The sequence below is a fragment of the Sporosarcina sp. P3 genome, assembly GCF_002743415.1.
Classification (GTDB): Bacteria; Bacillota; Bacilli; order Bacillales_A; family Planococcaceae; genus Sporosarcina; species Sporosarcina ureae_A.
The window spans coordinates 230,687-288,357 of record NZ_PDZE01000002.1 but is presented as its reverse complement, the minus strand read 5'-3'; the positions used below and the strand labels follow the sequence as shown (position 1 = coordinate 288,357).

Here is a 57,671-nt window from a genome sequence, read left to right as displayed (position 1 = left end):
ATAGAGCATTTCCTCGCGCAACATCGTCAAGATGTCTGCTTGCCATTCCGTTAGATTGCGACTGTTTTCAAGAATAAATAATAAGATATCTTTTTCGGGTTCCTCTGGATTCTTTTTGTGCATTTCAATCGCTTGCTGTCCAGGTATTGTCCGTTGATCTAAATCCCATAAATCTTCGTATGCGGATTTTCGAGGTGGCCGGACAATGGAAGGTGACGGAACAATATCACGCATCATACTTGGATCTACGTGTTCTTGGATGGCTAATACTGCATCAAGAAATGTTTCCACACATTTCTTACCGTAGCGTACCTCATAGTCTACAATCCGTTCGGCTGTAGCTGCCATGCTTTCCACCATGTCTTTACGAGTCTTTGAGAAATACGTATTATTTTTGAAGAAATCACAATGCGCCAATACATGTGCGATGATTAATTTATTTTGAATCAGACTATTTGTATTTAATAGAAATGCATAACACGGATTTGAATTAATCACCAACTCATAAATCTTGCTCAATCCGATATCATATTGCAGCTTCATCTTATGAAATTGTTTACCAAAACTCCAATGTGTGAAACGCGTAGGCATTCCATAGGCACCAAACGTATACAGTATGTCTGCAGGGCAAATCTCATAACGCATCGGATAAAAATCTAGTCCGAATCCACTGGCTATCTCCGTGATCTCATCAATTGCATAATGTAATGCCTGTTGATCAGTCAGCGTAATCCCTCCGTTCGCTTTTCGAAGAACTTCTTGAGCGCAAAGTAGACATCGCGATTTTTTTGCAAAATATAGTAATTGAATTTGGGATGTTCAATTGATTTATACGCAGACATTAACGTAGACATTCTACGGTGTTCATTGACTTCGGCATATCCAAACATGTTCGATATCGCCAATAATTCATCCACGTGTTCTAAGCATTTTTTATTGTCACTCGTCATATTCTCTCCGTCTGAGAAATGTACTGGATAGATATTATAACTAGTTGGTGGATAGGATTCTTTAATAACTTCAAGCGCTTTTCTGTATGCAGATGAACATCTCGTTCCACCACTTTCTCCTTTGTTGAAGAAATTTTCCTCTGACACTACTTTCGCTTCCGTATGATGCGCAATGAACTCAATTTCCACGGTTTCATACTTTGTCCGTAAAAACTTCGTCATCCAAAAGAAGAAACTTCGCGCCATATACTTCTCAAATTTGCCCATTGAACCACTCGTGTCCATCATGGCAATGACAACGGCTTTAGATTGTGGTTTTTCCACAGGATTCCACGTTTTAAAGCGTAGATCATCTTCCAGAATCGGTGCGACTTCAGCTTTTCCATTCATCGCATTACGTTTAATGGCAGATAACAAAGTCCGTTTTTTATCTATATTACCGATTAACCCTTTCTTACGGATGTCCGTGAAATCAATGTCTTCAATCGTTGTGACAGATTGTTCTTTTTGTTCCAAGTCTGGTAGTTCCAATTCTTTAAAGAACATCTCTTCCAACTCTTCTATCGAGACTTCTGTTTCATAGATATCTTGCCCTGGCTGGTCACCTGCTTCTTTTCCTTTTCCTGCTTGCGCCTTCTTTTCTCCTTGCGCCACAACGTCGCCTACCGCACTGTCGCCTTCACCTTGGCCAACGTGCTTGGACTTATCATGATTGTAGCGAATTTTAAATTCATCTAATGAACGAATTGGTATTTTGACCATGTCTTTTCCATTTGAAAGTATAATATTCTCTTCACTAATTAAATCAGGTAAGTTACTTTTTAACACTTCGTTTATTTTATCTAAGTGGCGTTGCTGATCCTGGTGGCCTTTGCGATGGAGAGACCAATTTTCTTCAGTGACAACGAATCGACTTTTCTGGTTTTCTTCCACTCGTATCCCCGCCTATCTCTCGAACAATTTGTTTCCTTATCATATGCGATAGCTGATTGAATATTGACAAAACAGTAACAAAACTAAAAAGAGACCTCATGATTTGAGGTCTCTTAGTCTTGACTTCCATATACCTACCGTATTTCTGAGACAGAAATTTCCATGCAACGTGAATGGATGATACTGATTAATAGCCATTAAAGTTAGACCCTAATTTAAACATAAATAACTTACATCACTATAATAGGGGCATCGCATAACTACGTAGAAGTTGCCGTGCCTACTGGCAAGTGTACCTAGTCACGAATTACCATTCCGTTACAGACACCCATTCTATTCACATTTTTAATTTACCGATTTAACAAACTTCCAACGTAGCGCAGCAAGTCGTTGGCCGAAACGGAGTTGTAGCCGTGTTCATCCACTAGCCGTGCTACGACTTCATTCATTTTCTTCAGTTGTGTCTCGTCTGGCGTTGTAGAAGTTGTAGTGATTTTCACTACGTCTTTTAGATCGGTGAACAATTTTTTCTGTATTGCTTCACGCAAACGATCGTGGGAACGGTAGTCAAAGCGTTGGTGTTTTCTCGCGTAAGCGGAAATACGGATTAGGATTTCTTCTCGAAATGCCTTTTTCGCATTTTCTGAAATTCCTATCTGTTCTTCTAGCGAACGCATCAACTTTTCATCAGGATTAATTTCTTCCCCAGTTAGCGCGTCCCGTAATTTATTTTTATTGCAGTACGCTTCAACATTATCCAAATAATTATCCATTAATGTTTTTGCTGACTCTTCATAGGAATAGACGAAAGCTTTTTGGACTTCTTTTTTCGCAATTTCATCATACTCTTTTCGTGCCATCGAAATATAGTTCATATACGTATCACGGTCTTCACTCGAAATGGAAGCGTGTTGATCAAAGCCGTCTTTTAATGAACGCAGTACATCCAGTGCATTGATGCTTGGTACTTCTTTTCGAATAATTGCAGAAGAAATACGGTTGATGACGTAGCGTGGATCGATTCCGTCCATGCCTTCATCTATAAATTCGTTCTTTAGTTCTTCTGCATCTGCATCGTTGAATCCTTCCACATTCTGTCCATCGTACAGGCGCAATTTCTTCAAGCGATCAATGCCCTGTTTTTTGGATGCTTTCAAGCGTGTTAAAACAGAAAAAATAGCGGCCACTCGCAATGCATGCGGCGCAATGTGGACATGTGCCATATCACTTTCACGAATCATTTTTTCATAGATTTTTTCTTCCGCACTTACTTTCAGATTGTACGGAACTGGAATGACAATCAATCTTGAGTGAAGCGCTTCGTTCTTTTTATTACTAATAAATGAACGATATTCCGTTTCATTCGTATGCGCAACGATCAGTTCATCTGCACTTATTAGCGCAAATCTTCCTGCTTTAAAATTCCCTTCCTGTGTCAGGGACAATAAATGCCAAAGAAACTTTTCATCAAGCTTCAGCATTTCTTGGAATTCCATCATACCGCGATTCGCTTTATTCAATTCCCCATCAAAACGGTATGCACGTGGATCTGACTCTGAACCATATTCAGCAATAGTCGAGAAGTCTATGCTACCGGTCAAATCGGCAATGTCTTGCGATTTCGGGTCGGATGGTGTAAACGTTCCAATCCCCACGCGGCGGTCTTCTGAGAACAAAACACGCTCCACTATTACATCTTCAATCTTTCCTTCAAATTCTTCTTCAAGACGCAATTGATTTAAAGGCGATAAGCTGCCTTCAATTCGTATTCCATACTCTTCAAAAAACGACTTCCTCAATGATTCTGGAATCAAGTGCAATGGGTCCTCATGCATAGGACATCCCTTGATAGCATACACCGCTCCTTCATCCGTACGGGAATAAGCTTCTAATCCACGCTTCAACATTGTTACAATGGTAGATTTACCACCACTAACAGGTCCCATCAATAGCAGTACGCGTTTCTTTACATCTAAGCGCTTTGCTGCTGGATGAAAATATTCTTCTACTAACCGTTCTATAGACTCTTCCAGACCAAATAACTCTTCATCAAAGAAATTATAGACTTTCTTGCCATCTTTCTTTTCAATTCCTGCGCTTTTTATCATTTCATAAATACGTGAATGAGCGGTTTGTGCCACTTCTTTACGCTCTTTTATTAATTCTAGATACTCCAAAAATGTACCTTCCCATTTCAACTCATTTTCTTCTTTGCGATAATTATGCAACTGACGAATAATATCCAACATATCTCCTCCAATTAGGCTATGATGTATTATCTTATGTCCGTGCAGAGTAAAAGATTCATCGCGTAATTCAGAAGTAAAATTGAAAACCTTATAATCCTACTACTTTCTTTACAAAAATTCCGGTAAGATAGAATAAACACGTTTCCAAAAGGGGAGTTTTATGAACAAACAGCATAAAAAAGAAACTATAGGGCATTTACTCAGACGTTATTTATTCATCTCAATTGGTGTTGTAATTACAGCGGTTGCGCTAGATTTATTTCTTATCCCTAATTCCGTAATCGATGGAGGTATCATCGGGATCGCACTAATATTAAATTTCATTTCAGGAGTACCTTTTGGGATTTTGATTTTGATCTTAAACTTGCCTTTCCTGTTCTTTGGATATAAACATATTGGCAAGAACTTCTTCTTCTCCTCTTCCTATGCGATTGCCTTACTTGCTCTCGTGGAGTTTCCTCTTAAAAAATTAGGACCGTTTGTAACCGATTCATTGCTCGCGACAGTCTTCGGAGGATTATTGCTGGGGGCGGGTGTAGGAACCATCATACGTAACGGTGGGGCGCTAGATGGGACGGAGATTCTCGGGATCTTACTAACCAAAAAAATCCCATACAGTGTCGGGGAATTCGTCATGTTCTTCAACCTCTTCATCTTTGGATGGGCAGGGTTTGTACTTGGGCCCGAAAAAGCGATGTACTCCATCATTACATATTATATCGCCTCAAAAGCAATTGACATTGTCATTCAAGGGCTAGACGAGACCAAAGCGGTCTTTATTATCTCGGATGAATATGAAGAACTCGGTGAAGCGATTCGTTTACGGCTGGGCCGTAGTATTACGAAGTTGCACGGCCGTGGTGGGTATACAGATAACGAAAAAGACGTCATTTATGTGGTCGTGACAAGGCTAGAAATTTCAAAACTCAAGCAAATTACTACCGATATAGATCCGTCTGCATTCCTGACCATCATGAACACACAAGAAACGCACGGAGCGACTTTCAAGTCACCTATACATTAAAAAACCGCCACTCTTTCGGGTGGCGGTTTCGTGTCTTTTATTGGAAGACAATCGTTTTATTATTCTCTACAATCACTCGATCTTCAAGATGCCACTTCACTGCACGTGCAAGAACACGTCGTTCGATGGTACGACCAATCTTCTTCAATTGAACAATATCGTCACGGTGATCCACGCGCTCGATGTCCTGTTCAATGATCGGACCTTCATCCAAATCATTCGTTACATAGTGTGACGTTGCACCAATCAGTTTTACACCGCGTCCAAAAGCTCTTTCGTAAGGACGCGCACCAATGAAGGCCGGTAAGAATGAGTGATGAATGTTGATGATTTGATTCGGGAAGTGACTAACAAATTCTGGAGTCAGTATTTGCATATAACGTGCTAATACGAGTACATCCACATCGTATTCTTCCATTAACTTCACTTGTTGTCTCTCTACGTCTTGGCGAATATCTTTGTTCGCTGGAATGTAATAGAAAGGGATACCAAGTGCTTCGACCATTCCGCGTGCATCTTCATGGTTACTGATCACCACAACGATGTCAGTATTTAAATCGCCATTCTGCCACTCCCATAGTAATTCCATTAAGCAATATGGTTCTTTTGAAACGAAGATTGCTGTACGTTTTAATTCTATTGCGTATGAAAAATGATAGTCCATATCATATCGCTTCGCAATATCATTAAAATTCTCTTCCAATTCCTCTTTTCTCTCCAATAGATTGTCTAAATGGAAAGCGATACGTAGATAGAACATGCCACCTTCTGGATCAGTTGAATATTGGCTAGACTCTACGATATTTGCTTCGTATTGTAGCAAAAACGTGGAGACTGCCGATACAATTCCCGGTTGATCCGAGCATTTCACAAGCAGTCTTCCGATGTTTTTCTGTGCTGTAGATTGTTCTTCTAAATGTGATGCGATTTTATTTTGGGCCGACATGTTTTCATCTCCTACAAATAATGTTACGTAATGAATACGTCCCCCAGCCAGAGAGGCTAGGGAACGTATGAACTCTTCTAATACATTATGAAGCAAAGTGATGTTTTTCGCAAAAATCTTACTCCGTAGGTTTTTCTAAACCTTTGCCCATCCCTTTTAAGAAGTTCATACCGAATGTTAACGCACGATTGATATCGGGATCATTAATGGATTTCATCAACTGGAGAAGGCCTGTTTTCTGACCTTCTTCATTCCCTTGCTCGGCTTCAGATAATCCTTTTTGTACACTTTTTGAAAGTTGCTGAATGGTAGCCGGATCTAGCGCGGTTAGAATTCCTGCTCCTGCCATCACATTATTGAGCAGGTTTGTCACAGGTTCTCTCGATACTTGACCTAACGCTATGCCCGTAATCTTCTCTTTTGAATGAAGCATGGCTTGTAATGCGTCTAACGCGCCAATCTTATGCAATTCACCTGTGATTTCCATGATTTTTTGTAAAGACTCTTCTTGTTCAGCAATTTGTTTCTGTAATTCAGCCAACTTTTCTTGCTGTATTTCCAGTTCTGAGCGTTCAGTTCTTTTAATTGAAGTTATAGGGGCCGCCATTGATATTCACCTCACTAATTATTGATCTGTTAATTGGACATATCCTGGTCGATTCCATTTCCGTTCTACTTCTACACCATTTTGAGGATGGCGTTTCTTATCACGGTGGTTGCTCTTAGGTAGTGGATTATCTCCTTGCTTCTTAAGCACTTCCATACGAACCTTCGTCTGTTTGTACGCGGGTGTATTCGTCCGTTCGTCGGTAGCAGGTCCTGTTAGGAAGTTGATTGCAGATTGCTTATCAACGGAATTCATCGGTAAGAATAATTCATTTTTCCGTACTCTATCTGTGACAAGTGCAGGGAGTTTCACTGCTCCGTATGGAGAAATCAGTCTGACATAAGTACCTGTGACCACACCACGTTCTTTTGCTAATTCAGGAGAAACCTCTACAAATATATTAGGAACTTTCTCTTGGATCCCTTCAGATTTATTCGTCATATTTCCTTCATGGAAATGTTCAAGCATACGGCCGTTATTGATGTGAAGATCAAATTCATCAGCGAATTTTACTGGTTCAATCCAATCCGATAATGCAAAGCGCGCTTTCTTATCGGGGAAATTAAAGCCATCAGTATAAAGAAGTGGCGTATTCTTCCCTTCTAGACTTCCCCAAAGGAAACTACCCCAACCTTCCAACATTTCGTAAGAAGCTTCTCCAAACATCGGACTCAAGCTTGTCATTTCAGCGAAAATGTCACTTGGGTGCGTATAATTCCAGTTAGCGCCTAAGCGGTTTGCAACTTCTTGGATGATCCACCAATCTTGACGAGAGTCACCTTTATTCGGCAACGCTTTATACAGTCGTTGTACACGGCGTTCCGTATTTGTGAATGTACCGTCTTTTTCGAGTGAAGGGACTGCAGGTAAAATGACGTCCGCATATTGTGCTGTACGGGAGAAGAAAATATCTTGTACAACTAGGAAATCAAGCTTCGACAGTACATCATGAACATAGTTTGCATTGGAATCCACCAGTGCCATATCTTCTCCTACAATGTACATACCCTTCATCACACCTTCATCAATGGAGTGAAGCATTTGAATATTGTCAAGACCCGGCTTAACTTCTATCTCTACACCGTAAGCACGCTCAAATTTCTCGCGCGCTGCATCATCTGTAATATGCTGATAGCCAGGTAACCAACCAGGCAAGCTTCCCATATCACATGCACCTTGTACGTTGTTATGCCCACGTAATGGATAAGCACCTGCGCCTGGACGACGGTAATTTCCTGATGCTAGCAATAAATTGGAGATTGCCGCTGAAGTATCGGAACCGCCTGTATTTTGCGTGACACCCATTCCCCATAAGATACATGTGCCATCTGCATCACGGATCATTTCAGCTGTTTGAATCAATACTTCTTTGGAAACACCTGTTACTTCTTCCGCATAGTCAAGTGTATATCGCTCCAATACTTCATTAAAGTCATCAAAATGAAGAACATTTTCTTCAATGAACTGCTGATTATGCCAACCTTGGTCAATTAAGTATTTCGTCACGGCCATTAGCCATACTTGATCCGTTCCTTGTTGAGGTGTCATAAAGATATCTGCGCGTTCAGCCATTTCATGTTTTCTGAGATCGGCCACAATTAACTTTTGACCGTGTAGCTTATGCGCGCGCTTTACACGTGTCGCAAGAACAGGATGACCTTCTGCAGGATTTGCACCTACGATGATGACCAAGCCTGCTTCAGCTATATCTTTAATCGTTCCAGCGTCGCCACCCATCCCTACCGTACGGAATAATCCGTCTGTCGCAGGTGACTGGCAGTAACGGGAACAGTTATCTACGTTATTTGTACCAAACACTTGTCGAGCAAATTTTTGAATGACATAGTTCTCTTCATTCGTAATTTTTGATGAAGAGATAACGCCAACTCCGTCTTTACCATGTTCATCACGAATTTGACCTAAGTTTTTCGCCACTACATCCAACGCTTCTTCCCATGAAGCTTCAACAAAGTCGTCACCTTTACGGATAAGAGGAGTGGTGATGCGTTCTTCACTATTCACAAAATCCCAACCAAATTTCCCTTTGACACAAGTAGAAATCTGGTTGACTGGCGCTTCGGAAACCGGTTGAATTTTTAATATCGTACGATCTTTCGTCCAGACTTCGAATGAACAGCCTACACCACAAAATGTACAGACGGTTTTTGTTTTATTGATCGTAGATTCTCTCATCGCGGATTCCACATCAGAAACTGCCATGATACTGCTGTAACCCGGCTCTACATCCTTGATCAAATCAACCATGGGCTCCATCAGCTCGTCACTCATCTTCGTCATAAATCCAGCTTCACCAAGCATCGATTTTTCCATCAAAGCATTACATGGACAAACCGTAATACAATGGCCACAACCTACGCAAGAAGAATCATTAATCTTCGCCCCGCCATCCCATAGAACAATCGGTCGATCACGTTCCCAATCGATTGAAAGTGTCTCGTTTACTTGTAAGTTCTGACAAACTTCCACACACTGACCGCAAGCGATACATTGATTCGGATCATACCGATAGAATGGATGAGTGAAATCCACCGCATCTTTAGAACATTTGGGCTCGTATGGATATTTTTGTTCTTCCACTTCCATAAGTGCCACGGTATTATGTACTTTACAGTTACCATTATTGTTATCGCAAACGGTACAATATAATAAATGATTTTCTAAAATCCGGTCCATTGCTTCCGTTTGTGCTTCTTTTGCACGCGGGGACGCTAACTTAACATCCATACCGTCAACTGCTTGTGTAGAACAAGCACGTGTTAATTTACCATTCACTTCGACAATGCACGTATCACATGTCTGGATTGGGTCGACTTCTGGTAAATAACATATTTGTGGGTGCTCCATCTTATTTGCATTGATGATTTGAATAAGTGTTGACCCTGGTTCGAAGTTGTAAATCTTATCATTGATTGAAATTGACATACAGGCGCCCTCCTTCTCAAATAAAAAATCCACCATAAAAAAACCGTCATAACGGTGTTTTTTTATGGTGGAATAGTTTCTTAACAGGACTTGCTAAAGAACCAATCCATACTTACTATTACAAGTAGGTTGATGAACCTCTAGCAATCACATACTAGATTTCCATCTGTTATGTATTTAGTATAAAGTAATAAAGCGTACAATACAATGGCTATTCTCAAATAGTTAGATTATTCTGTAAAAATGAAAAGGAAGTGTCTTATGAAGAAAATTCATGAGTTTAATGATATCATCCGTAAATTACGAAAAGACTTATTTGGCAAAGGTCCCGAAAGAATTCATACACTATTTATTGATAATATGGCAGTTTCTACACTCTACGGTAATTTAACTCCGACAGAGAAGTTTATAGCGGGAACGCCAGAAGGAAAAAAGATGGTCCACCATGCACGAACAAGCATGATTCAGGCAGTCTATGCACAAAAGCCGCCAGAAGAATTAGAGCGATTAGTCGACGCAAAGTTCCTGCATTTATTCAGCGATTTTAAAATTGATGATGATATTGCAGTTTCAGTATTTTTATTCGATCGACCGATTGACTAAAAGGGAGGAAGAATTATGGAACAGCAACAACAACGATCCATTATTCGATTTCAAGATGGAAAAGTCTTTGAAAAAGAAGATTCGGTCGCCGTTGAATATGCAATCACCATTAAACTAAACAACAAAGAATTTGCAACGATTGTATGTACTCCAGAATATATCGAGGATATGACTGTAGGATTCTTGGCTTCAGAAGGAATAGTGCCGAAGTGGGAACAAATCAAAGACATTCGACTTGATCTGGACAATGGCTTTATTTACATTGATACAGACAAAGTCTATCCCTTCTTTGAACAATTGCAAAATAAACGGTATATCACTTCTTGCTGCGGCATGAGCAGACAAGGATTTATCTTTGCCAACGACGCATTGACAGCGAAAAAGATGGACAGCATTTCTGTTCAACTAACGCCTGTACAAATATTTTCCTTGATGAACCAAATGGAAGAACAAGCAGAAATGTTCCGACATACTGGTGGCGTTCATAATGCTGCATTATGTGCGCCTAATCAATTGCTAGTATCTCGGATGGATATCGGTCGTCATAATGCGTTAGATAAAATTTATGGTCATTGTTTGAAGAACAATATTTCCGTTCGAGATAAAATCATTGTATTTAGTGGACGAATCTCCTCTGAAATTTTACTTAAAGTCGCTAAAATCGGTTGTGAAATTGTATTATCCAAATCTGCACCTACTGAATTAGCTTTGAGCTTAGCGGACGATTTGGGAATAACCACTGTCGGATTCATTCGTGGAAATTCTTTTAACGTCTACACACATCCTGAAAGAATTGTCATGGATGCTATTAATTGTTTTTCGACTACTGAATAAAATAATATTGACAATTTTGTGAAACGTCATTATTATACTCCTTAATCCTATGTTGTATTCCAATAACTGTTTAATTGCATTCTTTTTTCACCATAGGATGACGAACAAGTATGGCCACTATTTTTTTATAATACCGGCTAGTGAATGTCTCCAGTTACGAGAATTAGAGCTGTGGAAGAGTTTTGTTAAAAAGGAGGACAACGAATGAGAAAAACGAAGAACAGATGGCTGATCGCGTTATCTGCAGTAGGTATTCATATTTCCATCGGATCTGTTTACGCCTGGAGTAACTTCACCAATCCACTCATTGAAGAATTTGGGTGGACCACAAGCCAAGTACAGCTGACGTTTAGTATAGCCATTTTATTTCTTGGTTTATCAGCTGCTTTCTTAGGTCACTTTGTAGAGAAGTATGGTCCGAGAAAAGCAGGTTTACTTGCGGCTACATTCTTCGGTATAGGAGTGACAGGGTCTGGACTCGCAGTAGGGATGTCTTCATTACCTATGCTATATGTCTTTTACGGCATGCTCGGCGGAATTGGCTTAGGGGTGGGTTATATTGCACCCGTCTCCACGCTCGTCAAATGGTTCCCCGACCGTAGGGGGTTAGCTACAGGACTGGCTATCATGGGCTTCGGATTCGCTGCAGCCATCAGTAGTCCAATTATGGAGTACTTGATCGGCAACGTGGGCTTACAAAACACTTTTTATATACTAGGTGTATCGTATTTCCTCATTATGTTGCTCTCTTCCCTTTATCTAGAAAAGCCCGAAGAAGGGTGGGCACCGCCAGGGTTTATTGAAAAAATTCATTCAGGTAAAAGAGATGTCAAAGAAGATCTTGCTCAACTGACAGCAAATCAAGCAGTCAAAACGAAACGCTTTTATTATTTATGGCTAATGCTCTTTATTAACGTCACATGCGGTATTGCGATTCTATCCGCTGCCAAACCTATGGCAATTGACAGTATCGGTATGACGACTGTTCAAGCAGCCGCACTAGTTGGTGTACTAGGTATCTTTAACGGAGCTGGAAGGCTTGGCTGGGCTACAATTTCAGATTACATCGGTCGTCCAAATACGTATACCACGTTCTTTGTCATTCAGCTTGTTCTGTTCACCGTTTTACCGTTCACTACCAATGCAATTATATTCCAAGTCATTCTAGCTGTGATCTATACGTGCTACGGTGGAGGTTTCTCTTCTATACCAGCGTATATCGGTGATATTTTTGGAACGAAGCAACTCGGTGCGATCCACGGTTATATTTTGACGGCATGGTCTGCTGCTGGTGTGGCGGGACCGATGTTTGCTGCATGGATGAAAGATACGACAGGTAGTTACGAAAGCAGCTTATTGTTCTTCGCTGGCTTATTCGTAGTCGCTTTAGTGATTTCGTTACTCATACGAGTGGATATTAAAAGACTACGCAATGAACAACAAGAAGGTGTAATTCCAGCTGAACCTGCTATAGCCGCAACGAAGTAAAAAAATCGCGAAGAGGCTGGGATATAACTATCTCACCCCCTTTCCCTGCACTCCGAAAGGCACACTCTGTTACTCTAAAAAAATATTTACTGATAAGAACAGAAAAAAGCGTAAAGGACTCACTATTCCCCTTACGTTTTTTCTGTTCTGTCCCAACCTCTTCGCGATTTTTATTTTTCCGTTTGATTAAATGTGTCACCACCGTCAATCGTTCCTAATTCAAAACCATGTTCGAACCAGTAAATTCGTTGCTTTGCTGTACCGTGTGTGAAACTCTCTGGAACAACATACCCTCTTGCACGTTTTTGAATGGTATCGTCACCAACTGCACCTGCGGCAGTAATCGCTTCCTGTAAATCTCCTTGCTCCAAGTACCCGCGACCTTTTGCATGATGAGCCCATACACCCGCAAAGTAATCTGCCTGTAACTCGAATCTCACTAAATATTTGTTAAATTCCTCTTCACTCATCTTTTGACGAAGTGGCATAACTTGATCTGAAATACCAAGTAGCGTTTGCACGTGATGCCCTACTTCGTGCGCTACTACATAGGCCATTGCAAAATCGCCAGGCGCTTTAAATGTACTCTGTAACTCATTATAAAATGCTAAGTCAATATATAATTTTTGGTCACCCGGACAATAAAACGGTCCTGCAGCTGCACTTCCGTATCCACAGGCTGTATCCACTTGTCCTGAATAAAGAACTAGTGTAGGGTTCTCATACTGAATTCCTTGTTGAGCAAATAACTCAGACCAAATATCTTCTGTATCCGCAAGCACAACCGAAACAAAGTCTGCTAATTCTTTGTCTTGTTCGGTTTCCACATATGGCTGATTGGGTACTGCTGAGCTATTATCTAATAAATCAGTTGGATTTCCGCCTAAAATAAGAAATAATATAATACCGACAATTCCAAGACCACCACCGCCTAATGCGATCGCACCTCCGCCTCCCTTCCCTCTTCGATCTTCTACATTTGAACTTTTTCTGCGTCCATCTGTTTTCACATAATCTCCCTCGTTTCGGCTTTATGAAAGCTATACTCTACATAATTATATAGATAGTACTTGATTACAATTTACCCACTTTCTTAACGAAACAAACAAGACGAATGTCTTACCGATTTGAGTAATTTATTGTGAATTGGCAGATAGCTATTCCCCATGTATGATTTTTCATATATACTTTACTTTAGAGTTGTAAACTAATGAAGGAGTGAGTTTGTTGAGTAATCAAAAATCTGTCTATAATTTTAACGCGGGTCCATCCGCTCTTCCACACGAAGTTCTAGAAAAAGCACAAGCTGAATTAGTGGATTTTAAAGAATCAGGAATGTCTATTATGGAAATGAGTCACCGCAGTGCTACTTATGAACAAGTACATAATCAAGCAATTGAACGTTTGCGTTCGTTATTCGCAATACCTGAAAACTATGAAGTTCTATTCCTGCAAGGTGGTGCTAGTTTACAATTTGCGATGGTACCAATGAACTTTTTAACAGAAGGTAAAAAAGCGAGCTATATCATGTCAGGCGCATGGTCAGACAAGGCACTTAAAGAAGCTAAAACTATCGGTGAAGTATACGAAGCAGCTTCTACAAAAAGTATGAATTATAATCGCGTCCCATCTTCTGAAGAAATTACATTTGAAGATACAGATGCATACGTGCATATTACATCGAATAACACCATTTTCGGTACGCAATTCCACGATTTTCCTTCCACCGGAAATGTCCCGTTGATCGCAGATATGTCAAGTGATATTCTGTCAAGACCAGTTGATGTCAGTAAGTTCGGTATGATCTACGCTGGTGCACAAAAGAACTTAGGACCTTCAGGTGTTACAGTTGCGATTATTCGCAAGGACTTGTTAGATCATGCCAATAGCGGAATTCCAGCTATTTTGAAGTATAGTACACATTCGTCAAGTAACTCTTTATATAACACACCACCATCTTTCGGCATTTATATGTTGGGTGAAGTTCTAGATTGGATGCAACAACAAGGCGGCTTGGAAAAGATCGCAAAACGAAATGAAGAAAAAGCGAACTTGATCTATGACGTGATTGACAACAGCAATGGTTTCTACACAGGACATGCCGAAAAAGACAGTCGTTCATCGATGAACATCACGTTTCGTGTAGCGGATGAAGACTTAGAAAAACAATTCTTGCAAGAAGCCAAAGAGGCTGGATTCGTCGGTCTGAACGGCCATCGTTCCGTAGGCGGATGTCGTGCATCTGCTTATAACGCAGTACCAGTTGAAGCATGTCAGGCCTTGCAGAAATTCATGCTCGACTTCCAAGAAAAACATAAATAAGCCTTAAAAAAACCAAGTCACTTTATAAAGTGACTTGGTTTTTACTGTTCTATGATTAAAAATTCTTTCGATAATGCTAATTGCAAGGAACTAAATGTTTGGATATTCGTAAAATCTAAACCAAGCTCTGTCGAAGCTTGAGCAATTGCCGGTAAGATGCCCGTAATTGTGCAACTCGTTCCTAATAAAGATAATACTTTTGTCACTTGGAAAATTTGTTGGGCTACCAGTGTATCAATTACGGTAACTCCTGATAAGTCAATGAATAAATGTTCAATGTCCGCCTCTAAACTTTTTTTAGGAATACTTTCCAACATCATGCGTGCCCGTAGTTCATCCATTTCCCCAATTAACGGCACTACTCCAATTGCATCGGTAATTTTAATGACTGGTGTGCTCAATTCATTAATCAAACTTTGTTGAACATCGAACTTGCTATTGATATATTCATTATAAGTTTCTGCAAAGTCAATATAAATCTGATCGAAAGCATTATTAAGCGTTTCACTCCACCGCATATAATCTTCAAGTTTAATCTCATCTGCATTCACTAGCTGAAACTTCTCAATGAGGTGCCAGTAAGTTATACGAAGCTTACTCAAAGCCTTTATTACTTCTTCTATAGGGGTATTGCTGTTTACTCTGCTGAGTGCGACAACGGCTGCCCATTTCATTTTATTTTTCTCAAATATCTCCGGATCATCAAGTAGACTGCTAATGACTGTTAAATTCGTTAATTTATTTTGTTCCCGAAGTGTTTCTTCCATTTCCGGATGAGCACTAAGCGAATAAATTGAATTTTTTTCTACTTTTCTCATCGCTAGCCAAGAAGCGGTAATTTCAGGAAGTTTTTCTAGTAAGTACTCATAAAGCCTAACATCAATCTGTTTCATTTTACATCCTCCTGGATACGTTCTTCGTTCTCATTGAATGTATATAAGTAATTGATTAGCCTTAAAGTCAAAGATATTTAATATGACTCCGAGAACGGTTATGTATTTATAAATTGATTCATAATATGTGATTCCATATTCTTTTTCATATTGCGCAATCGGGAAAACATACTGCTCTCCTGTTGGGATCGGCAAATACTTCCACGGTCTTGGAGAGGTCTTGGATTTTTCTGCATGCGCATCTAGTAATGTATTATAAAAAGTTTCTACCTTTTCTTTAGGTACGTCATAATATATAACAGGACCGAGTTTTTCAACAATTTCTAAATTCCTTTGCACCCAATAAACTATTGGATGCTCAATAGGTGCTGAATGAACACGTTTCAAAAGATGTTCGGAAGTAAGTCCTAATTGAATATCCAGTTGATCACGATACGTAATATACAAAAACTTCATTGATCCCTCTCCTTTGTAAAAGGCTTGTTTATGCCACCCATCTAACTACTAAATCCAATTCTACACCTACTTATATAATTTTCTTAATACTTCGTTCCATCATATCCATATTCCTCAAGTAATTCTTCAAAGCTTTTATTTTTTTCACGTTCTTTGCGCTCTTGAATACGTTTTTCTTTTTCTTGTTCCAATTTCATTTCTTCTTCCGCTTTCATTTCCTGCTTCATTCCTTTTAATTTTGCTAACATATCATCGCTCATTAAATCTGAAAGTGAAGTTGCTGAATCTTCTACCGTACTGTTCTTTTGGTTACTTGGTGCTTTTCGTTGTTTTTTCGCCATAATAATCACTACTTTCTATTTGATAAAAGGGTCGCATTATATTGTTTTTATCCAATTAATTGCCAAGGGTTTTACATTGCTCTTATTCGCTTATATTACGTACAATAGATTGAGGGAGAGATGCGTATGTATAGTTTACCAAAAAACGTGACGTTAATCGAGGTTGGACCGTTTGATGGTTTACAAAATGAAAAAAATAATATTCCAACTGATCAAAAATTAGTTTTTATACATTCTTTACAGCAAGCAAGTATACAGGAAATGGAAGCGACTTCTTTTGTATCACGTAAGTGGGTTCCGTAAATGTCTAATTCCAAAAAGAGTATAGACCAGATACACAAACAAGGCAGGCAACTTGTTCTCACGCTGAATGCACGTGGGGTTGAGAATGCCCTAAAAACTGAAATAAATAGTGTAGCAGTCTTTGTAGGTGTAAGGAATACCTTGAATCAACATACTATCAATCGCTCTACTGCAGAGAGCGTGGAGATGCTACGACCGATTGTTAATCACCTCAAATTAGAACATCATTTTGTCAGAGCCTGTATCTCTACAGCATTTCACTGTCCGTATGAAGGATTTATTTCGCCAGAGCAAACTCTGCCCCTTTGCGAAAAGTTTGTCGAGATAGGTGTAGATGAATTAAGTGTGGCAGATACTGAGGGTATGGCAAATCCTATAGCAAATTTTACTTTATTTTAAAAACTAACTAATTCAGTTCCCGAATAATTTGGTTACAGTACATTTCCATGGTCCCTGTAAATTAGGATTAACTAATATTTACGCCTCTTTACAAGCGGATGTTGACCGATTCGATCCCTCTGCAGGCGGACTTGTCGGCTGTTCTTTTGTACCCGACGCTGCAGGGAATGTCGCAACGGAGGACGTGTTATATCTATTGCCATCTGTCGAGATAGATACAGGAGTTGTTATGGATAAAATATGTGCTTCAGTAGAATAGGTCGCACATTATTTGTCACGTCCTGTTGAAACCGCCATGTATAAGTTATATAAAAGGAAATAGGAAGGGGGATTTTGATGAAACGTAGAGTAATGTATATTATCGGCATAGTATCAAGTATTATTACAGCGTTTCTAACCATTTTCGGAATTCTTGTCACAAATCGAATGATGTATTTAAAAATAAAAGATTCGGAATTTATTTTGCAGCGCGAGATGATTGCTAAACGCTTCGATCATCAATGGTTTGAAACCGTAAGAAAAGATAATATTTGGATTCCATCACCTAACGGCTATAACTTACGCGCGATTTTCTTGCGGCCTTTAGATACAACGAGAACGGTGGTTATCTGCCATGGCGTAACGGAAAACAAAGTAAACTCTATCAAATATGCCCGTCTGTTTGAACGTTTAGGATTTAATTCCGTTATTTTTGACCATCGGCGGCACGGTGATTCAGGTGGAAAAACAACAAGTTTTGGATTTTATGAAAAAATGGATTTGAAAGAAGTCGTGACAGCTGTTCGTAAACGTGTCGGGAAGCGTGCATTGATTGGCATTCATGGGGAATCCATGGGAGCAGCCACTACGCTGTTATATGCAGGTACGTACGAGGATGAAGCAGATTTCTATATATCTGATTGTCCATTTTCAGATTTCTCAGAGCAACTATTGCATATCATTCGTACAGAGATGCCGTTTAAAACTTCCATGAGCTTACGAATCGCCAATTTATTTTTGAAGATTCGTGATGGCTATACTTCTGCAGCGGTTTCTCCTCGCGAAGTGATGAAATTCATCGATAAGCCCGTATTATTTATACACAGCATGGAAGATACCTTTATCTTGCCGCGAATGACAGAAGAGTTATACGAATTAAAAGAAGGCGATAAAATGATGAAGCTGTTCGCCAAAGGGGCACATGCCAAATCGTACAATGATAATCCCGATGAATATCTACAAACAGTTCAAAAATTTTTAAATCGATTCCGTTTATATTAAATATACTATTATTCAGCAAAAATTAAAAAGCTCCGTGTTAGCAAATTTGCTGATCACGGAGTTTTACTTATTTTTTTTTAGCAGGCTTATCTTGAACCTTGTTCATCTGAGCCATCATTTGATTAATTTTCTTTTGAGAAGGTTTCTGTCCCATTTGCATCATCATCATACGTAACATTTGCTCATTAATTGGCGGATTTTCCTTCAAATAATTCATCATATATTTACGTGCTATGAAAAAGCCGAGTGCTACTCCGCCGATCAAAGCGACGACGATCAATAAAATTGCTATCCATAAAGTCATTACTGCCAAACCTCCCTCATAAAAATAGTTCGATTACATACTACCAAGAAGGATTATACAACATAGCGGCAGTGAATAGCAATGACTGTACGCAAATTGTGCGGAAGTTTTTACATCATCGTATTTTCTAAAATCATGCGCTCAGAGTGTTTAAGTGGTTTGAGCCACCCGCATTCTTCCTGTTCATTCATGACTGCAAAAAAACGATCTGTAGAAGATGATAATGCTACAAATAAATCTAAGTCCAACATTCGTGAACCTTGACAGTACACTTCTATACTGTGTGTACCCATTTTAATGAAGACCTCTCCCTTGATTAAGTGTGTTAATCGATATTCATTATGATATGAATCCAGTTCATCAAAATTTTTCCCTAGGGTATTCTGAATGATGCTATCCAGTTCCCTCTGATTCAACTGATCACATAAATATTCAATTTCTTGATAATTCGTAGAAGGGCCTACTGTTAGTAGCTCAAATAATAAACGTTCACGCCCCATTATGAAGGATTGATACGCTGACTTAATCTTAAATATTTCATACTTCCTCATAACGAACACCTCCTACTATCTATCATAGAACTTGTCTTAAGTAAATCGTGTCAGTTTGCGGAAAACTTCATCACTATTATTGTCGTAAAGCTGCGCAAAAAAATACACGGCTCTGACATAGTAAGAGCCGTGTGTTGCGTATAATTAATTATTTAATAGATTTGTCATTTCTTTTACAACATTATCTACAGTAAAACCATACTTTTCAATGACTAAGTCGCCAGGCGCACTCGCACCGAATGTATCGATTGCCATGACAGTTCCTTCATCGCCTGTGTATTTATGCCAGCCGAGGGAAGCTCCCATCTCGATCGCTACTCTCTTTTTAATATTCTTTGGAAGTACTGAATCTTTATATGCTTGATCCTGCTTTTCAAACAGATCCCATGAAGGCATAGAAACAACACTGACGTCAATATTCTGTTCTTTAAGTGCTTTCTGGGCTTCAACTGCAAGACTAACCTCTGAACCGCTTGCAAGCAGTAAACCGTCCGCTTGTTCTTTAGTAGCAGGTGATACGACATACGCACCTTTTGGTACATATTGCATAGCAAGTTCTTGTGATTTCGGTAATACTTCAAGGTTTTGTCTAGACAGTACTAAGACTGTCGGTGTGTCTTTCGAAGTGGCAGCTATATGCCATGCTGCAGATGTTTCGTTTCCATCCGCAGGACGGATGATAGATAATCCAGGCATTGCACGTAATGAAGCCAATTGTTCAACAGGTTCATGAGTAGGTCCATCTTCTCCAACCGCCACACTGTCATGTGTAAAGACATATGTTACAGGTAAGCCCATTAATGCTGACAGACGGATAGCAGGACGTACATAGTCGCTAAACACGAAAAATGTTCCGCCAAATACTTTCACTCCACCGTGAAGCGTCATGCCGTTAAGAGCAGTACCCATCGCGAACTCACGCACACCAAACCAGATATTACGACCTGAATAGTTTTCGGCAGAAAAATCTTCCGCGTTTTTAATCGTCGTCTTATTTGAACCGGCAAGATCCGCACTACCACCGAATAAAGCAGGTATTGCTTTTGCAAGGGCATTGATTGATTCTCCAGATGCTGAACGAGTCGCAACAGAAGCACCTGCTTCATAAACTGGCATTTGTTCTTTTAAATCGCCTGGAAGTTCATTTGCAATTGCTTGTTTAAACTGTGCTGCTAATTCTTTATGTTCATTTTCATAGCTTGCGAATAATTCATTCCATTGTTGCTCTGATTGAACACCCAATTGATCAGTCGCTGAATTAAAGCGGTCATAGACTTCTTCAGGTACATAGAAGTCCTCTTCGAATGTCCACTTATAATACTCTTTCGTAAGTGCCATTTCATCTTCACCTAAAGGTGCACCGTGTGCATCTGCTTTACCAGACTTGTTTGGCGAACCATAGCCGATCACAGTTTTCACTTCAATGATTGTCGGCCCGCCTGTATTACCTTTTGCTTTTTCAATTGCATCAGAAACGGATTTTGTATCATTGCCGTCTTCTACACGTGCATAGTTCCAGCCATATGATTCAAAACGCTTTCTAATGTTTTCTGAGAATGACATATCCAAATCGCCATCTAAAGAAATGTCGTTACTATCATATAGCACAATCAGTTTATTTAATTGAAGGTGACCCGCCATAGAGATTGCCTCTGCCGCTACACCTTCCATCAAATCTCCGTCTCCGCATAATGCATAAGTGTAGTGATCGACAATATCAAAACCAGGTTTGTTATATGTTGCGGCTAGATGTTTTTCAGCCATTGCCATGCCTACAGCCATACCAATTCCTTGTCCAAGCGGCCCTGTCGTCGCTTCAACTCCTACTGTATGTCCATACTCTGGATGTCCTGGGGTTTTTGAATCCCATTGTCTGAAATTCTTTATGTCCTCAATTGTCAAGCCGTAGCCGCTTAGATGCAGCAAGCTGTAGAGTAACATCGAGCCGTGTCCTGCTGAAAGTACGAAACGGTCACGATTGAACCATTGAGGGTTTGATGGGTTATGATGTAAATGTTGCGTCCATAATGTGTAAGCCATCGGTGCTGCACCCATTGGTAATCCCGGGTGACCAGAATTTGCTTTTTCAATCGCATCGATTGATAATGTTCGGATTGTCGTTATTGCCAGTTGATCGATTTTTTCGGTCATGCTGTACATCCTTTCCATCCTGCCTCTTATGAGTGTTTTATAGTACGTATTCCTTCTCTAGTGTAGTCAATTCCAGAGTTAATTACAATGTTAATCCTTTGCCTATCATCAATTTAACGGCTTTTGGTTCTCTCTTGCCTGTTTGACTTTTTCAGGTGTTACATCATTTCCTTCTGGATCTACTACTTTGACTGATTCAATGGTTTCACGCATACTTGAACGGAATGTTTCCAAGTATTCCTTTCTTAGCTGTGTCTGTTCTTTTGCTTCTTCAATCGATAATCCTGTTGTTTTCTTTTTATTCGCCAATTCATTAATACGTTTTATTTTCTTTTCCGGTAGCATCTTTAAAAACCTCCATAAGTTAGTCGTTTAATAAAATGTAAACAACCTGAAGGAAAAGTGCAACCTATTAGTGTTCCTGTGCGATAAACTCTTTATATCTTCTATGAACTGTTGCTTTGCTAACCGAATGACCTAAACCATTTAATACGGTTGCAATTTCTTCGTATGTGAGACCTTTGTTACGAAGAGAGACAATTTCTTCTATCGGAAGCTCTAGTCTTTCACGTCCCGGCCCTTGGTCAATATTTCGCAAATTTTTCGATGGATCAAAGCCTCTGTCAACAGCACGCTTCATTCCTCTACGTATCTTTGCATTATGTAGTTTTCGTTGATATTCTTCTACGATTGCAAGAATTTCTAGTAACATTGAATCCATTTCATTCAGCTCTATCGTACCATTTGAATGATTGGTAATTACAGTCGCTTCACTTTTAGCAATTACATGCAAAATCGCAACCCTAGCATTCCCACGTCCTAATCGCGTTTCATCCTGAATGAATACCGCATCCACAGTATCGTTTTGGATTTGATCCAACATGGATAGAAGACCTTCACGATCCATATCATATCCACTTTGCCGATCAGTATAGACTCCCACACATTCATAAGATAGCTCAGTAGCTAATTTTTCAAGTTCTTCCTGCTGTCTTACAATAGATTGTTCTTGTGTTTCTTTTTCTGTACTCACACGGCAGTATATTACACATTTCTTTTCTGTCATTTAGATCCCACTCCAATTTCAGCTACCCGGATATCTGTTTGTTTATTAATTTTAACAGGCACACGTAGTAATTCACCTGAAACGATTTGATCAGTAGGTAATTCGTTTAATGAACGTACTTGTTCGATCCAGTGGGTGGTCGGTATATCTTCTGAGTAGTTAGAAGCCAGCTGCCATAGTGTATCTCCTTCATTAATAACGATTTCCATATAGTGATCTTCCTCCGCAATCTTATCGAATTGAACCCAAGCGAAAGATACACAAACCGCTATTAATACTGCGAAATAATAATTGTTTTTGATAAATTCTTTTATAAACTCCATTGTAACTCCTCCTCTAATTCGTACATTAAGAATACACGTTCGGAATACTTGTTCTTAATTATAAGAGAACGTATGATTCCATGTCAAGTAAAATTAGAACCTTTGTTTGATTAGTAATCGAACACATGTTATACTATATTCAAAATAGTGGTTCAGTATACCATTGCTCGCAAACTAGTAGAAGAGGTGAATTTGTTGAAGAAAATATCAAAAAGACAAGAAGAAATACTTGCTTTCATAAAAGATGAAGTGCGTTTAAAAGGTTATCCCCCTTCCGTTCGTGAAATTGGAGAAGCTGTAGGACTTGCATCAAGTTCTACGGTTCACGGTCACTTATCACGGCTCGAGAGTAAAGGTTTTATACGCAGGGACCCGACAAAACCTCGTGCTATCGAAGTTTTGGATCCAGAAGGGTTAGATGAATTAAAAAATGGCGTTATGCATGTTCCGTTGATTGGTAAAGTTACAGCAGGCAATCCAATTACGACGATTGAAAATATTGAGGAGTACTTCCCATTGCCGGATACATTTGGTTCTTCAGAGGATGAAATTTTTATGTTGGAGATTGTAGGAGATAGCATGATTGAAGCCGGCATCCTAAACGGAGACCGTGTGATTGTTAGACAAACGCACTCTGCAAGCAATGGTGAAATTGTCGTAGCTATGACAGAAGAAGATGAATCAACCGTTAAACGTTTCTTTAAAGAAAAAGATTATTTTAGACTCCAACCAGAAAACTCTTCTATGGAGCCGATCATTGTAGATCAAGTGTCCATTTTAGGAAAAGTAATCGGTGTATTCCGGATGATTCATTAATGATAAAAAAGTGTATCGAGAAACCTCAAGAGGTTTTCGATACACTTTTTCTTTATACCAACTTCTTTTCAAGCAATTGTTCCATTGAATCTAGTACTGCAGATTTCACATGCTCATACGTCAATCCGCCTTGAATATATGCTGTGTATGGCGGTCTGATTGGGCCGTCAGCTGTCAATTCAATACTGGAACCTTGAATGAACGTACCCGCGGCCATAATGACGTCATCTGCATAACCGGGCATGTAGGATGGCTCTGGGGCATATTGCGCGTTAACTGGTGAGTTTTGCTGGATCATCTGACAGAACGCTATCATTTGCTCAGCGTTTAAAAAGTTCACTGATTGAATTAAATCCGTTCGGAGCTCACTGTAATGCGGTGTCGTATCCATACCGAAGCTACCGAAAAATGCCGATGTGAATAACGCACCTTTCACCGCCTGACTGACTGTGTGTGGTGCTAAGAAGAATCCTTGATACATCTCAAGTAACGTATCGAGTGAAGCCCCTGCTTCAGCTCCAAGGCCTGGAGAAGTCATGCGATAAGCACACTTCTCAACCAAGTCTTTCCTGCCTGCAATGTAACCACCTGTTCGGGCAAGTCCACCACCTGGATTTTTTATGAGTGAGCCCGCCATTAGGTCCGCTCCAACTTCTACGGGCTCTTTCATTTCCACGAATTCTCCATAGCAATTATCTACAAAGATCACGACATCTTCTTTTATTTTGCGGATCTCGTTAATAATCGCTTCAATTTCATGAATTCTGAATGATGGATTGCTAGAATAGCCCTTCGAACGTTGGATTGCTACGACTTTCGTCTTCGCCGAAATTGTCTTTTTTGCTTTCTCGTAATCGACAGAACCGTCTTCTTTCAAATCAATATGCTGATAGGAAATGTGGAAATCTTCAAGTGAACCCGTATCTTTACCGTTGCCAGAAATGATAGACTCCAACGTATCGTATGGTTTACCTGTAATATAAAGAAGTTCATCACCTGGTCGCAATACCCCAAACAAGCTAATCGTAATAGCATGCGTGCCCGAAATAATTTGATTTCTTACAAGGCAGTCTTCCGCTCCGAATACATCCGAATACACTTGCTCTAATACATCACGACCACTGTCATCATAACCATAACCTGTTGAACCTGATAAATGAAAATCGCTTACTTGATTTTTTTTGAATGCATGTAAGACTTTTCTTTGATTAAAAAACGCAATTTCTTCTACTTTCCTCACATATGGAGCGATGAGTTCTTCCGCTTTTTGTGATGTAGTGAGTAATTCTTCATTAATGGGTGTCATTTGCATGTGTAGTACCTCATTTCATTTGATCATATTCTATTTTACCAGATGAAGTCTATATACCAAATGAAAGACAACAAAAAAACAGGCAAGCGCCTGTTTATTGTTCATCTTTTAAAATAACTGGTTTTGTAGGAGCATACGTAGAAATAGCATGCTTATAAATAAGCTGTTGTTTACCATCTGTTTCTAATAACACCGTATAATTATCATACGACTTGATAAGACCTTTCAACTGAAAACCATTTAGTAAAAAAATTGTAACAAAAGTGTTGTTCTTACGTAAAGAATTCAAAAACGTATCTTGCATGTTTCCCTGTGCCATTCAATTGCCTCCTTGTCTCTATTAATTAGTTATTCCATACTTACTTCTGATAATCCTTTATTATCTGACAAGTTATTTGGAAAATTTCTTCACTCGATTGATTCGCATCTACCCACTGGACGGGCAATTTATTACGGAAGTAGGTCAGCTGCCTTTTTGCATAATTACGTGTGTTTTTCATTATCGCTTCTATTGCCTGCTCTTTTGTCAATAGTCCGTCAAAGTAGGAAATCAGTTCTTTATAGCCTATCGCTTGTACGGATTGAGTTTGACGGATTCCTTTATTCCAGAGTTGCTGTACCTCATTAAGTAATCCCGCTTCAACCATTTGTTCTACACGCAGATCGATTCGTTCATACAGTAACTCCCTAGGAAGATCTAGTCCAATAATTAAGGAGTGATACATAGGTTGATTCCCTTGCTGTTGTTCATGGTCTTGTTTTGTTTGGCCCGTCACTTCGAGTATCTCCAGTGCACGGACTAGACGTCTATGATTATTCGGATGAATTTTCTCTGCACTTTTCAGATCCAATTCTGCTAACCTCGCATGCAATACATCTGCCCCTTCTACTTCAAGCTCTCGTTCTAAACGCGCTCTCACTTCAGGATTAGCTGCTTGTTCTGTAAATCGATAATCAAACAAAACCGACTGAACATACATTCCACTGCCGCCAACAATAATAGGTAGTTTCCCACGTGATCGAATATCGTCAATCCATTGCCTGACAGCTAGTTGATATTCCGCTACAGAAAATGATTCTGTCGGTTCTTTTACATCAAAGAAATGATGCGGGATCCCCTGCATTTCAGAATGATGAATCTTAGCCGTACCGATATCCAATTCTTTATATACTTGCATTGCATCACCGTTAATGATTTCCCCATTAAATCGTTTTGCAAGTGCCACGCTAAGCGCTGTTTTCCCTGAAGCAGTCGGTCCTACTACTGCTAGTACATCAACGGGTAAGTTCATGTCGTTTCATCCATTCCACGATAGTTGTATAAACTTGTTTATAATTTGTTTCTTGTAGCATTTCATGTCTTCCACCTTCATATAGCTGAACGGTGACGTATTGTTGATTAGCTTTATCGAATTGTTTGGCTACTTTCCATACACCTTTAGCACGGTCCCCGACCAAGTCATCTGTGCCAGAAAGTAATAAAATCGGTAATTCATTCGGGATGTTTAGTAGGAATTCAGGCACTTCCAATGAATTCATTCCTTCAATTAACACACGAAACAGTTGAGCAGTTGGCACAAATCCACATGCCCCGTCCTCTTCGTAATCAACTACACTCTCCACGTCGCGTGATAGCCAAGCAAATTCACTTTCACCAGGAAATTGTTTCGAATAATTACCGAAGACCAAACTGTTCAAGAACTCATCCGGTTGCTCTTTTGGGAATTTATTTTCTCTATACGAAGCCAATGCAATCGCAGCATGTGCAGTAAGCTCAGAATTGGTTCCAGTACCCGACAGGATGACTTTGCTTAGCGTAGAGCCGTATAGCTGAATATAGCGCCTTGCAACGAAAGAACCCATACTATGTCCGAGTAGCACTACCGGTAGCTCTGGGTATTGTAGTTGATACACTTGATTCACTTCAAACGTATCATCTACTAATTGGTCAAATGTAGCAGACTTACCTATATAGCCGTAAACAAAACCGTTTCCCGTAGCTGTCTTACCGTGACCTCTTTGGTCATGCAACGTTACGACATACCCTTGTGACTGCATGTACTCTGCGAATCGTTTATAGCGACCGCTATGTTCAGCCAATCCGTGAATGATATGCACACGGGCAACCGGCTTAGTATCAGGTGTATAACTTGTACTATACACTTTAGTGCCATCACGCATTTCAATCCACTGGTCTGTCATGAACTTGCACTTCCTTTCGCTTCTGCAATCGCATTTTTCAAATCATTAGCATGAATAGATTTCTCACTGTCTGTATAATGCAACAGCTTTGCCATATAGTCCGTTACTTGTGTCGCTAATGATTCCACAACTTCGATCTGGAAATATAGATCCCCTTTTCTGCGGATAAAGAAATCACTTGGCGATGTGACCATTTCATGATGAATTCCATATAAGATCTCTGCACGCAAACTGATTGGCAAATTGTTCTCCTCTGCTGAAATCGCGTGGGCGAATTGAAAAACCTTTTCACTATTTCTTCCATAAAATGAAGCAAGACGCGCTCCTTGCTGTGTAGTTAATCCGAACTGAGGTGCTCGTGCTGCCTGTAATTCAATAAATTTCCTTAAGGCTTCATCGTCTATGAAATCACTTCCTGATACGGGGATATTCTTCGTTTCACATGGCTTGATAGACGGCTTTTCTAGTTGTTCATTAATTCGATCCACTACAATTTCCGCCATTTGTCGATAGCCTGTTAATTTTCCCCCTGCAATCGTCAGTAATCCAGGAACTGTTTCCCACACTTCATCTCTTCTTGAAATCTCAGATGCATCCTTGCCGTCTTGCGCAATCAATGGTCGAATGCCGGCCCATGTGGATTCCACATGTTGGCGTTGCAAATGAATGCTTGGGAAAATTTCGCGAACTGCTTCAATGATGTAGTGTATATCATCTTCTGTCGCTATAGGATGCTGTTTATCATCCGAATAAAATGTATCAGTCGTACCGATATACGTTTTATTATCCCGTGGAATGGCGAATAACATTCGGCCATCCGAGTTATCAAAATAAATTGCTTGTTGCAACGGGAATATAGATTGATCTACTACAATATGGGCACCTTTCGTAATGTGTAATCGCTTTTTATGCTTGCTGCTGATTTTCTTTTGTAGTTCGTCAACCCATGGACCGGATGCATTGATTACCATTGAAGCCGCCACGGAAAATCGTTCACCCGTTAGTTGATCACTTAAGACTGCTCCAACGACACGATCTTTCTCAAAGTTAAATTGTTCGCACTTCATATAGTTCAGACAAAGCGCACCTTTTTCTGCCGCTTTCTTCAGTACCTCAATTGTCAAACGCGCATCATCCGTCTGATACTCCACATAATGACCGCCACCTTTTAACCGCTCTTTTTTCAGTAATGGTTCAAGTTCAGCCGTTTCTTCTTTCGTCAACATCTCACGGCGTTCTGCAGGCTTTACACCTGCTAGTAAATCGTAGACGAGAAGCCCAGCAGAAGTGGAGTACTTGCCATACGTTCCTTTTTGATAGATCGGCAATAGCATAGGTCTTGATTTCGTGATATTTCTAGAATTACGGAAAACGATTTCTCGTTCCTTTCCCGTTTCTGCCACTATTTTCACTTCTAATTGTTTTAAATAGCGTAAACCACCATGTATCAGTTTTGTTGAACGGCTAGATGTTCCTGCTGCAAAGTCTTGCATATCAATCAGGGCAACCGAAAATCCTCTCGCAGCCGCATCCAATGCGATTCCTGCACCTGTGATCCCTCCACCGACAACTAAAACATCGAATGAAAAGTTTCTCAAGTCCTGAATTCTGCTCGATCTTTCTAATGTAGAAAACATACAATCGCTCCTTTCTGATGTGCTATGTTACATCACTCGTTTAAACATCTTCTCCAATTCATACGTTGTAAAATGGATCAATACCGGACGACCATGCGGACATGTATATGGATTATGACAAGCCCCTAGATCCGTGAGTAAGCGTTCCATATCTTCTTGCCTTAAGTAATAATTTGCTTTGATCGATTTTTTACAACTCATCATAATTGCGCTTTCTTCACGCAATTTCTCGACGTCGACTTTGCGTTTCTCGAGTACTTGCTCAATCATTTCTTCTATGATCGAAGTTGCTTGTCCTTCAGGGAACCAAGAAGGATACTCTTTTACGGTATATGTCGCTGGACCGAACGCTTCTAAAAATACACCGACTTCTTCCAATGCATCTTTACACTCTTCTATTTTTACTTGTTCATCAGCTGAGTAATGAAAAACTAGTGGCAAAAGTAATTGCTGACGTTCACCTGCATCCACTTGGCCAAGTTTCACTTTAAAGTATTCATATTTAATTCGTTCTTGCGCTGCGTGCTGGTCGATTAAATAAAACCCATCTTCATTTTGCGCCACTATATACGTTCCGTGAACTTGTCCGATCGGTGCGATTGAAGGGAAATGACTCTTCTCCTGCTGTTCCTGTTCATAGACAATAGGCTCTTGTGGCACGGGTTCTTCCTGCTGTTCAAAAATAGCTTCAGGAAAGACTGGCGTGGGTTGCTTTATAATAGGCTCTTCCGCAGGAACAATGGATGGTTGTATTTCTCGTCCTTCTAACGGAACCGTCACTTCAGGCCGACGATAGGAAGGTGTCCAAATCGTCTGTTGTTCTGAGTCCCTTTTAACAGACTTTTCTTTCTTTACAGCGTCAGGGATAATAGTGACTCCTTGAATGGCCTCCCTGATTGCTCCTTTTATCAAGGAGAGTAATTCTCCTTCTTTACTAATACGAATATGCCGCTTCGCGGGATGTACGTTGACATCTGTCAAAATGGGATCTGCTGTAATATCAATAACTGCAATTGGATACCTACCAATAGGCAAGTACGTATGCATCGCATCAATAGCTGCTTGCGTTCCTGCATAGCTTTTAATCCAACGTCCATTCATTAAAAGTGAAATATAATTTTTAGATGCACGTGTCATCTCAGGAAGGGTAATAAAACCTTTCACCTTGAAATCAGCATCTTCTTTTTGGAACGGTATCATTTTCCGCGCAACTCCGACACCGTATATATCTGATAATACCCGTAATATGTCTCCTGAACCCGATGTTCTAAGAACTTCATGATGATCGTGAGTGAGTGTAAAAGAAATGTCAGGATGACTTAGTGCTAATCGATTCAATAAATCTATCGTATGTCCGAGTTCCGTCTGAATGGTTTTCATATATTTCAAACGTGCTGGTGTGTTGAAGAATAGATGTTGAATAAGAAAGTCTGTGCCTTTTCGTAAAGCCCCCGCTTGATATTTCAGTACTTTACCGCCCTCAATCTCTACAACAGCCCCGTCTATGCCATCCGAAGTCCATAACGATACTTTTGATACTGCCGCGATACTTGCTAATGCCTCTCCGCGAAAACCGAGCGTACGTATTCGAAACAAGTCATGCTCATTAGTTATTTTACTAGTAGCATGCCTTTCGAAACAGAGGATTGCATCCTCTTCGGACATACCCTTGCCGTTATCGGTCACTCGAATGGAAGACAACCCTGCTTCGACGAGAGTTACTTCAATTTTGGTACTTTGCGCATCAATCGCATTTTCCACTAGTTCCTTGACGATGGAAGCAGGACGTTCCACCACTTCTCCCGCCGCAATTTTATTGGCCAGTGTGTCTTCCATGATGTGAATTTGATTCATCCGCTTCACCCCTTCTTCTCAGTTGTCAAACGTTCTTTCCACTCCATTATTTTTTGCATCGTTTGCATCGGTGTCATATTCATCAAATCTACGGCTTCGATTTCATCAAGTAATTTTTGTGTTTCCACAGAAGCAGTCGGTTCACTATCCGTATCAAACAAAGCGAGCTGCTCTGACACAGAAGAGACGCCTTTCGTTGTACTATCTTCTTCAAATCGCTGTAATAAGGTTTTCGCACGTCCCACAACGTCGGCAGGTAGACCTGCTAGCTCAGCTACATGAATTCCGTAGCTTCGATCGGCTGCACCGGGTAATACTTTATGAAGGAATACGACTTTACCATTTTGCTCTTTGGCCGCGACATGGACATTTAATAAGCGATCTAATACATCCTCCAATTGTGTGAGTTCATGATAGTGTGTAGAAAATAGTGTGTTAGCTCCGATTTCCTCATGGATATATTCCATCATGGCTTGTGCAAGTGCCATCCCGTCATACGTTGAAGTGCCACGCCCGATCTCATCAAACAACAAAAGGCTATGAGACGACGCATGAGCCAATGCATATTGAGACTCCATCATTTCCATCATGAATGTACTCTGTCCAGATGCTACGTCATCTGCTGCTCCTATTCGTGTGAAGATTTGATCTGTAATAGGCAGTGTAGCCGTTTCACAAGGGACGAAACAACCGATTTGAGCCATCACTACAGTCAAAGCTACTTGACGCATATACGTACTTTTACCCGACATATTAGGACCCGTAATAAGCAACATATTTTCCTCTTCAGCTAGCGTACACGAATTTGGGATATACAGTGAATGATTCATCATTTTTTCAACGACTGGATGCCGGCCGTTTTGAATGTCGACTGCCTTCCCTGTATGGAATTCTGGCCGAACATATTGATTCTTTTCGGACACTTTAGCAAATGATAGCAAAACGTCCAGTTCACTAATCACAGAAGCTAATTGTTGAATTCGTTGTACATCGTCCTTCACTTGTTCGCGAATCGACTGGAATAAGTCCAGCTCTAATGTCTGGCTGTCCGCTTCCGCGTTTAGAATTAGTTCTTCTTTTTCTTTTAGCTCCGTCGTTATGTATCGCTCCGCGTTCGCTAGTGTCTGCTTACGTTCATAGCGAGATAAGTCAGCTAAATGAATATTGGATTTAGTAATTTCGATATAATACCCAAAGACCCGATTATAGCCGATTTTCAAAGTTTTTATTCCCGTCAGTTGTCGCTCTTTCTGCTCAAGCTGTGCTAGCCATGTCTTTCCGTTACGGGATGCATTTCGAAGCTCATCTAACTTTTCATGATAGCCGTCCAAAATTAATCCACCGTCTTTACTAGATATCGGTGGGTTTACTGCAATAGCATCTGATAATAGTTGGAATGTTTCCCCACAAGGGTCCATACGATCAGCAAAACGCTGCAACATAGGACGCTTCGATTCTTCAAGCAATTGTTTTAGTTTCGGTATATGTGACAAGGAATTTCGTAGTTGCGCTAGATCGCGTGCACTTGCACTGCCCATAGAAATTCTTCCCGCAAGTCGTTCTACATCGTAGACTTCATGTAATTCTTCTAATAACTCTTCACGCAAGAAATACTCATCAACTAAATTATTTACAGTTTCCAGACGTTCTTCAATCGCTTGGCGCTGCGCCAAAGGCTGATGAATCCACATCCGTAACTTCCTCGCACCCATCGCGGTAACAGTTTCGTCGAGTACCCAGAATAATGTCCCTTCTTTTTTGCCGGTCCGAATCGTTTGCACGAGCTCTAAATTTCGCATTGAGTTCGCATCAATTGATAACTTTGCATCTTTCTCTATATAAATGAAAGGTCGAATATGACCGAAAACCATTTTTTGCATACGAAGTAGATACGATTGCAATTTACGGCAAGCTTCCTGTAGTTCTTTTGGGAGATGATCATATGTATCGTGACCAATTGACCCCGAATGCTCCGTATCTTCAATTGAAAGCATAATTTCGCGGCTTTCGAACAGTTCTGCCAAAATAACATGAAGTTGTTGATCAACAATAATTTCCTTCATGCCAAGCGCTTCAATTTCTGCCAGTAGCGTTCGCTCACTTCCTTCAATCAACTCTACTTTTCCTTCCCCAGTACCAACATCAAGATACGCTAATGCGTAACATTGATCGCCCAAGCTATCGATAGCACCGATGAAATGATTGGCCTCGACATCAATCGTTTTACCTTCCGTTAATGTACCAGGTGTAATAACTTTAACGACTTCACGTTTCACAATTCCTTTAACGTTTCGCGGATCTTCCATTTGTTCACATATCGCTACTTTATGACCTTTGTGGATTAATGTTTCAATATATCCGGTAGCGGAATGATAAGGTATGCCGCACATCGGTATACGTTCTCGTGCACCTGAATCCCTGCTCGTTAACGTAATTTCTAATAATGCAGATGCATTAACCGCATCCTCAAAAAACATTTCATAGAAATCTCCTAAACGGAAGAATAGAAATGCGTCTGTATATTGCTCTTTAATTTTCAAATATTGTTGCATCATTGGTGTATGTTCAGACATGGTAAACCCTCTTTTTCTCGCTCATTTTCTATACATTATACCAAACACCTTTAAACTTAACGAATCAAAAGGGGTCGATGTAGTTTAAAAAGGAAGATAGACATAGCTGGATAAATGAATCATTCTGTAGAAAACAAATAAAAACCATCCCCGCTTTTGATAAGCCAAGATAGTTTATTATTTTCTATACCAGTATTCTACTATTATGCTATTCCGTGCTTAGAAGTCACTGTAAATGGAACGGCGAGTATTACTGTATAATGGGGAGCTACAGGTTTCAAAAATATTTTCACTAGTCGATACTGACCGGGTACGAGTGTCACTCCAAGAGTTTCTACAGAAAATGATTGTTGGATATCCTTGCCTGGCGCGAGCAAATAACCCAGATTAGTAAAACGTGGATTTTCATAGAACACGGAATCAGAATGCGTTAACGTATACCACTCGTCATTTTTGAATACTTCTATTTGATAGTATTCACCATATTCATAACTGGTTTGGCTATCATTCTTCAATATCGTATGGAATAACGGCATGCCTTCCTCGTATTGATGTTCAGAGATCAAGAATGTCAAACCCCGCTCATGTGATTTCAGTTCCTGTTGCGGCGAAGGGGCTGTGAGAGTTTGTAATGTATTTCCTTTCCCACATGACGTCAGCAGTGTCAAGGCAAATAGAAGTATAAGCCATTTTAACTTTACCATAGGATCCCTCCTATCTATAGATTACATCTATTATTGTAAAATTAACTTGACCCACATCATTTCTTCTACTGATTACAAAAGAAAAAAAGCCGGTGAATCTCCGGCTTTTAAAATGGTGAATCTTTACGTGGTGGTTGGTGAGGCCTCTCTTGATTCGGCACTTCTTTATTCGTTTTATCTTCCATCACCACAGATGAAGACTCAGATTCTAGTATTGGCCATTCTTCATCATGTGGATGAGGATGAATGGTTACAGAAACTTTTGTCTCACCGATCATCTCGACTAATAATTCCCTTTCAATAGAAATTGAAAAGTTTTGGCCACATTCAGAAATACTAGCCTCTGTACAGTTAGGATGCTGTAATACTGTGACAATCGTTTCCTCTTTAGCCGATGTCGGCTCATCGCGATAATGCAATGCGATCTTATCCTTATAAGGTACCGACTCAGTAAAGACAGATGTTTTGGAATGATCATGATGTGAGTACCAAACATTCACATCAAAACTACCTGTTACTTCCACATGTGAACCGACTTTCTTGGCTTGTTGCGTGTGATTAATCACCCAACACCCTAATATGCTGGAAGGACGATTAGGCGGCTTCAGCAGCTCAGTAGTTTCTGATCGATGCTTCCCTTTGGCGATAACAGCTTTCGTCACAATTTGTCGTAAGTTTTTCAGTTTTCTTCCTCCTTCTTTGGCTTCTATCCATCCTATGCAACAGCAGCCCAAAAATTGAAAAAATCGGCAAGGAATTTTCTCCTTAGCCGATTTTATATTTAAGACAATGATTTTTTCTGTGTATTCTTTACATATGAGCCTGTTTCGCCGCGCAATAAATCGCCGCCTGTTGATTCAATAATTTCATCTGTTACACTGTTTGCGATTGTATTGGAAACCAGTTGCAGCAAGTCATTCACTTCGTCTTGAGACTGTTTGAATTCTTGTACCAATGGAATCGCATCAATTTCACCTTGAACTTGTTCGATTTTCTTTTCGATCGCTTTTAGTGCACGTTCTTTTTCGTAGTTTTGGAAGTTCACTGCCTGTGTTTGAAGAGATTTCATACTAGCAATTTTTTCACGTACTTTTTGATTTTCATTGATTTGAGCTTCTGCACGCTTATAAAATTCAACTTCCTCTGTATTTGCCAACATATGTGCCAAATCACGTGCTTTTTCTATAATTTCGTCTTTCGTAAACTTCTTTTCCATTATGACATCACCTTTTCCTCTTTGACCACTCCGATGAATTCACCGTTAAGTGACCATGATTTTGCTTCTTTAATTTGAACTTCCACTATCTTACCGATTACAGAACGCGGCCCTACAAAGTTTACCAGCTTGCTTTTTTCTGTATAACCGGCGAGTACATCAGGGTTCTTCTTACTTTCCCCTTCAACCAGCACTTTTACAATCTGTCCTTCATATGGCTTCATCGCTTCTGCAGACAGTTCGTTTACCAGCTTGTTTAGACGCTGTAAACGCTCCTTTTTCACTTCCATTGTTACATTATCCTGCATCTTCGCAGCCGGTGTTCCTTCACGCGGTGAATAGATATATGTGAACGCCATATCGAAACCGACTTCACGATAAAGAGACATCGTTTCTTCAAACTGTTCGTCTGTTTCATTGGGGAATCCAACAATTATATCTGTTGTCAATGACGCAGTAGGAATCGCAGTTTTAATTTTATTTACTAACTCCAAGTAACTTTCGCGTGTGTATTTACGAGCCATAATTTTCAGCATATCGGATGAACCTGACTGAACGGGCAGATGAATATGATCGACAAGATTGCCACCTTTTGCGAGCACTTCAATTAAGTGATCATCGAAGTCACGCGGATGACTCGTTGTGAAACGAATCCGGGGTATATCAATCAAACGCAGGGCATCCATCAGGTCACCCAGCCGGTAATTGATATCATCAAAGTCTTTGCCGTACGCATTAACGTTCTGACCAAGCAAGGTAATCTCTTTATATCCCTCTGCAGCCAGCTGACGGACTTCCTGAATGATGTCATCCGGTCGTCTGCTGCGTTCTTTTCCGCGTGTATACGGCACGATACAGTACGTACAGAACTTATCGCATCCATACATAATATTAACCCATGCTTTCACCTTGCCGTTACGAACCTTCGGTAAATCTTCAATCACGTCGCCTTCTTTTGACCACACTTCTATGACCATCTCTTTTGACATATAGGCTTCATGTAAAATGTTCGGCAAACGATGGATATTATGTGTTCCAAAAATCATATCTACTTGATCATACGTTTTTAAAATTTTATTTACAACGGATTCCTCTTGCGACATGCAACCACAAACGCCGATTAACAAATCAGGGTTTGTCAATTTGAGTGGTTTATAATGACCTAATTCACCAAACACTTTATTTTCAGCATTTTCACGGATTGCGCATGTATTGAGTAATATAACATCTGCTTCTTTTACATTATCAGTTGCATCATATCCTAATGCCATTAGAATCCCTGCGATCACTTCCGTATCGTGTTCGTTCATTTGACAGCCAAATGTTCGAATAAAGAACTTTCGACCTTGTCCCATTCCTCTAAAGCGTTGATCTATTTGAAAGTTATCGTGATATTCCACTTCTTCTTTCCCGCGTTTTTTTGCGTCTTTTAGAGAAGGCCCGCTATACACAGACTCGAAGTATTTGCTATAGTCTTTCTCTTTAATGTCTGGTTTTGAATTATTTTTTGTAGCGAGTCCAGCTTGCAAGCGCTGTTCTTCATTCATTGTAGAAGCCCCTTTCTATTACTTATCGGGAAATAAGCATACATGATGTTATTATACTGAAGTTTTGTCTGATATGACAGCAATGCGGGAAAATGTCGCTGGTTTGTCATGAAAAAAAGACCACGAATGAAGTGCTCGTGGTCTCTTGTATTCTACTTGCGCTCTTTTTTTTCAATGAAAAGTTTGAGTGCCGTTCTAGCTTCCCCATTGATTTCAATATCGGTGAAGGCAGGCGCACAAATTAAGTCGCCTCCGCTTGGTGCTACGAATCCTCTTGCGATAGCAATTGCCTTCACTGCTTGATTTAATGCTCCAGCACCGACTGCCTGGATCTCGGCATAGCCTTGTTCACGAATAACTGCAACCAATGCTCCTGCTACTGAGTTCGGATTTGAGCGAGATGATACTTTTAAGGGACTCACGATATTTCCTCCTTATTTTGCAATGTCTATGGAAAGCGTATATTCCATACAACATCCTATGATAAGCAAGGAGGATTTAGACACCTAGATATTTAGTTTTTGAACGGATGATCTTCGTTGATTCGAATCCGCTCAATTTTAAGTGCCTTGCCTGTTTTGTCATCCAATTCTACAAACATACCGTTTAGCTGAGGTCTTCCACTTTTCGGTACCTCAAAGCGTGTTGGCAAGTTAGTATAGAAACGATATAATACATCTTCTTTTTTCATTCCTAAAATCTCATCATACGGGCCTGTCATTCCTGCATCTGTTAAATAGGCAGTCCCGCCTGGTAAAATTCGATCGTCAGCAGTTTGCACATGTGTATGTGTTCCTACGACAGCGGATACTTTCCCGTCTAAATGCCAGCCCATTGCAATCTTTTCACTTGTTGCTTCTGCATGAAAATCTACAAAGACTAACGGTGATGTTTGCAAGGCTTCTTCCACCAATTCATCTGCTTTTGCAAACGGATCATCATGTGGAGGCAAAAATGTGCGGCCGTGTAAATTAATCACAGAAAGAGTAACGCCATTTTTTGTTATCGATGTCATGCCTTTACCTGGTGCTTGTTCTGAGAAGTTAGCAGGACGAATCAAGTAATCCACTTCATCTATAAAATCATAAATCTCACGTTGATCCCAAGTATGGTTACCCATCGTGATAACATCTACTCCCGCATGCAATAAATCATGATAGATGGATTTTGTAATTCCTCTGCCTGAAGCTGCATTTTCACCATTTGCGATGATCACATCTGCTTGATATTTGCGTTTCAAACGCGATAAATAATCCATCACCATTTCTCTTCCCATTGATCCTACGATATCTCCAATAAATAGTACTTTCATTTACAATAACCTCTTTCCAAAATGAAAACAGCTTCCAAACGAACCGGAAGCTGTTTTGTGTTAGGTATTATTTTGCATACTCCACTGCGCGGGTCTCCCGTATGACCGTCACTTTGATATGCCCTGGATAGTTTAATTCTTCCTCGATTTGCTTTCGTATATCACGTGCTAAGCGATGTGCGGTAATATCATCGATCTGTTCAGGGCGAACAATAATTCGCACTTCCCGTCCTGCCTGAATGGCAAATGACTTCTCAACACCTTCGTATGATTCCGAAATTTCTTCAAGTTTTTGCAGACGTTTTATATAGTTTTCCAGTGTTTCACTACGAGCACCTGGTCTCGCTGCAGATAATGCATCTGCCGCTGCTACAAGTACTGCTATAACTGAAGTTGCTTCTTCATCACCGTGATGGGAAGCAATACTGTTAATGACAACTGGATGTTCTTTATACTTCACTGCTAATTCTTTACCAATTTGTACGTGACTACCTTCTACCTCATGGTCTATCGCTTTACCAATATCATGAAGTAAACCGGCACGTCTAGCAAGTGTAACGTCTTCTCCAAGCTCTGCTGCCAGTAAGCCAGTTAAATAGGCTACTTCGATAGAGTGTTTCAAGACGTTCTGTCCGTAACTCGTGCGGAAGTGCAAGCGACCAAGAATTTTGATCATATCTGGATGCAAGTTATGAACACCTACATCGAATGTAGTTTGTTCTCCCTTTTCTCGAATTAACTCGTCCACTTCTCTTCTGGATTTGTCGACCATTTCTTCGATACGTGCAGGGTGGATTCGTCCATCCTGAACTAATTTCTCCAGAGCCAATCTTGCTGTTTCTCTTCGAACTGGATCAAAACCAGAAAGAATGACAGCTTCCGGCGTATCGTCAATAATCAGATCAATTCCTGTAAGCGTTTCGAGTGTGCGAATATTTCGTCCTTCTCGACCAATGATGCGACCTTTCATCTCATCATTTGGTAAATTAACGACAGAGACTGTTGTTTCTGCCACATGATCTGCCGCAAATCGTTGCAATGCCAATGATAGGATTTCACGTGCTTTACGCTCGGATTCCTCTTTAGCTCTTTGCTCGGATTCTTTTGTCATGACAGCAATATCAGTAGCTAGCTCTTCTTCTACATCTTCCAAGATTATGCGCTTTGCTTCATCTCTTGTTAACGAAGAAATTCTTTCCAGTTCAGTCTTTTGTGTAGTAACGAGTTGTTCCGCTTTGCGTTCCATCTCTTCAATATGCTGTTGTCTTTCTAATAGCGCATCTTCTTTGCGCTCTAGACCTGCTTCTCTTTTATTGAGCGCATCATCCTTGCGATCAAGGTTTTCTTCACGCTGTAAGAGACGGTTTTCTTGTTTCTGTAATTCCGTCCTTCTCTCACGGACTTCTGTTTCTGCTTCAATCCGCAGTTCGTGAGTTTCATCTTTCGCTTCTAACAGTGCCTCTTTCTTCACTGACTCCGCTTCACGCTTCGCCTCTTCGACGAGTTGGTTGGCAGTATGCTTGGCACCAGTTACTTTTGAATCATTCACATTTTTCAATATAAAAAAGCTAACAACTGCACCGACGATGAGACTTAGCAAAACGGAGATGAGTATTTCAATACCCATTGAGGTCACCTCCTTCTGCTTATTCTTTTCTTTTCAGTCGGCTCGTATAATCAATTTTGCCACGGCGAATATATTCACTTTACTTGTTATCGGACTTTCCGATAATGTCCCGACGATCTGTGAAAACGCCGAAGGCTTAACTTAATCCAACGGGTAGTAGAAAACCTGTTGTTTCGGGACTAAATTTCTATTGATGTCACTACTTTTTACTTAATTTTTCATATTGCTGAATTAAGTTAAAATCAATATACCGCCAAAAACAATTGATTGGTTTGTTAAATATAGGACGTATATAATACGCCACTTTAATTGTATAGTTGTATTTTTATTGTGTCAAGGAATGATAGAGGAAAAATGATTCTACTGAAGCTTTTTGTTTGGTTTACTCGAGTATCCTCACTTTACACTTCACCTATTTATTCAATTGCAATTCTAGTTCCATGACAAGACAAAGAATGCCATACTTATGCAGGTTGGTTGTTTTAACTTTTTAAAAAAACCGCCAATTTGAATTGGCGGTTTTACATGAATAGCTTACTTCTCTTCTGAAAGTGTTAGTAAGTCATCAAGTTCATCTTCTTCATCATGTGCTGCGATTACGTAGTTTGTAGCATTTAAACCGTATGATTCACGGATCTTAGATGCAATTTCATCACGCATTTTCAAGTTTTCTTTCAAGAATTGCTTTGCGTTTTCACGGCCTTGTCCTAAACGCTCGCCTTCATAAGAATACCAAGCACCACTCTTTTGGACGACTTCTAACTCCGAGCCTAGATCGAGAATTTCGCCCTCTTTTGAAATTCCTTCACCATACATGATATCTACTTCCGCTGTACGGAATGGAGGGGCTACCTTATTTTTCACAACACGGATTCTTGTTTTGTTACCCATAATATCATTAGCTTGCTTAATCGCTTCACCTCTCCGTACTTCAAGACGAACAGAAGCATAGAACTTCAGTGCACGTCCACCAGGCGTTACTTCTGGATTACCAAACATGACGCCTACTTTTTCACGAATCTGGTTAATGAATACAGCAATAGTATTTGATTTATTAATTGCACCTGAAAGTTTACGCAACGCTTGAGACATCAAACGAGCTTGCAAACCAACATGTGCGTCTCCCATTTCGCCTTCAATTTCTGCCTTTGGAACAAGTGCTGCTACCGAGTCCACTACGACAATATCTACCGCGCCAGAACGAACGAGTGCTTCTGCGATTTCTAATGCTTGCTCACCCGTATCCGGCTGTGATAATAGTAAGTCATCGATATTAACACCTAATTTTTTTGCATAAACAGGGTCTAATGCGTGTTCCGCATCAATAAAAGCTGCGGTACCACCGCTTGCCTGCACTTCTGCAATTGCGTGCAACGAAACAGTCGTTTTACCAGAGCTTTCTGGTCCATATATTTCGATTACTCGTCCACGTGGATATCCGCCTATTCCTAATGCGGCATCCAAAGCCAATGAACCCGATGATGATGTATCAATTTGAAGATCTGTCTTTTCTCCCATTTTCATGACAGAACCTTTACCAAATTGTTTCTCTATTTGTTTTAATGCCATATCTAGTGCCGCTTTACGATTGCTCAATTATAATTCCTCCTCAAACTCTTTTTCTACTCTTAGTATACCTTTTTTCAACGTAATACACAAGAATTAAACGAACGGGTATTCGATAAACTGAGTGTAGAAATTAAAAAACAAGCACAAAAAGCGGGGATAAATTGATTTTTAATAGCTAATTCAAAGGCAAAATTCAATACTTCAGTTCTTTTTTCTCTTTCATTTTTTGAATGAGATAATGTAAAGCAAATTGAACGGAACGTTTACGATTTGAATTACGAGAACTTGATAGCTGTAACTTATAAGATGCTGTCTTCATACCTTCTGCTGCAATGCCGATCCAAACTGTACCAGGTGGCTGTCCATCATGCGGTTCAGGACCCGCTGCACCTGTCAAACTCACTCCAAATGTCGTGGTAAATCGTTCTTTCACACTTTCAGCCATAGCTTCAGCACATTCTGCACTGACAATCCCATGAAAATCAAGCAAGGAAGGCAATATACCTAATTGCTCGATTTTCATCTCTTTATTATACACTACTACGCCACCTTTTAGCGCATTGCCGATTCCTGCTTCTGAACCAAGTTCCGCCATAAACATTCCGGTAGTTAGACTTTCTGCCACAGAAATAGTCCAATCATTTTGCAGCAAAAGTTCAGTCGTTTTGGAAGCAAGCGTATCTTCATCTACACCATAGATAAACTCCCCAACAATAGAGCGTATTTCTTGTTCCACAGGTAATATCAATTTCTGTGCTTCTTCTTCTGTTTTCGCTTTTGCAGTAATGCGTAAATTGACCATGCCGGGTGAGGCCAATGGTGCAATTGTAGGGTTCGTTTGCTTCTCTAGAACGGACTGGATACGAACTTCTAATTCCGACTCACCGATTCCTTGCAACTTCAATACTTTAGAAGAAATTACATCTTGTTTCCCGTATACACCAAGTAAATATGGAATCGCTTCATCTTCGAACATGGGCTCCAATTCATGAGGCGGACCCGGCAATAAAATGTACTGTTTATTATTTTTACCTATCGCCATACCAGGTGCCATGCCATTTCGATTTGGCAATACTGTAGATCCTTTTAACACAAGAGCTTGCTGTTTATTATTTTCTGTCATCACTTTGCCGGCGTGAGTAAAATAATCTTCGATCGTCTTCATTGCATCTTCATCAGATACAAGCTCACAGTCCAGTTCAAGTGCAATGGTTTGTTTTGTCAGGTCATCTTTTGTTGGTCCAAGACCTCCACTAAAGATGAGGATATCCGCACGCTGCTGAGCTAATTGGATTGTTTGCGACAAACGTTTAGGATTATCGCCTACGACCGTATGACAATACACATCAATTCCCACTTCAGCCAATCTAGCTGATATGAACCTTGCGTTAGTATTGGTAATTTGCCCTAATAGAAGCTCGGATCCTACCGCAATTATTTCTGCTTTCATGAATACCGTTCCCCCTTACATGGACTCGACTAAAATTTTACGATTTTTAATGAAGTAATCAACACCTGACCAGACTGTAAACACTAATGCTATGTATAACATAATCGTTCCGAACGGAATACCCATCGCTTCGAAGAAAATATTATGCAATAAAAGAAATGTGATCGCTAGAATTTGCGCAACTGTTTTAATTTTACCTAACTGGTTGGCTGCTACTACTTCACCACCACCTGCTAAAATTAAACGTAATCCTGTAACTGCGAACTCTCTACTAATAATGATGATGACAATCCAGGCGGGAGCCGTCCCCAATTCCACTAATAAAATAAATGCAGCTGAAACTAATAATTTATCTGCTAACGGATCCAAAAACTTCCCCATATTTGTCACTAGGTTGTTTTTTCTTGCTAAATATCCATCTAACCAATCAGTTGTAGAAGCTATGATAAAGATGATTGCGCCCACCAAATGTTCAATAGGCATTTCAGTTCCACCTAACTGAATCATCCCCCATCCGAAATCCACTGCAAGAAACAGGATGAAAACAGGGATCATAAATACTCTGGAGAGCGTAATCTTATTTGGTAAATTCATTACATGTCCACCTTCCTAACAGCATATTCTATTTGTAAAGAATAAAATAGTCACCTTTTTAGATGACTATTTTTCTACGGTTTTTTTAATACGATATTTTGTGGGATCAGGTCTGTTGGGTAATCTATGCGTTGCCCATTAACGGACAACTCCGCGTTCTCGTAATTACCAACTCGTATTCTTAAACTTTCCGCATCGTTCGCTTCAATTTCAATAGTTTCACCTTCTTGAACTACTCGGGCACCGCTTGGTTCAGGCATCCGTTCTTTGCCATCTTGATCGGTTACTGAGATCCAAGACCTTCCTGTCGTTTTGACAATCAATGTAATTTCGTCAGTATCAGACAGTTTGAATGTAGACGTTTCACCCACAGTCGAAGCATGTTCAAATGGCTGCTTAGGTTTCTCGACTTCCACAGAACCTGGTTCATCCGTCATGACGGATGAACCAGGTTCTGTTGATTCCCGATCTAGAGCCGGATCTGTCGCTTTGTCTCGTAATAAAGTATAAACAATAACAAAAATCATGATGATAAATAGTGCAACAATTATTTTTGGCATCGCTTCTCTTAACTCATTATTCTGCTTTGAACTTGCACTTCGTTGCATGGTGGCTGGTACAGTCTTCTCTTGTTTCTCTTGCACTGCATCTTCGTACTCATCTTGATAAAGATTGAGTATTTCATCCGCGTCCAAGTCCACCGCTTCTGCATACTGTTTAATAAAAACACGAACGTAAAAGGCGCCAGGAATAACTTGAAATTCTTCATTTTCAATTGCCAACAGGTAACGTTGTTGAATTTTCGTACTGTCCTGCAAATCTTCTAGCGTCAATCCTTTTGAAATCCTCGCTTCTTTCAAACGAGCACCAATTCCGATCAAACTCAACACCCACCTAACTCATTTCGATCAATTAAACATATTGAACCCGCCCATAGGATTACGGTTGGACATAGGATCATTCTTTTCTAAAATGTCGTAAGTGATCTCTTGATCCACAGTTGTGCGTAATTCTATGATAATATCAAAGTCTTCAATTGTATATTCAGATTGCTTCACGAACATATCCGGATGCTCGACCACTTTAATGGTCGGCAAGCCCATGATTTCACGCACTAATTGCATATGACGTTCGTCAGAGGTTTTTCGCGTCACGATTCCATCAAGTATAAAGATGTTATCGTCTGAGAACTCATCACCCATCATACTCGTTCTAATCGTTTGTTTAATCATTGTAGACGACAAAAAGACCCATTTCTTATTGGCACAAACACTTGCTGCTACTACGGATTCCGTTTTGCCAACCCGCGGCATGCCGCGAACACCGATTAGCTTATGACCATCTTGTTTGAAAATCTCTGCTAAAAAGTCTACTAAAATTCCAAGCTCACTTCTTATGAACTGATACGTTCTTCGGTCATCAGTTCCGCGCTGAATATAGTGTCCATGACGAACAGCCAATACATCACGCAACTTAGGTTCTCTGATCTTATGGATCACAATTGCATCCATAGTAGATGCGATTAACTCGAAACGTTTAATTTGCTGATCATGATCGGTGTGAACGAGCATACCACGGTATCTGCCATCCACTCCATTAATGGTCACAATATCTACTCGCAACATACCCAGCAACGAAGCAATATCCCCTAGTAACCCAGGCCGATTGACTTGTAACTCATATTCGACATACCATTGTCCCATTCAACACACTCCTTCATAAAGCCACTTTTTTCAGCATAACAAGTATGCACTTAGTTCTATAATAGCGGATAACGAAAGCGAATTAAAGAAGAAAAGGACAACAGGCATTGTCCTTTTCTCAAGGCCTTACATATACCAACCACCATTGATTTGAATTATTTCACCTGTCATATAATCTGCTTTGCCGCTCAGCATGAATTCCACCATATTCGCTATTTCCTGCGGTGTTCCAACAGACAAAAGTGGAATTTGATCAAGTACCATCTGACGTTCCTCAGTAGAGAACTCCTGATTCATGCGGGTATCAATCCACCCGGGAGCAATCGCATTGACTCGTATGCCTGAATAGGCAGATTCCTTTGCATATGCTTTGACAAAGGCATGCTGAGCTCCCTTGACTGCCGAATACATTACCTCACCCGCAGCTCCCGCACTGCCCCATATCGATCCTATAAACGTAATATAAGAAACATCATGCTTGCGTAGCTTTTCAGATAACAGCGCAATTAACCGGGCTGGGTTTTGCATATGGACCTGCCACAATTCCGCCATGTCCATTTCACTTGTATCCGATAGCAGTTTTACGACTGCCTGACCATTGGCTACAACAATTGCTTGAACACTTTGAATGCTTGACGCTAATTGTTCTGCCGCTTGCTCCACTCTAAAATCAGCTTGCACACTACGGAAATGCTGGGTAGGGTATGTCTCTTCTAACTCCACACGCAATTGATTGAGCTGATTTTTATTGGTGTTATAATGCAAATACAAAGACCATCCCGCTTCAGCTAGTTGTTTACAGATCGCTTCTCCAATTCCTCCAGAAGCCCCTAAAACTAGAGCAAAACGCGTCATACTCATTGCGTTTTCGGTGGCAGTACTTTGAAGATTGTATAGCTACTGTCATCGGAGAATGTCGCAAATGCTTGTTTTAACTTATCCATCGATAAGTTTTCCAAAGTCGGTACGACATCAAATAAATTCATTTTGTTAAATTCATATCGTGTATATTGATTTGCGATAAATTCAATGGAGTTCAATGAACGCATAAATTGACCGATTTTTTTTCTACGCATTCTGTCCAAATCTTCTTCTTGTACCGGCCAATTGGTTTTCGCATCTTTAATCGTATGACGAATTAACTCTTCTAAGCGCTCTGGCTCGTCTGTATCAGAACCGACCATGGCAAAGCCGTAGCCTTCTTCCATAGAGAATTCATACGAGAAGGATTCATCAACTAAGCCTTCTGCATTCGCTTTTTCGTAAAATGCAGATGTACGACCGAATAGACTATCTAATACGAGATTTGCTGACAACTCTGTTTCAAGCATTTCTTGGCCCTGTAGATCGGTTTCATTACATTTCATACCGATATTCAATTTAGGTTTCGAAACATCCATTGTCAATGTACGTTCAGGCACATCCACTTTTTTGGATTCAGTAGGGAATTGACGTTCGATCTCTTCTGGTTTATCAAATGATTTCTTTGCTTGATCTTCTTTAACAAATGCCATCATTTCCTCTGGCTTCACTGCTCCAACAATAAACAATAGCATATTCGACGGGTGATAGAACGTCTCATAGCATGTATATAAATGTTCAGCCGTAATGTCCTGAATAGACTCGACAGTTCCCGCAATATCAATTTTCACTGGGTGGTTTTCATAAAGGTTTTCAATTGTTCCGAAATATAATCGCCAGTCAGGCTGGTCATCATACATTGTAATTTCCTGGGCAATGATCCCTTTTTCCTTATCCACAGTTTGCTTTGTAAAATATGGTTGTTGAACGAAGTCGAGTAGGACCTTTGTGTTTTCTTTTAGTTTATTAGTGGCAGAAAAAAGATATGCCGTTCTACCGAATGTTGTATACGCATTTGCAGAAGCGCCATTTAAACTAAATTTTTGGAATACATCGCCGTCTTCTTTCTCGAACATTTTGTGCTCAAGAAAGTGAGCAATACCATCAGGTACTGTGATGAATTCATCTTTGTCGTGCGGTTTAAATGTACGATCAATGGAGCCGTACTTCGTTGTAAACGTTACAAATGTTTTGGAAAATCCACGTTTCGGTAGAATAACAACTTTCAGTCCGTTATCTAGTGTTTCTGTATAAATCTTCTCTTGTAGTTGATCAAATTTTATTTCTTTCATTTGGAAACGTCCTCCTTACCTGACAACAAATACACAATTTCCAATTGAATTGTATTCGCCATTTCCTTTATGTCTTCCAATGTGACTGACTCCCACTTTTGGATCAATCGTTCAGCAGTGAAGCTCTCGTCTAACTCTTTATATTGATCATAAATCTCAATCTGACTGCGAGCTGAATCATTTGCACTCAAGATACTGTTTTCTAGAAGTGCGATCGTCTGACTCAACTCAACCTCTGTAATATCCCCATTTTGTAATGCTGTCAGTTGTTCAAGAATTAGCTTAACAGCTTTCTCTTCTAAATCTGCATCAATACCTGCCGTGACGTAGACGATCCCGTAATGCGAAGCAAATGCACTATTCGCATAGTATGCCATACTTTCTTTTTCTCGCACATTCATGAATAGTTTACTGTGTGCAAAACCACCGAAAACACCATTTGTTATTTGCATTTTGTGGTAATCGGGATGATGGAATGATACCGGTGTATGGAAACCAAGATGAAGTTTACCTTGTTTCATGTCTTGTTTTTCTCTAACTGTATTCACAGAACCTGACACGTTTACATCCGGCAAGTCATTTTGTTTCGCTGCATCTCTTGCTTCGAACGGTAAGAATTGCTTAATCTGCTCGATGATTTCCTTTTCATCTACATCGCCTACTACATAGATATCAATCAAATCATTATTGATCATATCTTCGTATGTAGCATAAAGACTTTCATTCGTAATTTCGGACACTGCAGCTTCGGTTCCGTAAGCCGAAATGGAGGCCGGATGATCTGGTCTCATAATTTCAAGCATACGTTTTTGTGCAAAGCGGGTTTTATCGTCATAAATAGATCGTATCCGATCACGGACATTACGCTTTTCTCTTTCTGTAACATCTGGATCAAATGCTTTATTCGTTACATTCGGATCAAATACTACAGAACGGATCAATTGCCATAACTGTTTAAAAATATCTTCCCCTACAAAAAACTCATCGTTCACACATTCCGTATAAAGCGAAACCATATGTTGAGAGCTTCTTTTCGAGACGTCCGTAAATAATACCGTACCGTACAACTCATCGAGCGCCTTGCGCATGGAACTCAATGTGGGATACTGCTTTGTTGAATCTTCCATCACGTTCGCCAATACAGTACGTTCGGAAGCTTTCTTCTGATCCAATGGCGCTTTCCACTTAATTGTCACGTTCACTGTTTTAAACTGTTCCGTTTTCCGTATATACAAATGAACTCCATTTTGTAATTTTGTTTTATTGAACATACAAACACCTCGTTTACCTTATTATATGTATTCCTAGTCTCACTATACATTTTAGCCTGTCATTTGGAAAATGATACAACTTTTAAGTGCGGATGGTAGAGAATAACCACGACCAAAGCTAAATACGAAAGAAAACTTCGACTTTTAATCGCTACAACCTTATAAAAGCTACCTGAAGAGTATATATCTCCAGGTAGCTTTTATAACTTTTATCTATTTCCTTTAACGTAAGGCTTACCAAGTGCTTTTGGTGCTTTCGCTTTCCCAAGGAATCCGGCAAGAGCCAGGATAGTTAAAACATAAGGGAAGATATGGAAATACACTGCTGGAATATCTTCTAAGAATTTAATACTAGAAGAACTAATTGCTAACGCCTGTGCAAAACCGAAGAATAACGCGGCTCCCATAGCTCCTAATGGATGCCATTTACCAAAAATCATCGCCGCTAGCGCCATAAATCCTTGTCCATTAATAGTCGCATGTCCAAAGTCATTTGTGATGGTTTGAGAATAAACTGCTCCACCTATTCCGGCAAGTCCCCCAGAAATCAGAACTGCGATATAACGAATTTTTGTTACTTTAATTCCCATTGTGTCTGCTGCCATAGGATGTTCACCTACTGAGCGGAGACGTAAACCAAATGGTGTTTTGTAAATAACAAACCAAGCAATAAACGCAACGGCAATCGCCAATATAGAAGAACCATAGACTAACTTAAAAAACATAGGGCCAATGATTGGAATATCCTCCAAAAAGGGCACATTGAATCTCGGAATTTTTTGTTGAATGAAATCAGTTTGACCTTTGCCAAAAATCATTTTTACTGAGAACAATGCAACAGCCAAACCTAACATATTAATCGCGACACCTGATACTACTTGATCCGCTCGGAACGAGATAGATGCTATAGCATGAAGTGTTGCAAATAGTGCTGAAACGAGCATTGCCACAAGTAACGCAATCCAAGGTGTCCATGCTCCAAAGGTATCCGCGAAAAATAGATTGAATAGGATACCGATGAATGCGCCCATAATCATGAGGCCTTCCAATCCGATATTAATAACTCCAGATCGTTCAGAGAATACACCGCCAATTGCTGTGAAAATAAGAGGAGCCGCAGAAGCAATTGTTATAGGTATGATGAAGTATAATACATCTAACATGTCACTTTGCCTCCTTCTTATTACGCAAACGTATGAGTCCTACGCGGATGATGTATCCACAGGCAACAAAGAAAATAACCAATGCAATAATGATCGAAACGATTTCTACAGGAATTCCCGCTTCATTCGGCATGTTATTCGCACCATATTTCAATGAGCCGAATAACGTCGCACCGAAGATCACACCAAGAGGCGTATTCGCGCCTAGCAAGGCTACAGCGATTCCATCAAAACCGATCCCTGTAAAGCCACCCATTGAAGACATGTTACCAAACGTACCAAGTGCCTCCATCGCGCCCCCTAGTCCAGCGAACGCACCGGAAATGACCATTGCCAGTACAATATTCTTATTAGCGCTCATTCCTGCATATCGCGCTGCATTTTCGTTATACCCAACAGATTTCAACTCATATCCTGTCTTTGTTTTCTCTAAAATGAACCACATGACGACCACCATAGCTAATGCAACGAATATTCCGTAGTGCAATGTAGAGTAGTCCGTTAGATTAGATAAGAACTCTGACCGAAGTGAAGCTGATTCATGGATGCGTTCTAATTTGAATCCACCACCGGAGAGTGTTTTTATTAATGCGTTCACTACATGTAAGGCAATGTAGTTCATCATAATGGTGACGATAACTTCATGTACTTTCAATGTTGCTTTTAAAATACCAGGTACGAGTCCCCAGAGTGCTCCTGCTGCAGCAGCTGCTATGAGTGCGAAAGGCAAGTGAATAATTTTCGGAAGATCGAATGCCATCCCTACGTAAGCTGCAGCAAACCAGCCAACGATTAATTGTCCCTCTACCCCAATATTGAAAAGTCCAGTTCTAAAGGCGAATGCTACCGCAAGTCCTGCAAGTAAGTATGGACTGATTTGACGAATGGTTTCACCGATTGCATAAGAATCACCAAAAATACCATTCCATAATGCCATATAGCCTGTGATGGGATTATAGTCACTGATCAGCATCACGATCGCGCCTACTAAGAGCCCTAAAAAGATTGAAACTACCGGAACCAGTATATTGATCATTCTATTCGACATGCTGTTCATCACCATCCTTCTCAGCAGCTAGCGCTTTTTTCTCAGCAATATCTTTTGAATGGCCCGCCATCATCAATCCTAGTGCTTGTTCGGTTGTTTCTTGCGGAATTACCGTACCTACAATTTTCCCGTCATAAATAACTGCAATCTTATCTGAGACATTCATGACTTCATCCAATTCAAAGGTAATGAGTAAAACCGCTTTTCCACTGTCACGTTGTTCGATTAGACGACGATGAATAAACTCGATTGCTCCGACATCCAAACCACGTGTAGGTAATGCCGCAATCAGTAAATCGGGATTTCTCATAATTTCTCTCCCGATGATCAGCTTTTGCTGATTCCCTCCGGATAGAGCTCTTGCTAATTCATGTGTCCCCTGTGTTCTAACATCGTACTCTTTGATCAGTTCTTCCGCTTTTTCATTGACCACTTTATAATTCATGATTCCACCTTTAGATAATGGTTCATGATAATACGATTGAAGCGCGGTATTATACCCCACTGAGAAGTCTAGAACAAGTCCATGCTTATGGCGGTCTTGTGGTATATGTCCAATACCGGTTTCAGTAATCTTCCGCGGTTTTTTATTTGTAACATTTTCATCATTGATAAAAATGTTACCGCTTTTCACTTTAGTCAAGCCCGTGATCGCTTCGATTAATTCGGATTGACCGTTACCATCGATGCCGGCAATTCCGACTATTTCACCGCGACGCACCGAAAGATTAAGCCCTTTTAATTTAGCAACACCCCGATAGTCATTAACTTGTAGATTTTCTATCTTCAATACTTCTTCCGTCGGGTGGGATGGGCCTTTTTCTGTTTTAAATGTTACTTGACGTCCTACCATCAACGTCGCCAATTCTTCGGGATTCGTTTCTGCTGTAATAACAGTACCAATTCCTTTACCTTTACGGATGACAGTTACTTTATCTGACACATTCATGATTTCGGCCAGTTTGTGGGTGATTAAGATGATTGATTTTCCTTCTGCAACGAGTTTTTTCATAATATTTAACAATTCATCAATTTCTTGAGGCGTTAAAGATGCAGTGGGTTCATCAAATATTAAGATATCTGCGCCACGATAAAGTGTCTTAAGTATTTCGACACGTTGTTGCATACCTACAGATATATCTTCTATCTTCGCGTACGGATCGACATCCAGTCCATACATCTTTGAAATTTCAGCAACTTTTTTCGCAGAATCCTTAATGTTGATCATTCCGGATTTAGTTGGCTCACTACCTAAAATAATATTCTCGGTCACCGTTAAATTCTCTACCAACATAAAGTGCTGATGCACCATCCCAATGCCTAGATCATTGGCTACGTTCGGGTCAGTAATTGCTACTTTTTCGCCTCGAACGCGAATTTCTCCACCATCTGGTTGATATAAACCAAATAGTACGTTCATTAAGGTAGACTTCCCGGCACCGTTTTCACCAAGCAGTGCGTGGATCTCGCCTTTTTCTAGTTGTAATGTAATATGATCATTCGCATAAAAATTTCCGAACTTTTTCGAAACATCTAGCATCTCAATTACATAATCCATCCCAATCACTTCCTTGCCCATAATTGAATTCCATAGAATCAAGTAGCATAAACTCTCATTTTCAATAATACGTGATAAAGTCCCCGTATGAACAGTTGAACGCTTTGCTATTTTAGTTTAAGTAGCCTGTTGATAATTTTTATTATAGTTAATTTATTAATCTTAGAAATTAATAAAATAAAAGTTCCAAATGAACCAACAAAGAACCTTTATTTTAGCAATTTAATGAAATAGAGGCCGGGTATAAAAACCGGCCTCCAATTGTTGTACTGACCTTATTTTTTCTTTTCTACAAACTCTGGCACTTCAATTTCACCATTTGCAATTTTTTGTGCATGTTCATCAATTTGATCCAATACGTCTTGTGGAATTGCGCCACGTGAATCAGCAAGACCTAAACCATCATCTTTAAGACCGTATACTTTTGTTTCCCCACCAGGGAAGTTACCATTCATTGACAACTCGGCAATATCTTTAACTGCTACATCAACACGCTTCAACATAGACGTTAGCGTAATGTTGTCATCTCCAACTTTACCTTCTTCATATTGGTCAGAGTCAACACCAATTACCCAAACATACGCATCTTTATCTGCTTGTTTACGTTCTTTTGCTTCAGAGAATACACCGTTACCTGTACCGCCCGCAGCGTGGAAGATAATATCTACGCCTGAAGAGTACATACGGCCTGCCTCAGCTTTCCCAAGTTCTGCTTTATCAAATGCACCTACGTATTTTGAATCTACTTTGATTTCAGGCTTCACTGCTTTAACACCTTCTAGGAATCCAGCTTCAAAACGCTCGATGACAGGGTTGTCCATACCACCGATGAAACCAATCTTATCTGACTTTGTCATTAATCCAGCTGCTACTCCGGCTAAATATCCTCCTTCTTGTTCTTTAAAGAGGATGCTAGCTACGTTTGGAGCATCTACTTCCCCATCAATAATAGAGAATTGAGTGTCTTTTTGTTGAGCGGCAATATCTTCAATTGCATCTTCCATCAAGAAACCTACTCCGTATATTAAGTTAAAGTCACGACGAGCCAAGTTGTTAAGATTTGTTGTATAATCTTCCGGACCAGTTGACTGCAGATAATCGTATCCGCCAGTTCCTTTTTCCCATCCTTGATCTTCTCCGAATTCTTTAACGCCTTTCCATGCAGATTGGTTGAATGATTTATCATCGATTCCTCCAACGTCAGTTACCATAGCAATTGAGAATTCGCTTTTCTCACCGCTGTCTCCTGTTGCCGGCTTTTCCCCTGCATTATCTTTATCGTCTGAGCCACATGCTGCTAACATTGTACCTGCAGCTAACACTAAAGACATTGCTAGACCAAACTTTCTTTTCTTCATCGATCATGACCTCCCCTAGATTTTCTTGGTATTATGTTAGGACGCAATACGTCTTATACCTTTACTCACACTAACTTTCAACTAAAACCTTTACCCTGAAGATAGATCGCTGTTAATAAATTACTCAAAATTCATTACCGTGCACGTACTAACGTTCATGGCAGCAATGATTGTGTTGCATTGCGTGATAGCGCTTTCTGTTTTGCTAAATATTGGATGACACACTCCATTTCTATAGCATGGAATGATAATTTCCTTCTACCTTCACTATAACATTTACTTAGGTAGAAGGAAATATCTAGCCGAAATCACGAATAACTTTGACTTATCAAAATAACAGCGAAAGATACCTTACATTTCCAGTTCTGATTTAGCAAGTAGTACGTGTCTTGGCTTACTACCTTCAGGCGGTCCAACCACGCCACGCGCTTCCATTTGATCTACTATACGTGCAGCCCTGGCATACCCAACGCGAAAACGACGTTGGATCATCGAAACAGACGCAGTCTGCATATCCACCACCATTTGTACTGCTTCATCATATAATTCATCGGTTTCTTCATGAGGTGCCACTACTTCTACTTCAGTTGGAATCATTTCTTCTTGGTATTGAGCTTTTTGTTGCTCGATCACAAAGTTCACTACCGCTTCTACTTCCTCATCTGAAACAAATGCCCCTTGAATACGTGTCGGTTTTGAAGCACCAGCAGGAAGGAATAACATATCTCCTCGTCCCAATAACTTCTCAGCACCAGCACCGTCTAGAATAGTTCGCGAATCGATTGCGGAAGATACGGCAAACGCAATTCGAGATGGAATATTCGCCTTAATGATACCTGTAATTACGTCAACGCTTGGACGCTGTGTCGCAATAATTAAATGAATACCTGCAGCTCTTGCCATCTGCGCCAGACGTGTGATGGAATCTTCTACGTCACTTGACGCCACCATCATTAAGTCGGCCAACTCATCGACAATGACAACGATATACGGCATGCGTGGGTGTTTCTCATCATGATCTTCATTCCATTGTTCAATGTGGTTATTATATCCCTCAATATTCCGCGTACCAGTGTGAGAGAATAACTCATATCTGCGTTCCATCTCGGACACAACTCGTTGCAATGCTTGCGCTGCTTTCCTTGGATCCGTAACTACGGGGGCTAATAAATGCGGGATACCATTAAATACATTTAACTCCACCATTTTCGGATCGATCATCATCATTTTCACTTCGTGTGGTTTTGCCCGCATGATGATACTCATAATGATCCCGTTGACACAGACACTTTTACCGCTACCCGTAGCACCCGCGATTAATACGTGGGGCATTTTATTGAGCTCTGTCATCATGGCTTGCCCGGTCACATCACGGCCTAAACCTACTAGCAACTTGGACTCAGGAGGATTATTTTCCTTAGATTCAAGCACTTCACGTAAACTTACCATCGCCACTGCATTGTTCGGAACTTCGATTCCAACTGCCGACTTGCCAGGGATCGGTGCTTCAATCCGAATGCCGCTAGCTGCCAATGCTAATGCTATGTCATCCGCCAAACTAACGATGCGACTTACTTTCACACCCGTGTCAGGCAGGATTTCGTATTTAGTGACTGCTGGCCCTAAATGGACTTGTGTCACGCGCGTTTTGACTCCAAAACTCAGGAATGTTTTCTCTAGTTTCTTGGCGTTTGCCTGGATTAAATCATATTCTCCAGATTGATCACTTGCTACAGGTGGTTCTAGTAGTTTGGCTGATGGCAAAATATATGATTCGTTTTCTTGTTCTCCGCCCATTACAGGATAATCAGCTGCCGGATCTTTAGGATCGAGTGTAGAATCCTCTTCAGGTTTCGACTCCGTTTCCTGTTCAATTTCAGGTTGCGTTGCCTGTTCAATTTTTGCTGTGAAGCTAGAAATAATCGGTTCACTGGCAGGCTCCGGATTTTCTTGTACCGCTTCTCTTTCAGAAGTGTCTACCGGTTTCGGCTTACTCCTTCTATTACTACGTGCACTTTCTTTCCGCTTTTCTTCAGGTGACTTGACTGACTTCTTTTCCCTCGCAGCCCACTTTTTCTTTATATCATTCATCAAGATAGGTGTTTGCTCTACTAGGAACGGAATCAAAGCCTTTCCTGTCAACAGAATGATACCAATGAGCAGTAACAGCACTCCAGCTACTGTAGCACCCGATGAATCCACCAATGAATAAAACATCGCAAACAATACAGCACCTAGCATGCCGCCACCTAAAGTCCCAGTTTGATCATGTATCCCATCATTTGTGATGAGTACTTTCCAAGTTTCCTTTAATGCGGAATTTGACATCAAAACCTTGCTTTCATATAATGTTTGAAATAAATGAACATGACTGAACAGTAGCATACTGCCTAAAATGAATAAACAACCGATGACGACTCGATGCTTATATCCACCAATCTGTCTTTTAATCATGAAAATCAACGCCTGCACAATAATTAAAAATGGCAGCGCAACGTACCAGTTCCCTAATAAAAATCGAGAAAATGCCGATAAACCTCGACCAATAATACCAAATTCAAAGATCATAATTATTGCGATACCAATTAGGACGACACCTAGAATTTCGAACCAGAGCGGTTGCATTTGACTTTGCTGTTTTTTCTGTTGTCTTTTCTTAGCTGGCGCTCTCTTTTTAGCACGTTTTTTCGCCATTTGCCAACCCCCTTTCTGCAAAAAAGATTTCCAGCCGAAACGGCATGGAAATCCAATTGTTTTTGATTCGCCAACAAACGGTGTAGGTCAGTACTCCATAATGATTGGAATAATCATCGGGCGACGTTTTGTTTGCTGGTACAAATATGAACTCAATGTCTCACGGATCTCTTGTTTAATGTTTGTCCATTCGAACGTTTCTTTATTCACATATTTTTCGACGACTTTAGTAATCAGTTTTGTCGCTTCATCAAATAGTTCCTCCGATTCGCGTACATAAACAAAGCCTCTTGAGACAACTTCAGGACCCGCTGCGATTCGTTTTTGCTTTCTGTTCAATGTCACAACGACTGTGAAGATTCCATCTTGAGATAATAACTTACGGTCACGCAATACGATGTTGCCTACATCCCCTACACCTATACCATCGATTAAGACATTACCAGCCTGTACTCTACCTGCCATACGAAGCTTTTCGTTCTTGAATTCAACAATATCGCCTTTATCCGCTATAAAGATACGGTTTTTAGGCAATCCGATTTCTTGAGCAAGCTTGGAATGTGCTATCAGCATACGATACTCTCCCTGGATTGGGATAAAGTATTTTGGTTGCATAAGATTTAACATCATTTTCAAGTCTTCAGCAGAACCGTGACCGGATACGTGTACATTTCGTGTGGACGTTAGTACAGTGGCTCCAGCCTTAGCTAACTCATTCATCATCTTGTACATGGAAGTTTCCATAACAGGTGACGGCGTGAATGTGATCAATACTGTATCTGAACTTTTGATATTAATTTCTCTGTGATGTTTACGGACAATTTTCTCTAATGCTTCTAGTGGTTCACCTTGATTACCCGTCACGATAATCACGATATCTTGATCATCATAGCGCTCCATATCTTTTACCGGAATTACAATATCTTCTTCTACTTGTAAATAACCTAGTTTTAACCCGACTTCAAAGTAGCTCTCCAAGCTTTTACCAACCACTGCCACTTTCTTTTTCTTTGCTGCCGCCTGGTCTAGCACTTGCTGAATCCGAATGAAGTTTGATGCATACAGCGCTACTAGAATTCTTCCTTCTACTTCATGGAAAGTTTTAAAGAGACGTTTTTCGATTACAGACTCAGACGTCGTATAACCTGGACGTTCTGCTTCTGTAGAATCGGACATCAAGATAAAGACACCCTCTTCACCAATTGTAGCCATTTTTGCAATGTCAGGGCGATACTTACCTTTTGCTGCTTGGTCGAATTTGAACTCTCCTGTATTAACGATTGCTCCTTCGCTTGTATGGAAGACAATTCCTAGAGAATCCGGAATACTGTGTGTCGTGTAAAAGAATGTCACATGCGTGCGCT

Annotated in this window: 53 protein-coding genes (2 of these 53 running past the window's edge); 9 read left to right on the top strand and 44 right to left on the bottom strand. The window is 40.2% G+C overall.

The genetic code is table 11. The annotated features are described in order from the left end of the window. From CSV61_RS03560 to CSV61_RS03550, 3 genes are all read right to left on the bottom strand, one after another. On the bottom strand, positions 1–726 hold the 5' portion of the coding sequence (locus CSV61_RS03560) for a SpoVR family protein (protein ID WP_083035526.1). 666 nt of this gene lie to the left of the window's left edge; only the first 726 of its 1,392 coding nucleotides appear in the window; its start codon is at positions 724–726; its stop codon lies off the left edge, out of view. Next, positions 723–1,883 carry a sporulation protein YhbH gene (yhbH, locus tag CSV61_RS03555; RefSeq protein WP_099638125.1) on the bottom strand — a complete coding sequence of 387 codons (1,161 nt, stop codon included), beginning with the start codon at positions 1,881–1,883 and terminating at the stop codon, positions 723–725. The genes CSV61_RS03560 and yhbH overlap by 4 nt, the downstream gene beginning before the upstream one ends. A 350-nt stretch (positions 1,884–2,233) precedes the next feature. After that, positions 2,234–4,132, bottom strand: a complete 1,899-nt coding sequence (locus CSV61_RS03550; RefSeq protein WP_369824277.1) for a PrkA family serine protein kinase — start codon at positions 4,130–4,132, stop codon at positions 2,234–2,236. Between the two features lie 160 nt (positions 4,133–4,292). On the opposite strand from CSV61_RS03550, the gene CSV61_RS03545 reads away from it, so the two are divergent. Further along, a complete protein-coding gene (locus CSV61_RS03545) occupies positions 4,293–5,156 on the top strand; it encodes a YitT family protein (protein ID WP_099638124.1) in 864 nt (287 codons plus the stop codon). 37 nt (positions 5,157–5,193) lie between these two features. Here the strand turns inward: CSV61_RS03545 and purU are convergent, their stop codons facing one another. The 3 genes from purU to fdhF all read right to left on the bottom strand — a co-directional run bounded on the left by purU (position 5,194) and on the right by fdhF (position 9,652). Then, positions 5,194–6,102 carry a formyltetrahydrofolate deformylase gene (purU, locus tag CSV61_RS03540; protein WP_099638123.1) on the bottom strand — a complete coding sequence of 303 codons (909 nt, stop codon included), beginning with the start codon at positions 6,100–6,102 and terminating at the stop codon, positions 5,194–5,196. Positions 6,103–6,220: 118 nt separating this feature from the next. After that, entirely contained in the window at positions 6,221–6,709 is a 489-nt protein-coding gene (locus CSV61_RS03535; protein ID WP_143561052.1) for a helical membrane plugin domain-containing protein, read from the bottom strand. 18 nt (positions 6,710–6,727) lie between these two features. Then, a complete protein-coding gene (fdhF, locus tag CSV61_RS03530) occupies positions 6,728–9,652 on the bottom strand; it encodes a formate dehydrogenase subunit alpha (protein ID WP_099638121.1) in 2,925 nt (974 codons plus the stop codon). 261 nt (positions 9,653–9,913) lie between these two features. Here fdhF and CSV61_RS03525 point away from each other — a divergent pair, with 261 nt between their 5' ends. The 3 genes from CSV61_RS03525 (at position 9,914) to CSV61_RS03515 (ending at position 12,577) form a co-directional block, all read left to right on the top strand. Continuing rightward, positions 9,914–10,255, top strand: a complete 342-nt coding sequence (locus CSV61_RS03525) for a Na-translocating system protein MpsC family protein (RefSeq protein WP_099638120.1) — start codon at positions 9,914–9,916, stop codon at positions 10,253–10,255. A gap of 15 nt (positions 10,256–10,270) precedes the next feature. After that, a complete protein-coding gene (fdhD, locus tag CSV61_RS03520; protein WP_099638119.1) occupies positions 10,271–11,089 on the top strand; it encodes a formate dehydrogenase accessory sulfurtransferase FdhD in 819 nt (272 codons plus the stop codon). Positions 11,090–11,293: 204 nt separating this feature from the next. Next, a complete protein-coding gene (locus CSV61_RS03515; RefSeq protein ID WP_099638118.1) occupies positions 11,294–12,577 on the top strand; it encodes an L-lactate MFS transporter in 1,284 nt (427 codons plus the stop codon). A 170-nt stretch (positions 12,578–12,747) separates the two neighbouring features. On the opposite strand, the gene ypfJ is transcribed toward CSV61_RS03515, so the two are convergent. Continuing rightward, complete coding sequence (gene ypfJ / locus CSV61_RS03510) at positions 12,748–13,587, bottom strand: KPN_02809 family neutral zinc metallopeptidase (RefSeq protein WP_099638117.1); 840 nt, start codon at positions 13,585–13,587, stop codon at positions 12,748–12,750. Between the two features lie 214 nt (positions 13,588–13,801). On the opposite strand from ypfJ, the gene serC reads away from it, so the two are divergent. Beyond that, on the top strand, positions 13,802–14,899 hold the full coding sequence (gene serC / locus CSV61_RS03505; RefSeq protein ID WP_099638116.1) for a 3-phosphoserine/phosphohydroxythreonine transaminase: 1,098 nt from the start codon (positions 13,802–13,804) through the stop codon (positions 14,897–14,899). A gap of 41 nt (positions 14,900–14,940) precedes the next feature. Here the strand turns inward: serC and CSV61_RS03500 are convergent, their stop codons facing one another. The 3 genes from CSV61_RS03500 to CSV61_RS03490 all read right to left on the bottom strand — a co-directional run bounded on the left by CSV61_RS03500 (position 14,941) and on the right by CSV61_RS03490 (position 16,589). Then, positions 14,941–15,792 carry an STAS domain-containing protein gene (locus CSV61_RS03500; protein ID WP_099638115.1) on the bottom strand — a complete coding sequence of 284 codons (852 nt, stop codon included), beginning with the start codon at positions 15,790–15,792 and terminating at the stop codon, positions 14,941–14,943. Positions 15,793–15,822: 30 nt separating this feature from the next. Further along, positions 15,823–16,248, bottom strand: a complete 426-nt coding sequence (locus CSV61_RS03495; protein ID WP_099638114.1) for a hypothetical protein — start codon at positions 16,246–16,248, stop codon at positions 15,823–15,825. A gap of 83 nt (positions 16,249–16,331) precedes the next feature. Beyond that, positions 16,332–16,589: a YqkE family protein gene (locus CSV61_RS03490; RefSeq protein ID WP_099638113.1), complete on the bottom strand. Its 258-nt coding sequence runs from the start codon at positions 16,587–16,589 to the stop codon at positions 16,332–16,334. Between the two features lie 126 nt (positions 16,590–16,715). Here CSV61_RS03490 and CSV61_RS17340 point away from each other — a divergent pair, with 126 nt between their 5' ends. The 3 genes from CSV61_RS17340 (at position 16,716) to CSV61_RS03480 (ending at position 18,551) form a co-directional block, all read left to right on the top strand. After that, a complete protein-coding gene (locus CSV61_RS17340; RefSeq protein WP_369824276.1) occupies positions 16,716–16,892 on the top strand; it encodes a hypothetical protein in 177 nt (58 codons plus the stop codon). Next, positions 16,893–17,291, top strand: coding sequence for a beta/alpha barrel domain-containing protein (locus tag CSV61_RS17335; protein WP_369824275.1), 399 nt, complete (start codon positions 16,893–16,895; stop codon positions 17,289–17,291). Positions 17,292–17,627: 336 nt separating this feature from the next. Continuing rightward, the gene (locus CSV61_RS03480) at positions 17,628–18,551 is read left to right on the top strand and encodes an alpha/beta hydrolase (RefSeq protein ID WP_099638112.1); all 924 of its coding nucleotides are present in this window, start codon (positions 17,628–17,630) and stop codon (positions 18,549–18,551) included. A 67-nt stretch (positions 18,552–18,618) separates the two neighbouring features. On the opposite strand, the gene CSV61_RS03475 is transcribed toward CSV61_RS03480, so the two are convergent. From CSV61_RS03475 to yneA, 6 genes are all read right to left on the bottom strand, one after another. After that, positions 18,619–18,855: a YneF family protein gene (locus CSV61_RS03475; protein ID WP_083035511.1), complete on the bottom strand. Its 237-nt coding sequence runs from the start codon at positions 18,853–18,855 to the stop codon at positions 18,619–18,621. 110 nt (positions 18,856–18,965) lie between these two features. Next, positions 18,966–19,406: a sporulation inhibitor of replication protein SirA gene (sirA, locus tag CSV61_RS03470; RefSeq protein ID WP_083035510.1), complete on the bottom strand. Its 441-nt coding sequence runs from the start codon at positions 19,404–19,406 to the stop codon at positions 18,966–18,968. Between the two features lie 144 nt (positions 19,407–19,550). Beyond that, on the bottom strand, positions 19,551–21,557 hold the full coding sequence (tkt, locus tag CSV61_RS03465) for a transketolase (RefSeq protein WP_099638111.1): 2,007 nt from the start codon (positions 21,555–21,557) through the stop codon (positions 19,551–19,553). 108 nt (positions 21,558–21,665) lie between these two features. After that, positions 21,666–21,902: a DUF896 domain-containing protein gene (locus CSV61_RS03460; protein ID WP_099638110.1), complete on the bottom strand. Its 237-nt coding sequence runs from the start codon at positions 21,900–21,902 to the stop codon at positions 21,666–21,668. Positions 21,903–21,969: 67 nt separating this feature from the next. After that, entirely contained in the window at positions 21,970–22,623 is a 654-nt protein-coding gene (locus CSV61_RS03455; RefSeq protein WP_083035507.1) for a YneB family resolvase-like protein, read from the bottom strand. After that, on the bottom strand, positions 22,620–22,946 hold the full coding sequence (yneA, locus tag CSV61_RS03450) for a cell division suppressor protein YneA (RefSeq protein ID WP_099638109.1): 327 nt from the start codon (positions 22,944–22,946) through the stop codon (positions 22,620–22,622). Before yneA ends, CSV61_RS03455 begins: the two co-directional genes overlap by 4 nt. A 195-nt stretch (positions 22,947–23,141) precedes the next feature. Here yneA and lexA point away from each other — a divergent pair, with 195 nt between their 5' ends. Next, positions 23,142–23,762, top strand: a complete 621-nt coding sequence (lexA, locus tag CSV61_RS03445) for a transcriptional repressor LexA (protein WP_083035505.1) — start codon at positions 23,142–23,144, stop codon at positions 23,760–23,762. Positions 23,763–23,814: 52 nt separating this feature from the next. Here the strand turns inward: lexA and CSV61_RS03440 are convergent, their stop codons facing one another. The 28 genes from CSV61_RS03440 to CSV61_RS03305 form a co-directional block, all read right to left on the bottom strand. Next, the gene (locus CSV61_RS03440) at positions 23,815–25,074 is read right to left on the bottom strand and encodes a methionine gamma-lyase family protein (protein ID WP_099638108.1); all 1,260 of its coding nucleotides are present in this window, start codon (positions 25,072–25,074) and stop codon (positions 23,815–23,817) included. A gap of 94 nt (positions 25,075–25,168) precedes the next feature. Further along, on the bottom strand, positions 25,169–25,393 hold the full coding sequence (hfq, locus tag CSV61_RS03435; protein WP_083035503.1) for an RNA chaperone Hfq: 225 nt from the start codon (positions 25,391–25,393) through the stop codon (positions 25,169–25,171). 40 nt (positions 25,394–25,433) lie between these two features. Continuing rightward, positions 25,434–26,366 carry a tRNA (adenosine(37)-N6)-dimethylallyltransferase MiaA gene (miaA, locus tag CSV61_RS03430; protein ID WP_099638107.1) on the bottom strand — a complete coding sequence of 311 codons (933 nt, stop codon included), beginning with the start codon at positions 26,364–26,366 and terminating at the stop codon, positions 25,434–25,436. Continuing rightward, positions 26,350–27,276 (bottom strand): alpha/beta hydrolase, encoded by a 927-nt coding sequence (locus CSV61_RS03425; RefSeq protein WP_099638106.1) that lies wholly within the window; start codon positions 27,274–27,276, stop codon positions 26,350–26,352. Before CSV61_RS03425 ends, miaA begins: the two co-directional genes overlap by 17 nt. Next, a complete protein-coding gene (locus CSV61_RS03420; protein WP_099638105.1) occupies positions 27,273–28,913 on the bottom strand; it encodes a glycerol-3-phosphate dehydrogenase/oxidase in 1,641 nt (546 codons plus the stop codon). Before CSV61_RS03420 ends, CSV61_RS03425 begins: the two co-directional genes overlap by 4 nt. A gap of 27 nt (positions 28,914–28,940) precedes the next feature. Beyond that, positions 28,941–30,767: a DNA mismatch repair endonuclease MutL gene (gene mutL, locus CSV61_RS03415; RefSeq protein ID WP_099638104.1), complete on the bottom strand. Its 1,827-nt coding sequence runs from the start codon at positions 30,765–30,767 to the stop codon at positions 28,941–28,943. A 5-nt stretch (positions 30,768–30,772) separates the two neighbouring features. Next, positions 30,773–33,340: a DNA mismatch repair protein MutS gene (mutS, locus tag CSV61_RS03410; RefSeq protein ID WP_099638103.1), complete on the bottom strand. Its 2,568-nt coding sequence runs from the start codon at positions 33,338–33,340 to the stop codon at positions 30,773–30,775. Between the two features lie 203 nt (positions 33,341–33,543). Further along, positions 33,544–34,044 (bottom strand): immunoglobulin-like domain-containing protein, encoded by a 501-nt coding sequence (locus tag CSV61_RS03405; protein ID WP_099638102.1) that lies wholly within the window; start codon positions 34,042–34,044, stop codon positions 33,544–33,546. 107 nt (positions 34,045–34,151) lie between these two features. Next, entirely contained in the window at positions 34,152–34,706 is a 555-nt protein-coding gene (gene cotE, locus CSV61_RS03400; RefSeq protein WP_099638101.1) for an outer spore coat protein CotE, read from the bottom strand. Between the two features lie 119 nt (positions 34,707–34,825). Then, positions 34,826–35,260, bottom strand: coding sequence for a YlbF/YmcA family competence regulator (locus CSV61_RS03395; RefSeq protein WP_083035495.1), 435 nt, complete (start codon positions 35,258–35,260; stop codon positions 34,826–34,828). Beyond that, positions 35,260–36,807 (bottom strand): tRNA (N6-isopentenyl adenosine(37)-C2)-methylthiotransferase MiaB, encoded by a 1,548-nt coding sequence (miaB, locus tag CSV61_RS03390; protein ID WP_083035494.1) that lies wholly within the window; start codon positions 36,805–36,807, stop codon positions 35,260–35,262. The genes CSV61_RS03395 and miaB overlap by 1 nt, the downstream gene beginning before the upstream one ends. A 152-nt stretch (positions 36,808–36,959) precedes the next feature. Then, complete coding sequence (locus CSV61_RS03385; RefSeq protein WP_083035493.1) at positions 36,960–37,229, bottom strand: stage V sporulation protein S; 270 nt, start codon at positions 37,227–37,229, stop codon at positions 36,960–36,962. A 92-nt stretch (positions 37,230–37,321) separates the two neighbouring features. Beyond that, a complete protein-coding gene (locus tag CSV61_RS03380) occupies positions 37,322–38,119 on the bottom strand; it encodes a TIGR00282 family metallophosphoesterase (RefSeq protein WP_083035492.1) in 798 nt (265 codons plus the stop codon). Positions 38,120–38,186: 67 nt separating this feature from the next. Then, complete coding sequence (gene rny, locus CSV61_RS03375; protein ID WP_083035491.1) at positions 38,187–39,746, bottom strand: ribonuclease Y; 1,560 nt, start codon at positions 39,744–39,746, stop codon at positions 38,187–38,189. Positions 39,747–40,280: 534 nt separating this feature from the next. Then, positions 40,281–41,342, bottom strand: coding sequence for a recombinase RecA (gene recA / locus CSV61_RS03370; protein WP_083035490.1), 1,062 nt, complete (start codon positions 41,340–41,342; stop codon positions 40,281–40,283). A gap of 166 nt (positions 41,343–41,508) precedes the next feature. Continuing rightward, positions 41,509–42,765, bottom strand: coding sequence for a competence/damage-inducible protein A (locus CSV61_RS03365; protein WP_099638099.1), 1,257 nt, complete (start codon positions 42,763–42,765; stop codon positions 41,509–41,511). A 15-nt stretch (positions 42,766–42,780) separates the two neighbouring features. Continuing rightward, positions 42,781–43,359 carry a CDP-diacylglycerol--glycerol-3-phosphate 3-phosphatidyltransferase gene (gene pgsA / locus CSV61_RS03360; RefSeq protein WP_099638098.1) on the bottom strand — a complete coding sequence of 193 codons (579 nt, stop codon included), beginning with the start codon at positions 43,357–43,359 and terminating at the stop codon, positions 42,781–42,783. A 74-nt stretch (positions 43,360–43,433) separates the two neighbouring features. After that, positions 43,434–44,240, bottom strand: coding sequence for a helix-turn-helix domain-containing protein (locus CSV61_RS03355; RefSeq protein ID WP_158233772.1), 807 nt, complete (start codon positions 44,238–44,240; stop codon positions 43,434–43,436). A 27-nt stretch (positions 44,241–44,267) separates the two neighbouring features. Then, complete coding sequence (locus CSV61_RS03350) at positions 44,268–45,062, bottom strand: DUF3388 domain-containing protein (protein ID WP_083035486.1); 795 nt, start codon at positions 45,060–45,062, stop codon at positions 44,268–44,270. 126 nt (positions 45,063–45,188) lie between these two features. After that, on the bottom strand, positions 45,189–45,917 hold the full coding sequence (gene ymfI / locus CSV61_RS03345) for an elongation factor P 5-aminopentanone reductase (RefSeq protein ID WP_099638096.1): 729 nt from the start codon (positions 45,915–45,917) through the stop codon (positions 45,189–45,191). 2 nt (positions 45,918–45,919) lie between these two features. After that, positions 45,920–47,215: an EF-P 5-aminopentanol modification-associated protein YfmH gene (gene yfmH, locus CSV61_RS03340; protein ID WP_099638095.1), complete on the bottom strand. Its 1,296-nt coding sequence runs from the start codon at positions 47,213–47,215 to the stop codon at positions 45,920–45,922. Beyond that, entirely contained in the window at positions 47,212–48,486 is a 1,275-nt protein-coding gene (yfmF, locus tag CSV61_RS03335) for an EF-P 5-aminopentanol modification-associated protein YfmF (protein ID WP_099638094.1), read from the bottom strand. Before yfmF ends, yfmH begins: the two co-directional genes overlap by 4 nt. 209 nt (positions 48,487–48,695) lie before the next feature. Beyond that, on the bottom strand, positions 48,696–49,649 hold the full coding sequence (locus CSV61_RS03330) for an ABC transporter permease (protein ID WP_099638093.1): 954 nt from the start codon (positions 49,647–49,649) through the stop codon (positions 48,696–48,698). Position 49,650: 1 nt separating this feature from the next. Then, positions 49,651–50,697 carry an ABC transporter permease gene (locus CSV61_RS03325; protein ID WP_099638092.1) on the bottom strand — a complete coding sequence of 349 codons (1,047 nt, stop codon included), beginning with the start codon at positions 50,695–50,697 and terminating at the stop codon, positions 49,651–49,653. Beyond that, complete coding sequence (locus tag CSV61_RS03320) at positions 50,687–52,255, bottom strand: ABC transporter ATP-binding protein (protein WP_099638091.1); 1,569 nt, start codon at positions 52,253–52,255, stop codon at positions 50,687–50,689. Before CSV61_RS03320 ends, CSV61_RS03325 begins: the two co-directional genes overlap by 11 nt. 275 nt (positions 52,256–52,530) lie before the next feature. Continuing rightward, positions 52,531–53,613 (bottom strand): BMP family lipoprotein, encoded by a 1,083-nt coding sequence (locus CSV61_RS03315; RefSeq protein ID WP_083035479.1) that lies wholly within the window; start codon positions 53,611–53,613, stop codon positions 52,531–52,533. Positions 53,614–53,964: 351 nt separating this feature from the next. After that, positions 53,965–56,307 (bottom strand): DNA translocase FtsK, encoded by a 2,343-nt coding sequence (locus CSV61_RS03310; RefSeq protein ID WP_099638090.1) that lies wholly within the window; start codon positions 56,305–56,307, stop codon positions 53,965–53,967. Between the two features lie 87 nt (positions 56,308–56,394). Further along, positions 56,395–57,671, bottom strand: partial view of a ribonuclease J gene (locus CSV61_RS03305; RefSeq protein WP_099638089.1) — the 3' portion only. It continues 391 nt past the right edge of the window; only the last 1,277 of its 1,668 coding nucleotides appear in the window; the start codon falls outside the window, past its right edge; its stop codon occupies positions 56,395–56,397.

Coding starts and splice junctions, on each gene's coding strand:
- CSV61_RS03550 (WP_369824277.1), bottom strand. CDS start 4,132: ATGTTGGATATTATTCGTCAGTTGCATAATTATCGCAAAGAAGAAAAT.
- CSV61_RS03545 (WP_099638124.1), top strand. CDS start 4,293: ATGAACAAACAGCATAAAAAAGAAACTATAGGGCATTTACTCAGACGT.
- purU (WP_099638123.1), bottom strand. CDS start 6,102: ATGTCGGCCCAAAATAAAATCGCATCACATTTAGAAGAACAATCTACA.
- CSV61_RS03535 (WP_143561052.1), bottom strand. CDS start 6,709: ATGGCGGCCCCTATAACTTCAATTAAAAGAACTGAACGCTCAGAACTG.
- fdhF (WP_099638121.1), bottom strand. CDS start 9,652: ATGTCAATTTCAATCAATGATAAGATTTACAACTTCGAACCAGGGTCA.
- CSV61_RS03525 (WP_099638120.1), top strand. CDS start 9,914: ATGAAGAAAATTCATGAGTTTAATGATATCATCCGTAAATTACGAAAA.
- fdhD (WP_099638119.1), top strand. CDS start 10,271: ATGGAACAGCAACAACAACGATCCATTATTCGATTTCAAGATGGAAAA.
- CSV61_RS03515 (WP_099638118.1), top strand. CDS start 11,294: ATGAGAAAAACGAAGAACAGATGGCTGATCGCGTTATCTGCAGTAGGT.
- CSV61_RS03500 (WP_099638115.1), bottom strand. CDS start 15,792: ATGAAACAGATTGATGTTAGGCTTTATGAGTACTTACTAGAAAAACTT.
- CSV61_RS03495 (WP_099638114.1), bottom strand. CDS start 16,248: ATGAAGTTTTTGTATATTACGTATCGTGATCAACTGGATATTCAATTA.
- CSV61_RS03490 (WP_099638113.1), bottom strand. CDS start 16,589: ATGGCGAAAAAACAACGAAAAGCACCAAGTAACCAAAAGAACAGTACG.
- CSV61_RS17340 (WP_369824276.1), top strand. CDS start 16,716: ATGTATAGTTTACCAAAAAACGTGACGTTAATCGAGGTTGGACCGTTT.
- CSV61_RS17335 (WP_369824275.1), top strand. CDS start 16,893: ATGTCTAATTCCAAAAAGAGTATAGACCAGATACACAAACAAGGCAGG.
- CSV61_RS03480 (WP_099638112.1), top strand. CDS start 17,628: ATGAAACGTAGAGTAATGTATATTATCGGCATAGTATCAAGTATTATT.
- CSV61_RS03475 (WP_083035511.1), bottom strand. CDS start 18,855: ATGACTTTATGGATAGCAATTTTATTGATCGTCGTCGCTTTGATCGGC.
- sirA (WP_083035510.1), bottom strand. CDS start 19,406: ATGAGGAAGTATGAAATATTTAAGATTAAGTCAGCGTATCAATCCTTC.
- tkt (WP_099638111.1), bottom strand. CDS start 21,557: ATGACCGAAAAAATCGATCAACTGGCAATAACGACAATCCGAACATTA.
- CSV61_RS03460 (WP_099638110.1), bottom strand. CDS start 21,902: ATGCTACCGGAAAAGAAAATAAAACGTATTAATGAATTGGCGAATAAA.
- CSV61_RS03455 (WP_083035507.1), bottom strand. CDS start 22,623: ATGACAGAAAAGAAATGTGTAATATACTGCCGTGTGAGTACAGAAAAA.
- yneA (WP_099638109.1), bottom strand. CDS start 22,946: ATGGAGTTTATAAAAGAATTTATCAAAAACAATTATTATTTCGCAGTA.
- CSV61_RS03440 (WP_099638108.1), bottom strand. CDS start 25,074: ATGCAAATGACACCCATTAATGAAGAATTACTCACTACATCACAAAAA.
- hfq (WP_083035503.1), bottom strand. CDS start 25,393: ATGGCACAGGGAAACATGCAAGATACGTTTTTGAATTCTTTACGTAAG.
- miaA (WP_099638107.1), bottom strand. CDS start 26,366: ATGAACTTACCCGTTGATGTACTAGCAGTAGTAGGACCGACTGCTTCA.
- CSV61_RS03425 (WP_099638106.1), bottom strand. CDS start 27,276: ATGACAGACCAGTGGATTGAAATGCGTGATGGCACTAAAGTGTATAGT.
- CSV61_RS03420 (WP_099638105.1), bottom strand. CDS start 28,913: ATGTTTTCTACATTAGAAAGATCGAGCAGAATTCAGGACTTGAGAAAC.
- mutL (WP_099638104.1), bottom strand. CDS start 30,767: ATGAATCAAATTCACATCATGGAAGACACACTGGCCAATAAAATTGCG.
- mutS (WP_099638103.1), bottom strand. CDS start 33,340: ATGTCTGAACATACACCAATGATGCAACAATATTTGAAAATTAAAGAG.
- CSV61_RS03405 (WP_099638102.1), bottom strand. CDS start 34,044: ATGGTAAAGTTAAAATGGCTTATACTTCTATTTGCCTTGACACTGCTG.
- CSV61_RS03395 (WP_083035495.1), bottom strand. CDS start 35,260: ATGGAAAAGAAGTTTACGAAAGACGAAATTATAGAAAAAGCACGTGAT.
- miaB (WP_083035494.1), bottom strand. CDS start 36,807: ATGAATGAAGAACAGCGCTTGCAAGCTGGACTCGCTACAAAAAATAAT.
- CSV61_RS03380 (WP_083035492.1), bottom strand. CDS start 38,119: ATGAAAGTACTATTTATTGGAGATATCGTAGGATCAATGGGAAGAGAA.
- rny (WP_083035491.1), bottom strand. CDS start 39,746: ATGGGTATTGAAATACTCATCTCCGTTTTGCTAAGTCTCATCGTCGGT.
- CSV61_RS03365 (WP_099638099.1), bottom strand. CDS start 42,765: ATGAAAGCAGAAATAATTGCGGTAGGATCCGAGCTTCTATTAGGGCAA.
- pgsA (WP_099638098.1), bottom strand. CDS start 43,359: ATGAATTTACCAAATAAGATTACGCTCTCCAGAGTATTTATGATCCCT.
- CSV61_RS03350 (WP_083035486.1), bottom strand. CDS start 45,062: ATGGGACAATGGTATGTCGAATATGAGTTACAAGTCAATCGGCCTGGG.
- ymfI (WP_099638096.1), bottom strand. CDS start 45,917: ATGACGCGTTTTGCTCTAGTTTTAGGGGCTTCTGGAGGAATTGGAGAA.
- yfmH (WP_099638095.1), bottom strand. CDS start 47,215: ATGAAAGAAATAAAATTTGATCAACTACAAGAGAAGATTTATACAGAA.
- yfmF (WP_099638094.1), bottom strand. CDS start 48,486: ATGTTCAATAAAACAAAATTACAAAATGGAGTTCATTTGTATATACGG.
- CSV61_RS03330 (WP_099638093.1), bottom strand. CDS start 49,649: ATGTTAGATGTATTATACTTCATCATACCTATAACAATTGCTTCTGCG.
- CSV61_RS03325 (WP_099638092.1), bottom strand. CDS start 50,697: ATGTCGAATAGAATGATCAATATACTGGTTCCGGTAGTTTCAATCTTT.
- CSV61_RS03320 (WP_099638091.1), bottom strand. CDS start 52,255: ATGGATTATGTAATTGAGATGCTAGATGTTTCGAAAAAGTTCGGAAAT.
- CSV61_RS03315 (WP_083035479.1), bottom strand. CDS start 53,613: ATGAAGAAAAGAAAGTTTGGTCTAGCAATGTCTTTAGTGTTAGCTGCA.
- CSV61_RS03310 (WP_099638090.1), bottom strand. CDS start 56,307: ATGGCGAAAAAACGTGCTAAAAAGAGAGCGCCAGCTAAGAAAAGACAA.